This window comes from Corallococcus sp. AS-1-12 (genome assembly GCF_020036995.1).
GTDB lineage: Bacteria > Myxococcota > Myxococcia > Myxococcales > Myxococcaceae > Corallococcus.
Window position 1 is genome coordinate 56256 of sequence record NZ_JAIQDD010000031.1, and the last position, 44114, is coordinate 100369.

At 69.9% G+C, this 44114-nt stretch carries 40 protein-coding genes and 2 tRNA genes (1 of these 42 only partly in view); 17 read left to right on the forward strand and 25 right to left on the reverse strand.

What is annotated here, in order from left to right; genetic code table 11:
* The 4 genes from gltX to K8556_RS33000 form a co-directional block, all read left to right on the forward strand.
* A protein-coding gene (gene gltX, locus K8556_RS32985; protein ID WP_223744082.1) for a glutamate--tRNA ligase crosses the window boundary here: on the forward strand, positions 1-1374 show its 3' portion. The gene continues 78 nt to the left of window position 1, outside the view; 1374 of the gene's 1452 nt are visible here — the last part of the coding sequence; the start codon falls outside the window, past its left edge; the stop codon is at positions 1372-1374.
* Between the two features lie 46 nt (positions 1375-1420).
* Complete coding sequence (locus K8556_RS32990; RefSeq protein ID WP_223744083.1) at positions 1421-1831, forward strand: hypothetical protein; 411 nt, start codon at positions 1421-1423, stop codon at positions 1829-1831.
* 61 nt (positions 1832-1892) lie between these two features.
* Positions 1893-1963, forward strand: a tRNA-Gln gene (locus K8556_RS32995).
* Between the two features lie 81 nt (positions 1964-2044).
* Positions 2045-2116: transfer RNA gene (locus tag K8556_RS33000), tRNA-Glu, on the forward strand.
* 134 nt (positions 2117-2250) lie between these two features.
* Here the strand turns inward: K8556_RS33000 and K8556_RS33005 are convergent.
* Positions 2251-3219, reverse strand: coding sequence for a response regulator (locus K8556_RS33005; protein WP_223744084.1), 969 nt, complete (start codon positions 3217-3219; stop codon positions 2251-2253).
* Between the two features lie 72 nt (positions 3220-3291).
* Between K8556_RS33005 and K8556_RS33010 the strand changes: the two genes are divergently transcribed.
* Positions 3292-3864 carry a hypothetical protein gene (locus K8556_RS33010; protein ID WP_223744085.1) on the forward strand — a complete coding sequence of 191 codons (573 nt, stop codon included), beginning with the start codon at positions 3292-3294 and terminating at the stop codon, positions 3862-3864.
* Here the strand turns inward: K8556_RS33010 and K8556_RS33015 are convergent.
* Entirely contained in the window at positions 3842-4999 is a 1158-nt protein-coding gene (locus tag K8556_RS33015; RefSeq protein ID WP_223744086.1) for a sensor histidine kinase, read from the reverse strand. The two genes, K8556_RS33010 and K8556_RS33015, sit on opposite strands and share 23 nt — an antisense overlap.
* Before the next feature lie 135 nt (positions 5000-5134).
* Positions 5135-5395, reverse strand: coding sequence for a DUF2795 domain-containing protein (locus K8556_RS33020; protein WP_223744087.1), 261 nt, complete (start codon positions 5393-5395; stop codon positions 5135-5137).
* A 195-nt stretch (positions 5396-5590) separates the two neighbouring features.
* Between K8556_RS33020 and K8556_RS33025 the strand changes: the two genes are divergently transcribed.
* A complete protein-coding gene (locus tag K8556_RS33025; RefSeq protein ID WP_223744088.1) occupies positions 5591-5797 on the forward strand; it encodes a hypothetical protein in 207 nt (68 codons plus the stop codon).
* Between the two features lie 65 nt (positions 5798-5862).
* On the opposite strand, the gene K8556_RS33030 is transcribed toward K8556_RS33025, so the two are convergent.
* From K8556_RS33030 to K8556_RS33060, 7 genes are all read right to left on the reverse strand, one after another.
* Complete coding sequence (locus K8556_RS33030; protein ID WP_223744089.1) at positions 5863-7512, reverse strand: pyruvate dehydrogenase complex dihydrolipoamide acetyltransferase; 1650 nt, start codon at positions 7510-7512, stop codon at positions 5863-5865.
* Between the two features lie 6 nt (positions 7513-7518).
* Positions 7519-8505: a pyruvate dehydrogenase complex E1 component subunit beta gene (locus K8556_RS33035; RefSeq protein ID WP_223744090.1), complete on the reverse strand. Its 987-nt coding sequence runs from the start codon at positions 8503-8505 to the stop codon at positions 7519-7521.
* 55 nt (positions 8506-8560) lie between these two features.
* The gene (gene pdhA, locus K8556_RS33040) at positions 8561-9688 is read right to left on the reverse strand and encodes a pyruvate dehydrogenase (acetyl-transferring) E1 component subunit alpha (protein ID WP_223744091.1); all 1128 of its coding nucleotides are present in this window, start codon (positions 9686-9688) and stop codon (positions 8561-8563) included.
* Positions 9689-9819: 131 nt separating this feature from the next.
* Positions 9820-10587, reverse strand: a complete 768-nt coding sequence (locus K8556_RS33045; RefSeq protein ID WP_223744092.1) for a hypothetical protein — start codon at positions 10585-10587, stop codon at positions 9820-9822.
* Between the two features lie 45 nt (positions 10588-10632).
* Positions 10633-12216 (reverse strand): hypothetical protein, encoded by a 1584-nt coding sequence (locus tag K8556_RS33050; RefSeq protein WP_223744093.1) that lies wholly within the window; start codon positions 12214-12216, stop codon positions 10633-10635.
* Between the two features lie 101 nt (positions 12217-12317).
* Positions 12318-13790: an MFS transporter gene (locus K8556_RS33055; protein WP_223744094.1), complete on the reverse strand. Its 1473-nt coding sequence runs from the start codon at positions 13788-13790 to the stop codon at positions 12318-12320.
* An 84-nt stretch (positions 13791-13874) separates the two neighbouring features.
* Positions 13875-14555, reverse strand: coding sequence for an NUDIX hydrolase (locus tag K8556_RS33060; RefSeq protein WP_120617963.1), 681 nt, complete (start codon positions 14553-14555; stop codon positions 13875-13877).
* 130 nt (positions 14556-14685) lie between these two features.
* Between K8556_RS33060 and K8556_RS33065 the strand changes: the two genes are divergently transcribed.
* From K8556_RS33065 to K8556_RS33075, 3 genes are all read left to right on the forward strand, one after another.
* On the forward strand, positions 14686-17082 hold the full coding sequence (locus tag K8556_RS33065; RefSeq protein ID WP_370640005.1) for a bifunctional UDP-sugar hydrolase/5'-nucleotidase: 2397 nt from the start codon (positions 14686-14688) through the stop codon (positions 17080-17082).
* On the forward strand, positions 17082-19064 hold the full coding sequence (locus K8556_RS33070) for a hypothetical protein (RefSeq protein ID WP_223744096.1): 1983 nt from the start codon (positions 17082-17084) through the stop codon (positions 19062-19064). Before K8556_RS33065 ends, K8556_RS33070 begins: the two co-directional genes overlap by 1 nt.
* 96 nt (positions 19065-19160) lie before the next feature.
* The gene (locus tag K8556_RS33075) at positions 19161-20693 is read left to right on the forward strand and encodes a hypothetical protein (RefSeq protein WP_223744097.1); all 1533 of its coding nucleotides are present in this window, start codon (positions 19161-19163) and stop codon (positions 20691-20693) included.
* A gap of 68 nt (positions 20694-20761) precedes the next feature.
* On the opposite strand, the gene K8556_RS33080 is transcribed toward K8556_RS33075, so the two are convergent.
* From K8556_RS33080 to K8556_RS33110, 7 genes are all read right to left on the reverse strand, one after another.
* Positions 20762-22600, reverse strand: coding sequence for a GspE/PulE family protein (locus K8556_RS33080; RefSeq protein ID WP_223744098.1), 1839 nt, complete (start codon positions 22598-22600; stop codon positions 20762-20764).
* Positions 22597-24357: an MYXO-CTERM sorting domain-containing protein gene (locus tag K8556_RS33085; protein WP_223744099.1), complete on the reverse strand. Its 1761-nt coding sequence runs from the start codon at positions 24355-24357 to the stop codon at positions 22597-22599. The genes K8556_RS33080 and K8556_RS33085 overlap by 4 nt, the downstream gene beginning before the upstream one ends.
* A 73-nt stretch (positions 24358-24430) precedes the next feature.
* Positions 24431-25192 (reverse strand): uroporphyrinogen-III synthase, encoded by a 762-nt coding sequence (locus tag K8556_RS33090; protein ID WP_223744100.1) that lies wholly within the window; start codon positions 25190-25192, stop codon positions 24431-24433.
* A gap of 11 nt (positions 25193-25203) precedes the next feature.
* On the reverse strand, positions 25204-26145 hold the full coding sequence (gene hemC / locus K8556_RS33095) for a hydroxymethylbilane synthase (RefSeq protein WP_223744101.1): 942 nt from the start codon (positions 26143-26145) through the stop codon (positions 25204-25206).
* A complete protein-coding gene (hemA, locus tag K8556_RS33100) occupies positions 26142-27482 on the reverse strand; it encodes a glutamyl-tRNA reductase (protein ID WP_223744102.1) in 1341 nt (446 codons plus the stop codon). The genes hemC and hemA overlap by 4 nt, the downstream gene beginning before the upstream one ends.
* Before the next feature lie 2 nt (positions 27483-27484).
* Positions 27485-28297, reverse strand: coding sequence for an inner membrane protein YpjD (locus K8556_RS33105; RefSeq protein ID WP_223744103.1), 813 nt, complete (start codon positions 28295-28297; stop codon positions 27485-27487).
* 55 nt (positions 28298-28352) lie between these two features.
* Positions 28353-28715 (reverse strand): hypothetical protein, encoded by a 363-nt coding sequence (locus K8556_RS33110; protein ID WP_223744104.1) that lies wholly within the window; start codon positions 28713-28715, stop codon positions 28353-28355.
* A gap of 174 nt (positions 28716-28889) precedes the next feature.
* On the opposite strand from K8556_RS33110, the gene trxA reads away from it, so the two are divergent.
* A complete protein-coding gene (trxA, locus tag K8556_RS33115; RefSeq protein ID WP_223744105.1) occupies positions 28890-29216 on the forward strand; it encodes a thioredoxin in 327 nt (108 codons plus the stop codon).
* A gap of 437 nt (positions 29217-29653) precedes the next feature.
* On the forward strand, positions 29654-29995 hold the full coding sequence (locus tag K8556_RS33120) for a hypothetical protein (RefSeq protein WP_120566465.1): 342 nt from the start codon (positions 29654-29656) through the stop codon (positions 29993-29995).
* A gap of 18 nt (positions 29996-30013) precedes the next feature.
* Here K8556_RS33120 and K8556_RS33125 read toward each other — a convergent pair whose 3' ends face one another.
* The 5 genes from K8556_RS33125 to mreC are packed head-to-tail and all read right to left on the reverse strand — an operon-like array spanning position 30014 to position 35235.
* A complete protein-coding gene (locus tag K8556_RS33125) occupies positions 30014-30655 on the reverse strand; it encodes a PilZ domain-containing protein (protein ID WP_370640006.1) in 642 nt (213 codons plus the stop codon).
* Positions 30656-30679: 24 nt separating this feature from the next.
* The gene (gene rodA, locus K8556_RS33130) at positions 30680-31807 is read right to left on the reverse strand and encodes a rod shape-determining protein RodA (protein WP_223744122.1); all 1128 of its coding nucleotides are present in this window, start codon (positions 31805-31807) and stop codon (positions 30680-30682) included.
* 7 nt (positions 31808-31814) lie between these two features.
* On the reverse strand, positions 31815-33875 hold the full coding sequence (mrdA, locus tag K8556_RS33135; protein ID WP_223744107.1) for a penicillin-binding protein 2: 2061 nt from the start codon (positions 33873-33875) through the stop codon (positions 31815-31817).
* Positions 33872-34372, reverse strand: coding sequence for a hypothetical protein (locus K8556_RS33140; protein WP_223744108.1), 501 nt, complete (start codon positions 34370-34372; stop codon positions 33872-33874). Before K8556_RS33140 ends, mrdA begins: the two co-directional genes overlap by 4 nt.
* On the reverse strand, positions 34369-35235 hold the full coding sequence (gene mreC / locus K8556_RS33145; protein WP_223744109.1) for a rod shape-determining protein MreC: 867 nt from the start codon (positions 35233-35235) through the stop codon (positions 34369-34371). The genes K8556_RS33140 and mreC overlap by 4 nt, the downstream gene beginning before the upstream one ends.
* A gap of 230 nt (positions 35236-35465) precedes the next feature.
* On the opposite strand from mreC, the gene K8556_RS33150 reads away from it, so the two are divergent.
* Positions 35466-37043: a SurA N-terminal domain-containing protein gene (locus K8556_RS33150; RefSeq protein ID WP_223744110.1), complete on the forward strand. Its 1578-nt coding sequence runs from the start codon at positions 35466-35468 to the stop codon at positions 37041-37043.
* Here the strand turns inward: K8556_RS33150 and K8556_RS33155 are convergent, their stop codons facing one another.
* Positions 37044-38144 (reverse strand): sensor domain-containing diguanylate cyclase, encoded by a 1101-nt coding sequence (locus K8556_RS33155; protein ID WP_223744111.1) that lies wholly within the window; start codon positions 38142-38144, stop codon positions 37044-37046.
* A gap of 64 nt (positions 38145-38208) precedes the next feature.
* On the opposite strand from K8556_RS33155, the gene K8556_RS33160 reads away from it, so the two are divergent.
* Complete coding sequence (locus K8556_RS33160; RefSeq protein WP_223744112.1) at positions 38209-38802, forward strand: nucleoside triphosphate pyrophosphatase; 594 nt, start codon at positions 38209-38211, stop codon at positions 38800-38802.
* On the forward strand, positions 38799-39467 hold the full coding sequence (locus K8556_RS33165; protein WP_223744113.1) for a YggS family pyridoxal phosphate-dependent enzyme: 669 nt from the start codon (positions 38799-38801) through the stop codon (positions 39465-39467). Before K8556_RS33160 ends, K8556_RS33165 begins: the two co-directional genes overlap by 4 nt.
* A 7-nt stretch (positions 39468-39474) precedes the next feature.
* On the opposite strand, the gene K8556_RS33170 is transcribed toward K8556_RS33165, so the two are convergent.
* Entirely contained in the window at positions 39475-39696 is a 222-nt protein-coding gene (locus K8556_RS33170; RefSeq protein WP_223744114.1) for a hypothetical protein, read from the reverse strand.
* 293 nt (positions 39697-39989) lie between these two features.
* Here K8556_RS33170 and K8556_RS33175 point away from each other — a divergent pair, with 293 nt between their 5' ends.
* The 3 genes from K8556_RS33175 to K8556_RS33185 are packed head-to-tail and all read left to right on the forward strand — an operon-like array spanning position 39990 to position 43523.
* Positions 39990-40796 carry a DUF3108 domain-containing protein gene (locus tag K8556_RS33175; protein ID WP_223744115.1) on the forward strand — a complete coding sequence of 269 codons (807 nt, stop codon included), beginning with the start codon at positions 39990-39992 and terminating at the stop codon, positions 40794-40796.
* Between the two features lie 35 nt (positions 40797-40831).
* Positions 40832-42517: a DUF4091 domain-containing protein gene (locus K8556_RS33180; RefSeq protein ID WP_223744116.1), complete on the forward strand. Its 1686-nt coding sequence runs from the start codon at positions 40832-40834 to the stop codon at positions 42515-42517.
* 25 nt (positions 42518-42542) lie between these two features.
* On the forward strand, positions 42543-43523 hold the full coding sequence (locus K8556_RS33185) for a DUF3108 domain-containing protein (protein ID WP_223744117.1): 981 nt from the start codon (positions 42543-42545) through the stop codon (positions 43521-43523).
* 70 nt (positions 43524-43593) lie between these two features.
* On the opposite strand, the gene K8556_RS33190 is transcribed toward K8556_RS33185, so the two are convergent.
* On the reverse strand, positions 43594-43944 hold the full coding sequence (locus K8556_RS33190) for a hypothetical protein (protein ID WP_223744118.1): 351 nt from the start codon (positions 43942-43944) through the stop codon (positions 43594-43596).
* Between the last annotated feature and the right edge of the window lie 170 nt (positions 43945-44114).

Below are 44114 nucleotides of genomic sequence, written 5' to 3' on the forward strand. Positions count from 1 at the left end.
CTCTTCAACTACCTCTACGCGAAGCGCTACGGCGGGACCTTCATCCTGCGCATGGAAGATACGGACCAGGAGCGCTCCACGCCCGAGTCCGTCCAGGCCATCCTGGACGGCCTCGACTGGCTGGGCCTGGACTGGGATGAGGGCCCCGGCAAGGAGGACCCGAAGTACGGTCCCTACTTCCAGACCCAGCGGTTGGACACGTACCGGCGGCACGCCGAGCTGCTCATCTCCCAGGGCAAGGCGTTCCGGTGCTACTGCACCCGCGAGGAGATTACCCAGCGCCGCGAGGCCGTGGAGAAGGCGAAGGGCCCGGGGTCGTACAAGTACGAGGGCACCTGCCACGACCTGAAGGCCCCGCCCCCCGGCAAGAAGCTGGAGGACGCCGTCATCCGCTTCCGCATGCCCTCCGGCGAGGGCACCGTGTCGTTCAACGACAAGGTGCTGGGCACCATCACCAAGCCGTACTCGGACCTGGATGACTGGGTGATGATGCGGGCGGACGGCATCCCGCTCTACAACTACGGCTGCGTCATCGACGACCACCTGATGGACATCACCCTGGTGTCGCGCGGCCAGGAGCACATCAACTCCACCTTCCCGCAGTTGATGCTCTACCAGGCGCTGGGGTGGACGCCGCCGGACTTCGCGCACCTGCCGCTCATCCTGGGGCCGGACCGGGAGAAGCTCTCCAAGCGCAAGCACCCGGAAGCGGACGTGATGCTGCACAAGCGCACGGGCATCATGCCGGAGGCCCTGCTCAACTTCGTCATCCGCCTGGGCTGGAGCCACGGCAACGACGAGGTCATCAGCCGCGAGCAGATGGTGGAGTGGTTCGACTTCGACGGCGTGGGCAGCACCTCCGGCGTGTGGAACCCGGAGAAGCTCCAGTGGCTCAACCAGCAGTGGTTCAAGCTCCTGCCCCCGGCCGTGGTCGCGGAGCGGCTCGTCCCCTTCCTGGAGGCCCGCGGCTTCCAGGCGAAGGGCGACGCGCGCCTGGAGCCGCTGGTGCTCGCGCTGCGCGAGCGCTCGCGCACCCTGGAGGAGATGGCGAACACCGCGTCCATCTACTTCAAGAGCGGCGTCACCCTGGATGAGAAGGCCGCCGCCAAGCACCTGGGCGGGGACTCGCTCAACCTCCTGCGCCAGGCCCGGGAGAAGCTGGCCGCCCTGCCCGCCTGGACGGTGGAGCCGCTGGACGGCGTGGTGAAGACGGTGAGCGAGGCCGCCCAGGTGGGCATGGGCAAGGTGGCCCAGCCCATCCGCGTGGCCATCACCGGCAACACCACCAGCCCCGGCATCGGGGAGACGCTGCTGCTCGTGGGGCGCGAGGAAGCCCTCAAGCGCATCGACGCGGCGCTCGCTCGCGGGACGTGAGATTGCCGGTGGACGCGGGCATCGCCGGGCCCTATCTTGGCCGGCGATGACGCGACCGCTTGACAGCCTGAGACCGCATTTCTATAAGGCGCGCCCGCTCGGGGCGGTGCTGCTGGCCCTCTGGGCAACGGCTTCCGGCGCCGAGCTGGTGAACGGCGCGCAGATTCCGGATGGTGCCCAGAAGGTGGGCGAGAACAGGTACAGGGCTTCGCGAGACTTCGACGCGACGCTCGACTACTACAAGAACGTCTACCCGACCTCGAGCTACCCGAGGCGGTCGATCGTCAACCAGCCGGGCGTCAAGGCCGTGCACATCTCCAACCCCTCCGGGAAGAACTTCGAGGGGCTGAATATTTACGAAGCGAACGAAGAGGTTCGCATCTACGTCGTCCCGCTGCAGGGGGCGGCGAAGCCGGCGAAGAAGAACGAAGGCAAGCCGGTCAGGAAAACGAAGTAGTTGAAGTCAGCAGCAGAAGTCGGTAGTAGAAGCGCCCGCAACAACGCAGCACGCAGCGCCTTGGGGAATCGTCTAACGGCAGGACAGCAGACTCTGACTCTGCTTATCTAGGTTCGAATCCTAGTTCCCCAGCTGAAAATCTCCGGTTGACGAAGCAAAACGGAGAATGTAGGAAGCAGCAGCAGAAACGAAGCGGTTGTAGGGAAGCAAGCCGGCCCTGTCGTCTAGTGGTTAGGACGGAGCCCTCTCACGGCTCAAACTCGGGTTCGAATCCCGGCAGGGTCACAAATGAGACGCCCACCTTCGGAAACGAAGGTGGGCGTTTCGCTTTGCGGGCCATGGGCCATGTTGCCCTGCCCTCGCGTCCAGGTGGCTGGACGCGGGCCGCGGCGGCCCGGTGGCCCGGGCGCTCCTCCGCTTCAGTTCGGGGCCGCGATGCTCTGACGGAAGGCGTCCAGCGCGGCGGTGAGCCGCTGCTGGGCGCGCTGGATGCCCCGGCGCATCAGCAGCATCCGCACCTTCTCCGGCAGGACGCGCGCGGCGTTGGACTGGCCGTAGCCCACCAGGTCCATGCGCAGGGTGATGGCATCCAGGAGGTCGCTCAGGTCGGCGTCCGCGCTGGCCAGGAGCACCACGTCCGGGGAGCGGCCCTGGAGGCGCTCCGCCAGCGTGTGCCACTGGGGGTCGCCGGTCTCCACCACCACCACGTCCGCGCTCTCCAACTGGGGCGAGTACGGCGGCAGCTCCACCACTTCAAAGGACGCGTCCCGCAGCACCTTCACGGCCTCGGCGCTGCCCACCACCGCGACGTTGCCGCCGTGGCCCAGGCGCACCGCCTGCTCGTAGTTGCGCAGCTCCGTCTCCAGCGCCTCGTGCGCGGGCTCCGGCGCGTCCCGGCCCGCGTCCAGCAACGCCGCCGCCTGCCGGGCCATCTCCCGGGCGCCGTCCCGCGTGCGCACGCGCTCCGAGCGGCGCTCCAGCGCGGCGCGCACCTTGGCCCGCAGCACGCGCAGGTCATCGAAGGGCTTCACGATGTAGTCGCTGGCCCCGGCGGCGAACGCGGCGATGACGGACTCGGAGCTGGCGTAGGCGGTGATCATCACCGCCTCCAGCGCGGGCTGCATCCGCCGCGCCTCGGCGATGAGCTCCACCCCGCCCATGCCGGGCAGGTTCTTGTCCGTCACCAGCACGTCGAAGCGCTGGTCCTTCAAGAGGACGAGCGCCTCCTCCGCGCTGCCCACGGGGGAGACGATGAGGTCCGCTTCGCGCGCCAACAGGCGCACGCAGATGTCGAGCACCACCGGCTCGTCATCCACCAGCAGCACCTTCGAGGCGAGCGTCCCCCGCCCTTCCCCTTCACCTTCACCGGTCTCGAACGGGAGATCCATGAATTGGGAGGATCGCACAGCTCTCGTCCAACTTCGAGGGTGGGAAACAGGCGCGCCCACTATGCTCTCCCGGTGAGCTTCGAAGACGCGCTGCGGGAGAACCGGGTGCCCCCGCGGCTGGGCGACGTGCGGCTTTTCTACGACGGGGGGCGGCTGGTGGGGGAGTCCCTGCCGCCGCCCTGGACGCTGCGGCTGTTGCCCACGCTCCTCGTGGCCGGGGCCGCCGTGTGCACGGGGGTGGGGCTGCTGCTGCTCGTGCTGGACACCGCCCGGACGCCGGGCCCCGCGACGCTGCTGCTCCTGCTGGCGGGGGGACTGGTGGGCGGCGCGCTGGTGACGGAGGCGCGGCTGCGGCGGCGGCGCTTCGTGCTGCACTTCAAGACGGAGTCGCTGCGGCTGGAGACGCTCGCGTGGGCGCCGGGCGCGGCCCGCACGGAGGTCTTCCCCTTCGACGATGTGCGCGCGGTGCACATCGTCCAGCCTCCGAAGGGCGGATACGCACTCGTGGTGGAGTACGGCCCGGAGACCGCGCCCCGGCGCGCACTCCTGGTGCGGGACGTGCGGGCCCAGGAGAGCGACACCCTCTACCGGGTGTGGCGGCTGCTGCACAACGCCTTCGGGCTCAAGGGAGCGGGGCTCGCTTGAAGGTGAGCTCGATTTCGGTGCCCTCGCCCGGCGTGGACGCCAGGCGGAGCTGACCGCCGAACTGCGTCACCAGCTCCCGGCAGATGGACAGGCCCAGCCCCGTGCCGATGCCCACGGGCTTCGTGGTGAACAGCGGCTGGAACACCTTCTCCTGGAGCGCCATGGGGATGCCGCAGCCGTTGTCCGACACGGTCAGCACCACGTCCTCTTCCCGCGCCGCCCACCGCACGTCGATGCGGCCCGGACGGTCCGTGCCCTCCATGGCCTGCGCCGCGTTGACGATGAGGTTGAGCAGCACCTGGCACAGCTTCACCGGCCCGAAGACGATGCGGATGGGCTCGCCGTTGCTGGTGAGCCGCGCCCGGTCGCGCACCTCCGCTCGCGCCAGCTTCACCGCGAAGGAGACGACCTCCGCCACCTCCGCGGTGGCCTCCATGTCCTCGCCACGTGCCTGCGCGCGCAGGCCCAGCGCCACGCCGCGCAGGTGGGTGGCGCCCTCGGACAGGTCCTTGATGAGGGACGGCAGGTCCTCGATGGTGGAGGACACCTCCGCGTCCGGATCCGTGGCCAGGTGCTTCGACACGTACTGCACCACCCGCTCCATGTCCCGCTGGAGCGAGGACACGTTCTGCGTGAGGTAGCCCACCGGGCCCATCAGCTCGTGCGCGATGCCCGCCGTCACCTGCCCCAGCGTGGCCAGACGCTCGGACTTCATCATCCGGCCTTCCACCTCACGGATGCGCAGCTCCAGCCGGGCAATCTTGAGCGAGTCCTCCAGCGCCGCGAGCAGCTCCGCGCGGTCCCACGGCTTGACGAAGTAGCGCGTCACCTGTCCGCGGTTCACCGCGTCGATGACGGCCTGCATGTCCGCGTACGCCGTCACCAGCATGCGCTTGGCGTCCGGCGCGATGGTGCGGGCCCGCTCCAGCAGCTCCACGCCCGTCATCCCCGGCATGCGCTGGTCGGACAGCACCACGCCAATCTCCGAGCGCCGCTGCTCCAGGAGCGCCAGGGCCTCGTTGGGGGACGAGCACCGGAAGATGCGAAACCGCTGCCCGAAGTTGGCGTCGAACACCCTCAGGTTGAGGGCGTCGTCGTCCACGTACAGCACGGCGGGCAGGTCCGAGGCGTTCATGGAGCTCCTCCAGACCGTGGCTTCCTCATCCGGAAGACAGGCTGGTCGCGCCGAGGATAACGCGCACGTCCGGCCGCGCGCCTGGGGGTACCTTGTACCCAGGCCGAAAGCGAACGTCGCGCACAGCACTCCGCCTCAGACGGAGGCGTTCCCGAGCGCGAGGGCCACGGTGTCCACCGACGGGAAACGGCCCCGCGGCAGCGTGCCCAGGAGCGACACCACGTGGGAGGGCGCTTCGTTCTCGCGCGCCACCCAGATCAACTGCTCCGCGGTCAGCGGATACACCGCGCCGCGCAGCGCCTGCTGCAGCGAGTGCGCCAGGGACACCACCGGGGTCAGCGGGGCCCCTGAAGGCTCCACCTCCCGCAGTCCAAGTCCCAGGCGCTCACGAGTCATGTCGTCGTTCATTGAGTGAGAAGTTAAGCAGCGAACCCCGCCGCCTGCCGACCTTTTTTCGCCGTCCGAAGGGAGTCAGGCAGGCAGGCGCTCTGCCCCTCCATCCCACCGGGTGGCCACACCAGCGCGGGCATCCCACCGTACCGCCACGGAAGTCCTACCCACACCCCCGACTCCGGGGAGGAGTAACGCACCATGGCGAACACGAAGAACGAGGACGTGAAGCCGGTGAAGCACGTGGAGGCCACGCGCCCGGAGCCGTGGCCCGGCATCCAGGGCCGCAGCCAGGAGCACGAGGAGGAGCTGGAGACGGGCACGCGCCGCGCGGAACAGGCGGACGTCACCGAGGCCCAGCGCAAGCTGGAGAAGGACGTCGAGAAGGACGAGCCGACGCGGGAGTAGCCCCATGCCAGGCCCCGCCCCCGTGCGTGTCACACGGGGGCGGAAGCCGGCGGACCGCTCGACCGCTAGAACAGCAGCCGCGAGGGGTGCTCCAACAGCCCCTTCAGCTCGCGGAGGTACTCCGCGCCGGTGGCCCCGTCGATGACGCGGTGGTCACCCGACAGCGTCACCGTCATCATCTTGCGCACCGCCAGTTGGCCGTCACGCACCACGGCCTTCTCCGCCACGGCGCCCACCGCGATGATGGCGGACTGGGGCGGGTTGATGACGGCGATGAACTGGTCGATGCCGTACATGCCCAGGTTGCTCACCGTGAGCGAGCCGCCGTTGTACTCGGCCGGCTTCAGGGCGCGCTTGCGGGCGCGCTCCGCCATGTCGCGGGACTCGGCGGAGATGGCCTGCAGGCCCTTGAGGTCCGCGTCGCGGATGATGGGGGTGATGAGCCCATCCTCGATGGCGACCGCGATGCCCACGTCCACGGTGCCGTAGTGCAGCACCTGGTCGCCCTGGAGCGACACGTTCATCTTCGGTGAACGGCGCAGCGCGATGGCCGCCGCCTTCACGATGATGTCGTTGACGGACACCTTGAGGTCCAGCGCCTTGGCCTCCTCGCGGATCTTCACCGCGGCGTCCATCTCCACCTCCACCGTCAGGTAGAAGTGCGGCACGCCGGGCTTCACCTCCGACATGCGCTGGCCAATGACCTTGCGCATGGAGGACATGGGCACCGCCTGCGGCTCCGGACGCGTGCCGAAGGCGCGAACCTCCGGCTGCGCGGCCTTCTTCGCCGCCGGCGCCTGCGCGGGAGCCTTCGCCAGGCCCTGGCCCAGCGCCTGCTCCACGTCGCGCTTCACCACGCGGCCCAGCGGGCCGGTGCCGCGCACCTGGCTGATGTCCAGCCCGCGCTCCTGGGCCATGCGCTTCGCCAGGGGGCTTGCGCGCAGCCGGCCGCCAGCGCCGGAGGCCGGAGCCTGGGGCTCGCGGCGCAGCGGGACGACCTGTCCCCCGGCGGGCGCGGACGGAGCCGCGGCGGCGGGAGCGGAAGCCTTCGGGGCGGCCGGAGCCTGGGGCGCGGCCGCCGGAGCGGAGGCCCCGGCCCTGGCACCCTTGGGCGCGAGGAACGCGATGGGCGCGCCGACCTTGGCCATGTCACCCGCCTGCACCGTGATGCGCGCGAGCGTGCCGTCGTCGTACGCCTCCACCTCGAGGTTGGACTTGTCCGTCTCCACCTCGGCGATGGCGTCCCCGGAGGAGACCTTGTCCCCTTCCTTCTTCAGCCACTTGACGATCTTCCCCTCCGTCATCGTCGGGGAGAGGCTGGGCATCAGGATGGCAATCCCCTCGCCCGCGCCGCTGGCGGCGGGAGCCGGGGCCTGCTCGGGAGGCTTCGGGGCGGCGGCGGGAGCCGCGGCCTTGGGGGCCTCCGCCTTCTGGGGCGCGGGGGCCGAAGGCGCACCACCACCGGTGGCCTTCTCACCCTTGGCACCGAGGAAGCCGATGGGCGAACCCACCGTGGCGACCTCGCCCTCGGGCACGGCGATTTCAATGAGGTAGCCGTCGTCGAAGGCCTCCACCTCAAGGTTGGACTTGTCCGTCTCAACCTCGGCGATGGCGTCTCCGGAGGAGATCTTGTCTCCCACCTTCTTCAGCCATTTGACGATCTTCCCCTCCTTCATCGTCGGGGAGAGGCTGGGCATCTGGATGGGCGTCGCCATACGCGTTCAGGCTCCCTCGCGGTACAGGACCTTCTTGATGGCGGCGATGATCTTGGGCGCGTCCGGCTGGGTCGCGTTCTCCAGGTTCGCCGCATAGGACATGTTCACATCCAACCCGGTGACGCGCACGACCGGCGCGTCCAGGTCGTCGAACGCCTGGGACTGGATGAGGTCCACCACGGACGCGCCCACACCGGCCAGCGCCCAGCCCTCTTCACAGATGACCGCGCGGTTCGTCTTGCGCACGCTCGCGAGGATGGCCTCCTCGTCCAGGGGGCGCAGGGTGCGCAGGTCCAGCACCTCCACGCTGATGCCTTCCTTCGCCAGGGCCTCCGCGGCCTCCATGCAGAAGTAGTACATCCGGCTCCAGGTGATCAGCGTGACGTCCGTGCCCTCACGCTTCACGTCCGCCTTGCCCAGCGGGACGATGTGCTCGCCTTCCGGCACCTCGCCCTTGATGGCGTAGAGGCGCTCGCCCTCGAACATGACCACCGGGTTCTCGTCCCGGATGGCGCTCTTGAGCATGCCCTTGGCGTCCGCCGGGGTCGCCGGGGCAATCACCTTCAGGCCGGGGAAGTGCGCGTAGTTGGCCTCCAGCGCCTGGCTGTGCTGGCTGGAGAGCCGGCCGCCCGCGCCGCCCGGGCCGCGGAACACGATGGGGCAGCGCAACTGGCCGCCGCTCATGTGACGCAGCTTGGCCGCGTTGTTGACGATCTGGTCCATCGCCAGGATGGCGAAGTTCCAGGTCATCATCTCCACCACCGGACGCAGGCCCACCGCCGCCGCGCCCACGGAGAGGCCCGTGAAGCCCAGCTCGCTGATGGGCGCGTCGATGATGCGCGCGCTGCCAAACCTGTCCAGCAGGCCCTGGGACACCTTGAACGCGCCGTTGTAGCGGCCCACTTCCTCGCCAATGAGGAACACATTGGCGTCGCGCTCCATCTCCTCGGCGAGCGCCTGGTTCAACGCTTCGCGATACATCAACTCGGGCATCGTCGGCTCCGAACTCGAATCTCGAAAGGGTAGTGGCTTGGAGGGAACGTGAGCGCTAGCGGCTCAGGCCCGCCTTCTTGTCCGCCTGCTCGGCCTCGGCGCGGGGCTCCAGGTCCCAGGTCACCTTCAGCTCCTGGCCCGACGGGTACTTCGGCCAGTTGGTGACCTTCACGCCCAGCACGCGCTCGCGCGGGCGCACGTCCTCCTCGCCCGGCTCCACGATGGTGTCGCGCCACAGCTCGTCCACGCTGGGCTCGGGCGACTCGTCGGCGAACTTCACCGCCGCGTCCACCGCGCGCTTCTCCTCTTCTTCAATGGCCTCGAAGTCCGCCTCGGACAGGCCAAGGCCCTGCTTCATCGCGAACTCGCGCAGCTTCGGGATGGGGTCGTTCTTGCGCTCGTCCTCCACCTCCTGCTTGGTGCGGTAGTTCGCGGGGTCCGCCATGGAGTGGCCGCGGAAGCGGTAGGTGTTCGCCTCCATCAGCACGGGGCCCTTGCCCGCGCGGCAGTACTCGGCGGCGTCCTTCACGGCCTCGTACATCTTGAGGACGTCCATGCCGTCCACGGCCTCACCGCGCATGCCGTACGCGGAGGCGCGCTTGTGGATCTCCGGCACCGCGGACGTGCGCGCGATGGCCGTGCCCATGCCGTAGCGGTTGTTCTCGCAGATGTAGATGACCGGCAGCTTCCACTTCTGCGCCATGTTGAAGGTCTCGTGGAACGAGCCCTGGTTGGCGGCCGCGTCGCCGAAGAAGCACACCGTGACGCGGTCTTCGTTGCGGTAGCGGCTGGCGAAGGCCATGCCCGCCGCGAGCGGAATCTGCCCGCCGACGATGCCGTAGCCGCCGTAGAAGTGGTGCTCGATGTCGAAGATGTGCATCGAGCCGCCCTTGCCCTTGCTGTAGCCGGAGCCCCGGCCGAACAGCTCCGCCATGATCATCCCGGCGTCGCTGCCACGGGCCAGCGGCTGGCCGTGGTCGCGGTAGGCGGACAGCATGTAGTCATCCGGGCGGATGGCCTCGTTGCAGCCCACCGCCACGGCCTCCTGGCCAATGTAGAGGTGGCAGAAGCCGGCGATCTTCCCCAGCGTGTACTGCTGGCCGGCCCGCTCCTCGAAGCGGCGCAGGAGGTACATCTTCCGGTACATCGTCAACAACAGGTCCTTCGAGTACGCGCTGGCCACCGCGGCATGCCTCCGTCTGGGCCGCCCCTGAAGACCCGAGGGGGAAGGGCGGCGAACGCCGTGCGCCTCTTAGCGCGCGGCCATGGGACTTCCAAAGCCTTTCAGAAACCGTCGTCCATCACGCCTTTCTTTCAGGCGCGCTGCGTCACGTCCTCCATGGAGAAATGGGGCACCGACACGATGCCATCCATCAATTCCACGGCCCGTCCCGAGTGGTCCGTGGCCAGGTGGATGACCGTCGCCTCCGGGAAGCGGTGGCGGTAGTCATTGGCGTGTGTGGGTTCATTGTCGAACGCCGCCACGACGGTGCCCATGCGGCCCAGGCGCGCGTGCGCGTCGCGCTTGAAGGCGTCGTCGTTCTCCGCGAGCGTGGGCTTCATGATGAGGTGCACGCGCCCGTCCGCGCCGGGGGGCGTCACCATCCCGCAGCGCGCGAGGCAGGCCACGGTGCCCTCGCGCATCGCCTCGTGGCGGCCCGTCAGGTAGACGACCTGCGCGCCCGTGGCGGCCACCGCCTGGGTGAAGTCCGCCGCGCCATCAATGGCCTCGTCGGAGACGCAGTAGGCGCTGGTGAAGAAGCGCTCCTGCCAGAAGGCGCGCGCGTCCGCGTAGCGCTGCTCCACCTCCGCGTCCTCCAGGCCGCACGCGCGCATGGCGGCGCGCATGTCCCAGCCGGTGTCCCAGTGGCGCGGCTCGCACACGGAGAGCAGGTGCAGGGACCGCGCGTCGCCGTACTCGCGCAGGATGCGCGCCTGGCGGGGGCGGTTGTCGAAGAGGGTGGAGTCCAGGTCGAACGCCAGGACCGCCTGGGGGCCGAGCGAGCGGGCCTTGTCCAGGATGTTCCGGAGGGCCTCGCGCCAGTCCGGCTTCACGCGCTGCTTGAGATCTTCAAAAGCCATGGACGCCGGAAGATACATGCCCCCGGCGCGGGGCGGCCCATCAAATCACGCGCCCTGGCGCCACGCGGCCGGTTGGATGGGCACCGACCCCGCGGGCTCCGTGCCCTCCGCCAGGACTCCGGGGGCGCGGGCGAAGTTCTGCATGCGCTGGATGCCGTTGCGGTCCAACACCAGGCGGACCAGTTGCGCGGATTCATGACGCACGCCGTCTTCCATCACCGTGAAGCGGAAGACCAGGTCCACCGGGTAGCGCTTCGCGCCGCGGATGTGGCCCACGGAGAAGTCCCCCAGGTCCACGTACTCCAGCGCGAACTCCGGCTCGTCCATGTCGCGCAGGAAGCGCCCCACGTTCAGCCGGAGGATGTCCGTGACGCCCGTGAGGCCGCGCTCGGAGCGGGGCAGCAGGCGCGCGTCCAGCACGATGCGCTTCTGGTAGCGGATGACGGCCTCGGACAGCTCGCCCTGGGACACGGTGAGGAAGTCGTCCTGCAGCCGCAGCGACGACACCGCCTGCGGCACCTTCACCGCCGCGCCGTAGTCCACGCGCTCCTCGCACGTGCCGATGGCGCGCGCCGTGACGGGGTCCACCAGGTCCGTGGTGCGGTCGTAGAGGTGCGTGGCGGCCACGCGGCTGAACATGCGCCGCAGCCCTTCCTTGATGCGGTCCTTCATCATGTAGCCGACCACGGCCACCAGGAAGAAGTTGAGGCTCACCTGCGTGAAGCGCACCTGCGCCCAGAGCGCCACCGACGTGGCGAAGGCCATGGCCACGCCCGCCGCGATGGCGAACAGCACCTCCTCCCAGCCCTGCCGCCGCTGGCGCCTGCGCGAGGACAGGAAGAGCACGTTCATGCAGAACTTCTTCAGGAAGCCCAGCCGCTGCATGTACTCCTCGTTGTCCCCGGTGGGGCTCAACACGGAGCGCAGCCGGTGCTCCTTGCGGTAGGACTCCTCGCGCAGCACCGCCTCCATCAGCCCCTTGCGCAGGGGCAGCCACGGCCCCGTGCGCGGCAGCGCGTCCATGTCCGCCACCGCGCGGCGGAAGAACTGCTCCACCAGCAGGCTGACGTACTCGTCCACCAGCCGCAGCGACGCGCGCGTCTTCTCCTGGAGCTTCGCCTCGCCGGTGGCGCGCAGCCACGCCCGGAAGCGCTCCAGCACCACGGGCACGGAGTCCCCCGCCTGCCGCACCACCGCCTCCAGGTCCACCCTCCCCGCCTCGCCGACCTTCGCGTCACAGCGCGTCTCCACCGTGGTGGCGAACCGGCGCAGCGCGCCCCGCAGCACGCACGAGAAGAGCTTCGCCTGGTAGACGACGTCCGCCTCCGGCGCCACGCCCGTGCGCTGCCACGCCTCCAGCTTCACCAGCGGCGAGCCCTCCGACGACAGGAGCTCTCCCAGCCCCATCACCGGCGTCTTGAAGCGCACGTAGTTGTGGATGTCCGCGTAGAAGTCCGCGCGCGGGTACGTCTCCGCGTCGATGTTCAGGCTCGACGGCAGGAAGAGGTAGGCCTCCACCAGGTAGCGCGTCTCGTCCGCGCCCGTGGGCTGGTACTCGAGCTTGATCTCGAACTGCTTGCGGTCGTGGACGTCGAACCGGCTGTGGAGTGCTTCAGGGGCCTGGGACACGGACGCCAGTCTATGTCACAGGCCTGTCACACGGGAGCCACCCTCACCGAAGGATGGGCAAGCGTCCGGGGCGACACACCCGGACGCGCTCCCGTGGAGCTTCAACCGTTGGTGCCCGTACGGGAAGAGGACGCGCCCGGCAGGGCGCCCGGGACGACGTCGCCCACCGGCAGGGGCGCCGCCCTGGGCTGGGGCTTCGCGTTCCACACGCGCGACGCCAGCACCAGGCCCACCACGGCCAGCGGCAGCATGGCCAGGGGCCACGGCTTCCAGTTGGCGGGGTCCTTCATGGCGTCGCCGGTGGGGAGGATCCGCCCGTACACGAGCGCGTGGATGGCCGTGCCCGCGTACACCGCGCCGTCGATGATGCCCACCACGATGCCCGCGTTCTTCTTGCCGCCGAAGTCCATGGTGGCCGTGCCGGACAGCATGCCGTGCACGCCGATGACGCACAGGGACATGAACACCACGGACCAGCCGGCGCCCACCGTGCCCAGCAGGAACACCGCGCCGACCGCGCCCAGCAGCAGGCCCGCGTAGAGCACCGCGGACACGGGGCCCCGGCGCGAGTCGAAGAGGCGGTCGCTGATGACGCCCGCGAACATGCCGCCCAGGATGCCGGCGACGCACGACAGCATGCCCCAGTTGGAGGCCACGAAGCCGCCGGACTCCCCCACCGCCTTGGCGTACTTGGGGAACCACTGCATCACCGCGTTGCGCAGGAAGCCGCTGCAGAACTCCACGCCCAGGATGATGAGGATGACGCGGTTGCTCAGGAGCTTGCCGAACAACTGCGGCACGCTGAGCGCGGGGCCCGTCTCACCGCTGGACGCGTCCGCCGTGTCGAAGTCCGGGTGGCCCGTCTGGGACGGCGTGTCGCGGATGACGAAGAAGTCCAGCACCAGGAAGGCCAGGAGCAGCGCCGCGGGCACGAAGAACACCCACCACACCGGCGCCGCGTCCGCGATGAAGCGGCACCAGTCGAACGCGAAGTACAGGCCCAGCGAGATGAGGATGCCGAACACGCCGCCCAACTGGCCGCGCTCGCGCACGTGGAACCACGACGCGTTCACCTTGACGATGGAGACCGCGCCGAAGCTCTGGAAGTACATGTTCACGCTGTAGAGGAACGCGAGCCACGCGACCACGCCGCCCGGCGGGGCCCAGCCGTTCTTCAGCACCGCGTACACCAGGCCGCCCATGGCGATGTTCGCCGCCGCGCTGCCGCCCGCGGACAGGAGGATGGTGAAGCGGCCGCCCAGCTTGTCCGTCAGCGGGCCGTTGAGCAGGAAGGCCACGCCGTACGTCAGCGTCCCCCAGAAGAAGATGGTGGCGAAGTCCGCGTTGGACGTCTGCGCGCCCATGGCGCTGGTCGCCACGTTGACGTTGTAGCGCCCCATGTAGAGGAACGCGTACGTCAGGCCCAGCGGGAACCAGTTGAAGAAGCGGCGGCGGCGGAACGCATCGGTGTGCCCCAGCTCCACCTTCGGCAGCCGGGAGAGCACCAGGCCAATGGCCCCGAGCAGGATGACGATGGGGAGGAGCTGGGCCAGCCACGGGGGCAGCGACGACATGCGACGAACCTCGCCTGCTAAAGGAAGCGGAACGGGGCGGCACCCTACCCCGTCCGTCCTCGGCCCGGAAACAGCAAGCGGCTTTCAGGAAAGCCGGGCGAGCAGCCGCGTGAGGGAGACCTCCGTCTTCGCGTCCGCGATGTCACCCCGGCGGCACGCGTCCAGCACCGCCAGGAGCGGCCGCCACTGCAGGTGGATGCCCTCCTCCAGGGGAGAGCCGTCTCCCTCCACCTCGCCCTGCGCCACGCCGGTGACGTCCACCGCGGCCGGGAAGACCTTCTCCGACAGGATGCCCGGCGCGAGGAAGAACGCGCCGCCCAGGAGCTGGATGTCCTCCGGCCGCACCGTGTAGCCCGCCTCCTCCTTCACCTCCTCCGCCGCGCGGCGGCGAAGCCCCTCCTCGCCCTTGTCCGCGGGCTCCAGCAGGCCCGCGACGATCTCCTCCACGCGCAGATGGCTCACCGTGTCAGGCACGGTCATGGACGCGGTCTGCTCGCGGCGGAAGTAGGCCGCGGGCCGCAAATTCATGCGCGTCAGGACTTCCACGTTTCCATCCGGGGCGCGGCGGTAGATGAGCACCGACACCGCGTCCAACCGGGGCCGGTCCACCACGTCCACCCGGTACACCGGAGACGACGAGCCATCCGCGCGCCGGTTGCGGCAGCGCAGCCGGCGCACCCGGAGGAAACCTTCGTCACAACGCGCCGTGGCGGAGAAATCCTCGATGATCTCGATGTCAGTCACATTGGAACTGCTGGGACGCATGTCTGCCTGCTCTCCTGGTGTCCTGGTAGGTGGAGGTGCCACGGTGGCGTTGCTTGCCCGTGCACCCTTGATCCCGTAGGTTGCGCCGTCCTCAAGTCGTCACTCCCTACGAATCACGGATCCGCCACGAATGTGTCGCGCACTGCTCGGCCTCTTCTGCGCCTGCGCCCTGGCCCTCGCCTCGTGCATGCCTGTGCTGGAAGGCCAGGATTACCACCTTGAAGGTCAGGAGGTGCGGCTTACCCTCCTCCATACCTCTGACATCCACTCGCGGCTCGTCCCGTACGACTTCACGCCGCTGAAGACAGACCAGGACCTGGAACTCATCCCGGAGGCCGGTCCGTTCGGCGGTGCCACGCGCATCGCGTCCATCCTCAAGCGCGAGCGCGCCAAGGGCGACCGCGTCCTGCACCTGGACTCCGGTGACTGCTTCCAGGGCGCGCCCATCTTCAACGTGAACACGGGCGAGGCGGAGTTCCGCTTCCTCTCCGAGTCCCGTCTGGACGCCGCGGTGGTGGGCAACCACGAGTTCGACGCGGGCGCGCTCAACTTCGTCCAGAAGGCGCGCAACTTCGCCAACTTCCCGCTGCTGGCCGCCAACTACTACTGGGACGACCCGAAGACGACCGGCACCAACGGCGCCTCCATGGTGACCAACCCCTACACCATCCGGACGGTGAAGGGCCTGCGGGTGGGCATCATCGGCATGGCGAACATCTCGTCGCTCAACTCCATCGTGGAGGGCGGCAACAGCCTGCAGGTGACGCCGCTGGAGCAGAACGAGGCCGCGCGCTCCTACGTGGAGCTGCTGCGTCCGGTGACGGACCTGATTGTCATCGTCAGCCACCTGGGCCTCACCGAGGACCAGGATCTCATCCAGGGCTACGAGGCCTACTATGAGTACGGCCGCGCCAAGCCCTTCATCAACCGCGCGCACGACGCGTGGAAGGTGCTGGAGTGGTTCGGGCCGGAAGGCAACGACAAGTCGGTGGTGCGCGTGCACATCGCGGGCGTCAGCGGCATGGACGTGGTCCTGGGCGGCCACCTGCACGTGGTGCTCAACCCGCCGCAGTTGGTGACGGACCCCGCCGGCCGCAAGGTCGTGCTGTCGCACTCGGGCGCGTTCGCCAAGTACGTGGGCCGCCTGGAGCTGGTCGTGAAGATGCCGAACCAGCGGGGCGAGGAGAACGGCGCCGAGGTCGTCAGCCAGGACTACCACGCGTTCCCGGTGGACGGCCTCTGGTGCAACGAGGCGATGCGCAAGTACCGCTTCGACGACAACATCTTCTGGGACCCGGGCGAGTTCATCAACGCGCCGGGCGTGCGCGAGGCCATGGTGGAGTGCGGCAAGCAGGAGGACGCGCAGACGACGGACCTGCTCATCCCGTACCTGCTGGGCATGGACGTGAAGCTGCAGCTCACCTCCATCTTCTCCTACGCGCCGCTGGACGTGCAGCGCCGCAACAACTCCAACGGCGGTGACAGCCCGCTGGGCAACATCGCCGCGGACTCCATGCGCAAGCGCAACCGCGTGGAGGCGGAGATGGCGCTCACCAACTCCCTGGGCATCCGCGACAACCTCTACGCGGGCGTGGTGACGCAGGAGGCGATGTTCAACGTGTTCCCCTTCGAGAACACCATCAACATCATGTACCTGTCCGGCGTGGAGATGCAGGAGATGTTCGACTTCGTCACCGAGCGCTCCGCGGAGCGCGGGTGCGTGAGCCAGGCGCAGATCTCCGGCGCCCGCTTCACCATGGACTGCGCCCAGGTGCAGCTCAACGACCTGCGCATCGCGTGCACGCCGGCCACGGTGGCCACGGACTGCCCCCAGGAGAACCGCGAGGGCCACGCGCCCTGGACCTGCCTGGAGGACACCGCCGGTTCGCGCTGCTGGGCGCACACGGGCATCGACATCGAGATCAACGGCAAGCCGCTGGACACCAACGGCACCTACAAGGTCGCGGTGAACGACTACATCGCCAAGGGCGGCTCCGGCTTCACGGTGCTCAAGCGCAACACCACGCGCATCGAGACGGGCATCAGCCTGCGCGACTCGCTCATCGGCTACATGCAGGGCTTCTGCAACTGCGACGACCTGCTCAACGGCCGCGAGACGTCCAGCAACGGCACGCGCTGCGGGTCGCTGGTCGGCGGCAAGTGGACGGTGGACGAGAAGACGCTGAACTCCTGCAAGGTGTCCAAGGACTTCGAGCAGGGGCTCGACAGGACCGTGGGCAGTTGCTCGTGCCGGGACCTGCTCAAGGTGACGGACGACCCGAAGGAGCAGCCGGCGGCCATGGCCCGCTGCGGCCTGCCGGACATGACGAAGCAGGCCGCCGTGGAGCAGTGCGCGCTGCCCCAGGGCCCCTACACCGGCCGCTGCACCTGCCGGGACCTGCTGGTGGGCGGCAACCCCACCTGCGGCAACGTGACCAGCCAACTGCGTTCGTTCTGTGAGAAGCCCACAGCCATGCCCATCGCGAGCGCCATCGAGGATGGCCGCATCGGGCGGAGGGTGAAGTGATGAAGCGGCTCTTCCTGCTGTCCACGCTGGCCCTGGCGGCCGGCTGCTACACGAAGGAGTCCGAGGCGCCCACCGGGCTCACCTCCTTCCGCGTGGAGGTGACCAGCATCACCACCGCGGGCTCGCCCGGGACGCTGCTGCCGGTGGTGAACGCCTGCGCGGCGAAGTACGGCAACGACCAGGCGGCGGTGCCGCCGGAGATGCGCGGCACGGCGGACTGCCCCTACACCCTGCCCCGCGGGGACGTGGACATCGGCCTGTCCATCACCGCGCTGGACGGCCTGGGCGGGGAGATGACGTCCTTCAACGGGCCGGTGTCCTTCCGGATCATCCCGGGCGACCTGACCGGTGAGTACCGCCACCGCTGGGCGCAGCTCACCAACGGCAAGGGCACCGGCAGCGTGCGCGTGGCCCACCTGTACGGCGAGACGCACGTCTGGGTGCAGGACCAGGACCTGGAGCTGCTCTACGCGGACGGCGGCGTCGTGGGCGACCTGTCCCAACTGCCCCAGGAGCCGGCCACGCGCACCCTCGCGACCGGCCTGTCCCCGGGCATCCGCTTCGAGGAGCCGTCGCTCGCCACCATCAACCTGCCGGAGGGCGGCTCGGAGACGAGCGTCTTCACCAAGCAGTTCATGCGCGTGGGCCGCAACCCGGAGTCCGGCGAGCCGCTGACGCAGAACTGCGACCCGTCCGACCCGAACAACGGCAAGCAGATGATGCTGCTGGTGACGGGCACGGACTCCAGCGGCTTCTACGTCACGGACATGACGGCCTGCCGCGTGCTGGAGAAGAGCGTCGCGGGCGCCAACGTCCAGACGGCGGAGCCGGACGGCTACAACCCCGGCCGCTTCAACAGCATCTACATCTACAACTACTCCTTCCCGGAGGGGCTGGACTCCGGCGACCTGCTCTGGACGCTGTCCGGCACGGTGGCGGAGTTCACCAACACCACGCAGATGAGCTTCCCCGCGTGGACGCTGCGGGAGAACGTGCGCCTCCTGCCGCAGGACCAGTGGAACAAGTACCTGGACCAGGTGCCGCCCGTGGAGGTCAACGGCCGGCTGTGCGGCTACAGCAACTCGCCGTACCTGGACGACATCCTGTGCGGCTACAGCTACAAGAACTACAAGATGGAGAGCCTGGAGTCCTCCCTGGTGAAGCTGCGCCGGGTGAAGTTCCCCAAGGTCTTCCGCAACTGCGACGCCAACGGCAACAACGACATGCCCATGTTCTGCCCGGTGGGCAGCAGCGCGTCGCGCACCTGGCAGAACTGCTTCGAGGAGCCGCCGGATGATCCGGACCTGCCGGAGCGCAAGTGCGTCATCGACTGCACGCTGGGCATTGGCGAGTACGCCGGCACCATCTGCGCGGAGAAGACGACGTACACGAACTTCGGTCAGTTCGTGGTGGAGATGAACGCCACCGGCCCGGCGTCCCTGGGCATGGACGAGTCCGTCCCCGGCCGCATCATGAACGTCAACGTGGGCACCACGTCCGTGCGGCCGGACAAGGCGCTGCCCGCGGGCTACCGGATGAACATCATCTGCACCCAGCCGGTGCGCGCGCGCTTCGGCGCGGTGAACGTGACGGCGGACCAGACGGACACGCTCATCCCGGCGGACACCCGCTACGAGTACACCCTGAAGGGCTCCGAGGTGACGGTCGCGCTGGTGCGCGACGCCGCCGCCACGGCCAACGCCGCCTGCAAGGTCGCGCCGGACACGCGCTCGCGCATCAGCCTGCAGATCAAGGACGCGGTGCCGGACCTGAACCCGGACTGCAACGAGAACGACGCCGACGCGGCGAAGGCGCTCCAGTGCAAGCAACTGCGGGCGGCCACCTTCGACGTCGTGGGTCACCTGAAGCACGTGGGTCCGGCGCGTCCGCGCTGGAACGTCCTGCCGAGAGACCAGGACGACCTGTGCTGCTACCCCGGGCCCGGGATGGAGTGCCCGAAGCCCATCAAGCCGTGCCCGTAGTCGCCATTCACCTTTGACGAGTCGCATTGCGCGCCCCGGCCGAAAGCCGGGGCGCAGGGAGGAGCGGTCTCCCCCGGACCGCTTCCTGGAGGGACATTGAAAACGTTGCAGACGCTGGCCCTGGCGGGCCTGACAACCCTTTCCGCGCCCGCTTGGGCCGGGGACTTCGTGGACACCCGTTTGTCGTTCGTCTTCGCGGACGACAACGTGCTGGCGGGCGCGGGAGAGACGACTCCCAACAGCCCCAACGCGCGCTTTGGCGCGGGCAACCAGAACACGCAGTTCTACGACAACTTCAACACCCGGTTCTCCGGCTTCGAGTCGCTGTCGAACGTCGTGCTCTACAAGCGCATGCCGGCGTTCTTCGAGGGCCTCACCACGGAGGCGGCCCTCACGCTGCTGGTGCTGGAGCGCCCGTCCGGCGGTGTCGACATCTTCGACAACTCCAGCTACGTGCGCCTGAACTACCAGCCGCCGGGCTGGGGTGAGAAGGAAGGCCTGTCGCTCACCGGCTTCCCGGTGTCCGCGGACCGCTTCCGTCTGGGCTATGCGTACCGCATCTCCTGGGGCGGCAGTTCCATCTTCACCAACCGCGCCACCGCGTCGGGTGTGCCGGGCGCCAAGTTCCAGGTGACGCGCGACCGCTGGTACGCGTACGTGGGCGGCAAGACGGCGCTGGTGCTCAACGACCTCATCCTGGAGCAGGAGACGCTCTACGGCGTGATGGCGGGCGCGGGCTGGGACATCCTGGAAACGCTGCGCGTGGAGGCCGGCGGCGGCTACTTCCAGAAGGGCATCGTCCCGGGCCTGGCGAACCAGTCCATCGAGGCGGGCGTCAACTCGGCCGGCGTGTCCGCGCAGGTCGTCTACCACGTGGGCGTGCCGGTGGGCACGAGCGTGGACTTCCGGCTCTACAAGAACGACCCGGAAATCTACCAGCGCTTCTTCGCGCCGGAGACGTACCCGGGCGGCCTGTCCTACTCCCTGTCGCTGGAGGGCAGCTACCTCACGCAGACGCTGCAGGACCCGGACAAGTTCGGCGCCACCAAGCCCCAGGGCGCCGTGGCGCTCGCCTTCCAGGGCCGCGCGAAGCTGAACCGCTTCCGCTTCAACGCGCTGGCGCTGGTGCGCAGCCTGTCCTTCATCCAGTTCGACGTGCCGGGCTTCCCCCCGTTCCAGGACTTCCCCACGGGCACGGTGCTGAAGCCCGAGGTCTTCGGCGCGGTGGGCGTGGACTACAACATCGCGGACCTGCACCTGACGCCGGGCTTCATCATCGGCGCGCAGCAGCCGGCGTCCTTCCGCAGCCCGGTTCCGCTCGTGGGCGGCAGCAACCCGCCCCCCGCCCTCACGGGCACGCGCACGGTGGTGGTGCGTGACGCCAACCAGTTGAGCATCCTGCCCAGCACCTGCGGCGGCACCAGCGCCTGCGAGGCGGAGCTCATCTGGTCCGCCAAGGCCACCTTCCGGTGGGACCTGTCGGAGACGGTCGCGGCCGTGGGTGAGGTCTACTACACGTACGACACCAACCGGACCACGTTCGAGGACGACGTGACGGGCATCGCGCAGCCGAACTTCGAGAAGCCGCACGCGCTGGGCTTCAACACGCTGCTGCAGGCGCGCTTCTAGAAGCCGCCCTGCCCGCTCCGGGCAGCTTCGCGGGGCCCGCCGTGCATCACGGCGGGCCCTTCGTGTTTCTAGAAGGCGGACGTCATCCGCACCACCTCGTCGAAGGCGGTGAGGCCCTGCGCCAGCTTGCGCACGGCGGCCTCGCGCAGCGTGCGCATGCCCCCGCGCCGCGCCGCCTGCACCAGGTGCTCGTGGGGCGCCTCGCGGGCGATGAGTTCGCGCACCTCGCGGTTGGTGGAGACGATTTCGAAGACGCCGGTGCGGCCGGAGAAGCCGGTGCCCCGGCAGCGCACGCACCCCGCCCCCCTGGACAGCTTCACGCCGCCGGGCAGGAGCGGCAGGGGCACCTCCAGGGCGAGCAGCTCGTCCGGCGTGAGCACCGCCTCCTCCGCGCAGTGCACGCAGACGCGACGCAGGAGGCGCTGGGCCATGACGCCCAGCAGGCTCTGCGCCAGGAGGAAGGCCGGCACGCCCAGGTCCTTCATGCGCGCCACCGCGCCCAGCGCGTCGTTGGTGTGCAGCGTGGAGAGCACCAGGTGGCCGGTGAGCGCGGCCTGGATGGCGTTCTCCGCCGTCTCCGCGTCGCGAATCTCTCCCACCATGATGACGTCCGGGTCCTGGCGCAGGATGTGGCGCAGCGCCCCCGCGAAGTCCAGGCCCACCTTGGGCTGCACCTGCACCTGGTTGAAGGTGTCCCACACCATCTCGATGGGGTCTTCAATCGTGGTGACGTTGACGTCCGGCCCCGCCACCGCCTTGAGCGCGGAGTAGAGCGTCGTCGTCTTGCCGCTGCCCGTGGGGCCCGTCACCAGGATGAGGCCGTGGGGCTGGTCAATCCACGACTCGAAGTGGCCCTTCTCGTCCGGGTCGAAGCCCAACTGGGCGATGTCCTGCACCAGCGTCTCCGGGTCGAAGATGCGGATGACCACCTTCTCACCGAAGGCGGTGGGCAGCGTGGAGACGCGCAGCTCCACCTCGCGGCCGTCGCGCTCCGTCTTGATGCGGCCGTCCTGGGGGCGGCGCTTCTCCGAGATGTCGATGCGCGAGAGCATCTTCACGCGCGACACGATGGGCGGGTGCACCTGCGCGGGCAGCGTGTAGACGGGGTGCAGCACGCCGTCGATGCGCAGGCGCACCACGGCGGTGGCCCGCTTGGGCTCGATGTGGATGTCCGACGCGCGATTGTCGAAGGCGTAGCGCAGGAGGTAGTCCACCGCCTGCACCACGGGCCGGTCGGACGCCTCCAGCTCCTGCGTGCCGCTGAGCGACACCAGTTGCTCGAAGTTGGCGATCTGCGCGTTCGCGCCGCCGAAGTCGTCCGCGGCCTTGGCCAGCGTGTTCTTGAAGCCGTAGATGTCCGCGATGGAGCGCAGGATGTCCGTCTTCGCGGACAGCACGGGCTCCACCGGCTCGCCGGTGAGCCGGTGGAAGGACTCGAAGAGCTCGCGGTCGAAGGGGTTGGCCACCGCCACGCGCAGCCGCCCCTGCTCGGTGCGCTCCAGGGGCAGCAGCACGTGCTTCTGCGCGTAGGGCCGGGACACCGTGCGGGTGGCCAGCGCCATGTCCATCTTCAGCGGATCCAGCTTCCGGTAGGCCAGCCCCGCGGCGCGCGCGGCGGCCTCCGTGACGCGGTCCTCGTCCAGCACGCCCCGCCCCCCCGGCGCCGGAATCTGGAAGGCCGCGACCACCTCCACGGGCGACACGTCATAGCGGGCCGAGTCCTTGCCCGTCCCCCCCTGGGCCTTGAGGACGCGGGCGCGCGCGGCGGGCTCCCGCGCCTGCACCTCCTGCGCCTGCTGCGGGGTCAGCAGGCGCTGGGCGACCAGGGCCTCCAGGAGGAAGCCCAGGGTGAAGTCCGTGGCCGCGCGCGAGGGGCCGCTGCTTCCGGGGGGAGCCGCCTGGGTCACACCTTCCTCCTTCTGCGGGTGGCCAGGAACAACACCCCGAGCCCCACGAGGAATGCCGCGGAGGAGGGCGCGCTCTGGCAGCCGCAGCCGCCGGGGTCGCTGGTCGTGTCATCCGTGCCGCCGTCCACCGGCGGGGGCGGCGGCGTGCCACCGTCACTGCACAGGGTGCAGGTGCCGCCGTCCGTCTGCGCGTACGGGTCGTAGCACTGGCCGCCGTTGCCGCAGTACAGGCCGTTGGGGCAGTCCTGGTTGCTGCGGCAGGGGGCGATGCAGGCGGTCCCCTCCTGGAACGGCACGCACTGGAGCGGCGAGGAGCAGGTGCCCGCGCCGCAGTCGCGGAAGCAGAAGCGGTCCTCGCCGGTGCCCGCCGGGCGGCAGGTGTTGCCGGGGCTGCACGTGCAGGTGGCCACCGAGCACGGCTCCGCGCACACGCCCTGCGGGTTGCCGTTGAGCTTCAGGCACTGCTGGTTGAAGCCGCACTCCGAATCCTGGAGGCACGGGTCGCCGACGCTGCGCGTGCCCGTGAGCTGCTGCACGCAGGCGTGGTCGCAGGAGCGGCAGGCGTAGTTGGAGCCGCAGTCGCTGTTGGTGGCGCAGTCGGCGACGCACACGTCGCCGCCGTTGTCGGGCAGGGTGTTGCAGGTATAGCCCTCGCGGCAGTCACCCTTGCCCGGGCGGCAGTTCTTCAGACAGCGCTTGCCCACGGAGCCCACGGACGTGCAGGTGGAGCCGGTGGGGCAGTCCGCGTTGGCCACGCAGGACTCCGTGCAGTAGCCGTCCGTCCACGCCGGGAAGGCCGTGGTCTTGTCCGCGGCCGTGAGGCAGCGCGACTCCGGCGCGCCGCACGTGGAGGCGCTGGCGCAGGGGTTGCCCACCTTGGTGCCCGTGCCAATCGCCTCCGGCAGACAGGCGTACTGCGAGCCGGCGATGAGGGTGGACGCGCGGCACTGGTAGGGGTCCGGGCAGGCCCCGGGCGAACCGGACGGGCACGCCTTGGAGCAGATCTTCATCGAGTTGCCGCTGGTGGTGGACTGGGTGGTGACGCAGGTGAGGCCCGCGGAGCACGCGGTGGTGTCACACGGCGAGCCCACCGCGCCCGTCTGGGGGTAGCGCTGGCAGAACGCGCCGCGGTCGTAGGACGACAGGGTGCGCCGCTGCGTGCCCGCGTTCAGCGAGAAGTACATCACCGCGTCCGGGTACTCGTACGTGCTGCCCAGGCCCAGGCAGTGGCCCACCTCGCGCATCACCGCCGTCTGGATGTCCACGTAGCCGGCGGGCGTGGGGGAGAACGTGGTGAAGCGGTGGCTCACGCCGTCCAGGAAGATGTCGCACTGGTAGACGTTGCCGCCGTGGCTCAGCGGCACCGCGGCGGCCACGTTGGCGCCGGCGTTGAGCACGTCCTTGTATTCGGTGCTGTTCGGGTCGGTGACCCAGATGGCGGCGACGCTGAAGCCGTCCAGCCGGTCGTTCACGTCCGGGATGGGGACGATGGTGGAGCGGCCCTTGTAGGTGAAGGCGGGCCACGCGCAGTCCACGTCCTGCCAGGCCTGGAAGGCCTTCTTCACCGCGTCTTCCACCAGCGAGATGTCATTGCCCGCGGGCTGGTTGGTGCGCGCGTCCACGTAGTACGGGAACGGGTCCTGGCTGTTGTTGAGCACCCAGTGTTCCAGGAACTGGTAGCCCCCCTGGGCGTGGGCCGTCGTGGCCAGCGCCAGCAGCCCAAGGAGGAAGACACTCCGCTGCGTCCCACGCATCATCACCCGCACCTCGTCACGTCACGTCCGCACGGGGCGCTCCGCCTGGGCGCCCGGACGTCACCGGGCGGACACTCTACCCGTGAACGGCGCGAACGGTGGCATCCACCAGCGCTTCGGGCGTGGGGCGCTCCGCGACGGCGGCCACGGGGATGCCCAACTGCGTCAGCGCGGTCGCCGTGGTGGGGCCAATGGCCACCACCTTCGCCTGGGCCAGCGGCTCGCGGCCCACCCCCTCCACGAAGGCCTCCGCGGTGCGCGGCGAGGCGAAGAGCACCACCTGGGGCGGGGCCGCGGCCAACTGGGCCAGCGCCTCCGGTTCGACGACGGCCGGAGCGCTGCGGTAGGCCGTCACGCGGGTGACGCGCACGCCCAGGTCGCGCAGGCCGTCCTCCAGCTCCCGCCGCCCCTCCTCCGCCGCGGGCAGGAGCACGTCGTCCTCCGGCCCCAGCACGTCGCGCAGGGCGGTGAAGAGCGCCGCGCCGGTGCCCTCGTTGGGTTCGGCCTCCACCTTCAGGCCGTAGCCCTCCACGGCCCTCGCGGTGCGCGGCCCCACGGCGGCCAGCTTCACGCGGGACAGCCGGTCCAGCGTCCCCGCGAGCCGCAGGGCCTCCAGGAAGGCCTCCACGGCGGAGGGGCTGGCGAACACCACCCAGTGGTAGCGCTGCACGTGCTCCGCGGCGGACGCGAGCGGGCGCGGGTCCTCCGGCGGATGCAGCTCCAGCAGCGGGAGGCTGAGGACGTCCGCGCCCTCGTCCTCCAGGAGGAAGCACAGCTCCTCGGCCCGCTCACGGGGGCGCGTCACCAAGATTCGGATGCCATCCAGTCGCCGGTCCACGGGCCGGCACTCTAGGCGCGGGGCGCGCCTTCGCGGCGGCCGAAATCGCGCAGGATGTCTCCCGCCCCGCGCGACAGCAGCTCGTCCGCGAGCGCCTCGCCCAGCCGCTCCGCTTCCGGTACGGGGCCCTTCACCTCGCCCCGCACCACCAGCGAACCGTCCGGCCGGCCCACCAGGCCGCGCAGGTACACCTGGCCGTCCTCCACCGTGGCGTGGCCGGCCAGCGGCACGGTGCAGCCGCCCTCCAGCTTCGCCAGGAAGGCGCGCTCGGCCCGCACGGCGTTGCGCGTGGGGATGTCCTCCAGGGGAGAAAGCAGCGCGCGCACGTCCGCGTCCGCCTCGCGGCACTGGATGGCCAGCACGCCCTGCCCCACCGCCGGCAGGCTCTCCGCCACCGGCACCACCTGCGTGATGTGGTGGTCCAGGCCCAGGCGCTTGAGCCCCGCCGCGGCGAGCATGGCGCCCGAGAGCTCCAGGTCGCGCGTCTTCTGCAGGCGCGTCTGCACGTTGCCGCGCAGGGAGACGATCTCCAGGTCCGGCCGGCGCGCGCGCAGGATGCAGCTTCGCCTGAGCGACGACGTGCCCACCCTCGCGCCCGCGGGCAGCATCGCCAGCGTGTGCCCACCCGGGCTGCAGAACGCGTCGCGCGGGTCCTCGCGCACCGGCACCGCCGCCAGGATGAGCCCGTCCGGGAACACCGACGTCATGTCCTTGAGGCTGTGCACCGCCACGTCCGCGCGGCCATCCAGCAGGGCCTGCTCTATCTCCTTCACGAACAGGCCCTTGCCGCCCACCTGGGACAGCGGCGCGGACAGGAAGCGGTCCCCCTCCGTGGTCATCTTCACCAGGGTGACCTCCAAACCGGGGTGGTGCCGGGTGAGGAGCGAGGCCACGTGGTTCGCCTGCCACAGCGCCAGCGGGCTCTCCCGCGTCGCGATGCGCACCGTCTTCATCGCCGGCTCCCGTTGGCCACCACGGTGTTGCGCGCCTCCTGCGGGGGCGCGGCGGGGTCCTCCGGAGTGATGGCGGCGGCCTCCGCCTCCGTGAGGCCGAACAGCTCCGCGGCGGCGCCGGCCAGCCGGTTGCCCTCGCCCTGGGGACCCACGGCGCGCAGGCGCGCGGTGGGCTCATGCAACAGTTTGTTCACGATGGCTCGCCCCATGGCTTCAATGCTCTTCTTCTGCTTGTCGGTGAGCCCGTCGCCCAGGCCCAGCAGCGTGCGCTCCACCTCCGCGCGGGCGATGGCCTCCGCGCGCTGACGCAGGCGCGCCAGCACGGGCATGCCGTCGCGCAGCGCGCGCTCCCGGGCGAAGCGCGCCACCTCCTGCGCCACCAGCCCGCCCGCCTTGTGCGCCTCCTCCGCGCGCGCGGCGGTGTTGTCCGCGACGAACTTCTGGATGTCATCCACGTCGTACGCGTGCACCCAGTCCAGCGTCCCCACCGCCGGGTCGATGTCTCGCGGCACCGCCAGGTCCACCATGAACAGCGGCCGTCCCTTGCGCGCCTTGCCCAGCGCCCCCACGTTGTCGCGCGTGAAGAGGGGCACCGGCGACGCGGTGCTCGTCACCACCACGTCCGCGCCAGCGAGCAGCGTGAAGAGCTCCTCGAAGGGCTTCGCCACGCCGCCCACCTCCGCCACCAGGGCCTCCGCGCGGGCGAGCGTGCGGTTGGTCACGAGGAGCTTCCCGGCGCCCGCGTTCTTCAGGTGCCGCGCCGCCAATTCCCCCATCTCTCCCGCGCCGACCACCAGGACGGTCTTGTCCTTGAGCCCGTCGAACACCTTGCTCGCGAGCTGCACGGCCGCGGACGCCATGGACGTCGCCGCGCGCCCCACCGCCGTCTCCGTGCGCACGCGCTTGGCGCAGCCGAACGCCGCCGCGCACGCGCGCGTCAGTTCCCCGCGCACCGCGCCCGCGCCCTGGCCGCGCTCGAAGGCGTCCTTCACCTGCCCCAAGATCTGCGCCTCGCCCAGCACCATGGAGTCCAGGCTGGACGCCACGCGGAACAGGTGCACGAGCGCCGCCTCGCCCTGGTGCTCGTACAGGTGCTCCAGCGCCTCCGCGCCGCCCAGCGAGTGCAGCGCCTCCCGCGCGCGCTCCCGCGCCAGGTCCGCGCTGGGGGCCGCCAGGTACACCTCCACGCGGTTGCACGTGGACACCCAGAGCGCCTCCACGGGCGCCTGCGCCAGCCGCTGCAACACTTCCGTCTGCCGGGCTTCCGGCAATGCCAGCCGCTCCCGGACCCCCAGGGGCGCGGTGCGGTGTGACACGCCAATACAGATGAATTCCATGGCTACGGCATCCCCGGGCCAGCGGCGGACAGGTCGTAGGACGACAGGAAGGAGACCAGCACCAGGCAGAAGCCGGCCATGGTGAGCAGCGCCACCCGCCGGCCGCGCCAGCCGGCGAAGATGCGCGCGTTGACGAGCGCGGCGAAGACGCCCCAGGCGACGAACGTCGCCACGTGCTTGGCTTCCAGCGCCCAGGTGAGCCCCCGCAGGGTGGTGGTGAACAGGGCGCCGGTCGCCAGCGTGAGCGACAGCGCGATGAAGCCCCACACCACGAGCCGCCGGTTGAGCGTGTCCAGGAACTCCAGGGACGGCAGCCGGGAGAAGAGCAGCCCGAAGTGCTTGGCCTTCACCTCCCGCTCCATCAGCAGGTACATCACCCCCACCCCCGCCGCGACGCCGAAGGCCGTCAGGCCGAGCAGCGCGATGGTGACGTGCACCGGCAACAGCGGCTGGCGCACCGCCTCCGGCAGCGGCGTGGACCCGCCGTGCAGCAGCATGCCGATGAGCAGCACCGCCACCGCCAGCGGCGTGAGGAACGCGCCGATGACGGGCTTGCGGTAGCGCACGTCCAGCGCCAGGAACAGCGCCAGCAGCAGGAAGGCGAAGGTGGACATGCCCTGCGCGGGGCCCACCAGCCGGCCCCCCTGCGCGCCCAGCATCTGCATGAGCGCAACGCAATGCATCAGCAGCCCGGCCCCCACCAGCACCCGGCCGGTGACGGCGAGCACCTGGGACTGGCGGACCAGGAAGGCGAGGTAGACGAGCGCGGCCAGGCCGTAGGCGTGGCAGGCGAGCGAGACGAGCGTATGGCTCATGGCGGCAGGCTCATAACCCCGGCCGAGGAGGCATTCACTCCTGCCCCGGCCCTTTTTACATCTTGTTGAGAATGAAGGCCGCCAGCAGGTCGGTCTCCGAATTGGGCTTGCGCTCGGGGGCGGGTGCCCCCACCTCCGCGACATAACCCGGAACCACCTCGTAGGCGGAGTCCCCGACCAGGATGGAGTCGGCCATCTGTTCAGCCCCCAGGCGGCCGAGCTGCTCCTCGGTCTTCACCCGGGATACCAGTTGGTGCGTGTCCTCCCCGGACACCAACTGCACCACGTGGACGGCGGGTGTGAGCGGCCAGGCGCTCCCACCCTCGGCGGCGACCACCAGGCGGCCTTCGCGCAGGTCTGCTTTGTCCGCCAGTGCCCACTCCTCGAGCTGGGCCTGGGACAGGAAGAGCTTCGTCACGCCAGGCAGCCTACACCACCCTCATCCCCGGCGGGCCCGGAAATGGGGTGCAACCCCCGGGCAGATGCGGCATCCGTTCCACCAGAGCGGCCCGGCATTCCCGCCCCCTTAGGCGCCCGCCGGGCGCGAAGCTCAGGACGTACCCCATTCAAGCAGCAGACACGAGGTGACGACATGGCTGGCGACGTGATCAACATCGGTGATTCGGACTTCCAGAAGCAGGTCCTGGATTCGCAACAACCCGTGCTCGTGGACTTCTGGGCCACCTGGTGCGCCCCCTGCCGCGCGATCGCGCCCTCCGTCGAGGCGCTGTCCGCCCAGTACAAGGGCCAGGTGACGTTCGCGAAGATGGACATCGACGCGAACCAGGACACGCCCCAGAAGTATGGCATCCGCTCCATCCCCACCCTGTTGCTCTTCAAGGGCGGCAAGGTCGTGGACCAGATTGTCGGCGCGGTGCCCAAGTCGCGCATCGAGGAAGTGGTCCGGAAGAATCTCTGAGCCCGTGTGTTCCCGGGGACGGGCCCGCTTCACCCACCGTCCCCACCGTCCCCTCCCACCCGTGGCGCCCCTGGCCTTCACCGCCAGGACTGGCGCCCGGTGAGAGGGGACGCCGTGGCCGCGCTCCCAACCAGACACCCGGGCGTGACACGGCCAACGGTTCGATATGTCTGTAGAAAGACAACTCACCGCAACGGTAAGGGCTTTCACGTACCGGGGGACGGACGCGCCCTGACGCAGACGTTTCTCTGCCCTTGAGACAAACGCCCTCCTGGGACAGCCGGACGATCCTCCCGTCGTGTTTTGTTCAACAGACATTGAAATTGCATTACGAGTCAAACACGACCCCAACATGTCTTGTTGACAGAGTTCGCCACAACAGACACAAGTCGCGAGTACACGCCTGTCTTGATTGGCGAGTTTCTACAGGAGTTTTCATGGCACGCCTTCGCAAAGAATTGACCTCGCAAGCACCGTTGACCCCTGCCCTGACGTCATGGGCGGAGGCCCTGGGTGATGCCATCGGCCGCGGCATGCTGCGCGCGCTGAACACGGGAATGCCGGGCATGGGCGCCGTCGCGGCGTCGCCGGGCAATGGCGCGGTGATGGCGGGTCGCCGCCGCGGCCGTCCCCCCAAGACGGTGGCGGGCGGGCCGGTGCCCATGGACCGCCGCTGCACGGTGAGCGGTTGCACGCGCGAGCAGCGCTCCAAGGGTCTGTGTTCCGCGCACTACCAGGCCGAGCGCCGCAGGCAGATCGCCACCGGCAAGCCGGCCTGAGCTTCACACGCCGGGGCCCTACTCGCCGCGCCAGGGGTCTCCGGGCGTGGTGGCCTTGAGCAGCTCCCAGGCCGCCATCACGTCGATGACCCGCTCCAGCTCATTGGGCAGGGAGCGGGCGCGCTGGGACTTGAGGTAGTCCTCCGTGAAGGCTCTCAGGCGCATGCCCAGGAAGAGCCGGGCGAGCGCCACCTCCGTCTGACCGGAGAAGTCCAGGAAGCGCAGGGCGAACCCGCTGCGGCCCTGGTCCTCCGGGCCCCGCTCCTCCCGCACGATTTCCGCGCGAGCCTCCACGGGGGAGGCGCCCTCCTCCAGCGCGAAGCGCGTGCGCACCACCGTGCCCATGGGCAGGAAGAAGGTGCTCGCGAGGAAGGCCCCGCTGACGCTCACGTTCACGGACGTGAGCCCGGCGGAGAAGCGCCGGCCGCCCGCGCCGTCCTCCACCCAGAGGTCGAAGTGCGTGGCCAACTGCGCGCGCGGGAAGTGCCGGTGCTCCGGCTCCCCCTGGTTCATTTCAATGCGGGGCGCGGCACCGGGCGCGGGGACGGGCACGCCGCGCGAAGCGCCCACCGGCGGAACGAACGGCCGGGGTGCCTGCGTGTCCTCCGGCCCGCGGACCGCCGTGCCGGCCTTCCCCGTCGTCACACCCTTCCTCTGCACCACCATCGGAAGCCTCCGCGGCCGTCAGAACATGTGACGGCGCATGCTGATGTTCACCAGCAGCCCGATGCACAACATCACCGACAGCATCGAGGAGCCGCCGTAGCTCATGAGGGGCAGCGTGATGCCCGTCACCGGCAACAGGCCAATGACCATGCCGATGTTTTCGAACACCTGCCAGAAAAGTGTGGCCACCACCCCTACGGCAACGAACGCTCCAAAACGGTCTCGTGCGTTGAATCCCACGCCCAACCCGAGAATGAAGATGCCGCCGTAGAGCACGAGCAACAGGAGACAGGAGAAGAAGCCGTGCTCCTCGGCCCACACGGAGAAGATGAAATCCGTGTGCTGTTCCGGCAGGAAACGCAGGCCTGTCTGGGTTCCCTCACGCCAGCCCTTGCCGGTGAGGCCCCCGGAGCCCACGGCGATCTTGGATTGGGCGGCGTGATAGCCGCTGCCGCGCAGGTCCGCTTCCGGGTCCAACCACCCGGAGATGCGCTGGCTCTGGTGTTTCTTCAGGTAGTGGCGCACGACGGTGGTGCGCGGCTCGGGCATCTCCCGGACGTAGTCGTTCCAGATGATGAGGCCGCCCACCAGCACGCCCGCCACGATGGTGGCGGCCAGGTACCAGCGCACCTTGCCGAAGAGGATGACGGTGCCGGAGGACAGGAAGATCATCAGCGCGGTGCCCAGGTCCGGCTGCACCAGCACCAGCGTGAAGGGCACCATCACCACCAGCACCGGCTTCCACAACCGGACGAGCCCGTAGGACGGCTGATTGGGCTGGAAGTCGTCGTGGTAGACCTTGGCCAGCATCAGCACCACGCCAATCTTCATGAACTCCGCGGGCTGCAGGCGGAACGGGCCAATGACGAACCAGCTCTCCGCGCCCTTCGCCGTGTGCCCCACCAGCCTCAGCGCCAGGAGCGCCAGGATGTTGAGCACGTAGATGGGGAAGGCCATCCGCTGAATCCAGCGGTAGTCCACCAGGCACACCATCAGGACGGCGCCCAGGCCCACGCCCAGGTAGAGCGCCTGGCTGGTCCACACCGGCGCCATGGGGGGGCGGGACGCGGACGCCAGGTTCCAGATGCCCAGCGCGCACACGCCCAGCACGCACACGATGAGCCCCCACGGCACGTGGGGCATCATCCGGCGCTCAATCCGCAGTTGCACTGTCGTCTCCGGTTTCCGAGGGCGGCTGGATGGGCTCTCCCGGCAGGTTCACGCGCGGCGGGGGCACCACGGCGCGGGTGAGCGCCGCTTCATCCAGGCTGGGCGCCGGCGGCAGGGAAGGCGTGTAGGGCTGGTTGGCGCGGGGCGGCGGTGACGTGGCGTCCTGCGCCTTCAACTCGAAGTACTTCTTCATCACGGCCAGCGCCGTGGGCGCCGCGTCCACGCCGCCGTGGCCGCCGTGCTCGTTGAGCACCACCACGGCCAGCTCCGGCTTGTCCGCGGGCGCGAAGCCGGCGAACCACGCGTGGTCGCGCTCGAAGTAGCTCATCTGGTGCGTCTTCAGGCGCACGGTGCCGATGCGCGCCACCTGCGCGGTGCCCGTCTTGGCCGCCACCAGGAAGTCCGAGGGCAGGCCCGACTTGAGCTTCGCGCGGTACGCCGTGCCGCCGGGCTCCTGCGCCACCGCCTCCAGGCCCTCCACGATGGCCTTCAGGTGCGCGGGGTTGATGTCCACCTTGGACACCACCTCCGGCTTGAACTCCTCCATCACCTGCCCGTCCAGGTTCTCCAGCCGCTGCACCATCTGCGGCTTGTAGAGCTTCCCGCCGTTGGCCACGGCTGCGTACACCAGCGCCAGTTGCAGGGGCGTCACGTTGTCGTCGCCCTGCCCGATGGCGCTGTTGAGCGCCATGCCCTTGGTGTAGCCGCCCGGCGAGGCTTTGTCGTGGTACGCGCTGGACGGCATGATACCCGGCACCTCCGCCACCACGCCGATGCCGGTGGGGCGGCCCAGGCCCAGCGACTTGCCCATCTCCGCGATGGGGTCCAGGCCGATGGTGTCCGCCACCTTGTAGAACCACGCGTCGCACGACGCCTTCATGGCGCCCCGGCCGTCCAGCGGCCCGTGGCCGCTGTCCTTGTGGCAGCGCCACACGCGCGCGCCCAGCCGGTAGCCGCCGGAGCAGTGCACCACCGTCTCCGGCCGGAACGCGCCGGACTTGAACGCCGCCAACTGCGTCACGACCTTGAACGTGGAGCCCGGGCTGTAGTGCTCGGCGGCCACGCGGTTGATCATCGGGTGAAGCGGATCTCTTGCCAGCGTGGCCATCTGCGACGGCGTCACGCGGCCCGTGAGGAGGTTGGGGTCGAAGCCGGGGCGGGACACCAGCGCCTTGATGAAGCCGGTGTTCACGTCGATGGCCACCACCGCGCCCGTCACGCCCGGGAACGCGCGCTCCGCCTCCTCCTGCAGGCGCATGTCGATGGAGAGCACCACGTTGCTGCCGGCCGTGGGAGGGATGACGGCGTTCTCCCCCAGCTTGTCGTTGAGCTCCTCAATCGTCTGGCCGCGCGCGTTCACCACTTCCTTGCGCACGCCGTCCTGCCCGCGCAGCTTGGACTCGAAGTAGCGCTCCAGGCCGCGCCGGCCGATGTAATCCCCCAGCGCGTACTTCGCGCCGTCCCCGTTGAGGCGCTCCAGCTCCTCCTGGGTGATTTCGTTCATGTAGCCCAGCACGTGCGACAGCACCGTGTCCGCGCGGTAGTTGCGGTGCGGCACGGGCACCACCTCCACTCCGTCCAGGATGTCGCGCCGGGCGTTGAGCCGGTCGTACTCGTCGCGCGTCAGGTCCACGCGCACCGGCACCGGCTGGAAGGGCGCGTTGCGGCGGCTGGCGCGCACCAGGTCTTCAATCTTCTTGCGCTGCTCGGGGTCCCACTGGAGCAGCTCGCCCAGGCGCGGAATCACCTGCTCGAAGCAGTCCGTGCAGAAGGCGGGCGTGACGAAGGCGTCGAAAGACGGGCGGCTGTCCACCAGGATGGTGCCGCGCGCGTCCTTGATGACGCCGCGGTCGGCGCGCAGGCGCACCTCCTTGACGAAGTTCGCCACGCTCTTGGCGGCGTACTCCTCATGGCGGATGAGCTGGAGCCGGTAGAGCTGGATGGCCAGCGCCACCAGGCCCAGCGACATGGCCAGGCCCAGCCACAGGAAGCGGCGCTTCAGGTCCCGGCCCGGGGTGGTGTTGCCAATGGTCGGAGGCGTCAACGGAGCAACCCCGCCGGGCGCTCCTGCGCCACTTCAAACCGCTTGAACACCGGGAAGAGCAGCAGCGCCGCCACGCCCGTGAGCGCCAACTGCACCGGCATGCCGGAGAGCAGCGGCGCCGTGGAGCCGTCCTTCACCGTGAGCCAGGTGAAGAACGTGGACAGGAGGCCGTGCCCCAGGTCCGCGCCCATGGCGAACAGCGCGAAGGCCACGGGCCCCCGCACGTCCACGAACGACGCCACCAGCCGGCCCACCAGGAAGGTGAACACCGCCAGGAAGGTGAAGAGGCCCGTGGGCTGGCCGCTCATCAGGTCCAGGAGGTAGCCCACCGCGAAGGCGGAGCACGCCCCTTCCGTGAGGCTCGCGCGCAGCGCCAGGAAGGCCACCAGCACCACCGTGACGTCCACGCGGCCCAGCACCAGCCCCGCCTGCTGGACGAAGACGGACTCCAGCGTGAGCAGCACCAACGCCAGGATGACGGTCACCAGGAACTTCATTTCTGCGCGCCCTCCGCGGAGGCCCCGCCGGTGGCGGTCATCTCACTGTATGGACTGCCCACCACCAGGACCTCCTCCAGCCGGCTGGTGTCCACCGCGGGCGTGATGTCCGCGCCCTGGAACATGCCGTGCTCCTTCTTCTCCAACTGCGTCACCCGCCCCACCACCAGGCCCGGCGGATAGATGCCGTCCGTGCCGGAGGTGATGATGAGGTCGCCGTCCTCCACGTCCTCCGTGCGCAGCATGTTCTCCAGCGTCAGGGGGCCGTTGCCCGCGCCCGCCGCCGTGCCGCGCGCCCGCGAGCGCTGCACCCGCACCGCCACCCGGCTCTGCGGATCCGTCACCAGCGCCACGTCCGCGTAGCCGCCCGTGGACCGGATGACCTGCCCGACGATGCCGTCCGGCGTCACCACCGACATGCCCCGGAACACGCCGTCCTTCTCCCCGCTGCTGATCCGCACCGACAGGAGCTTCGCCACCGGGTTGACGCCCACCACCCGCGCCGGAATCTCCGGCCCGGGCACGGCCTCCGCGTACGCCAGCAGCTTGCGCAGCCGCCCGTTCTCCGAGCGCGCCTCGCCCAGGGCCTGCACCGTCGCCCGGAGCTGCAGGTTCTCCAGCCGCAACGCGTCATTGTCCTGACGGACGCCGCGCAGATCCAGGTAGTTGCGCACCGCGGCCACGGCGCCGTCGATGCCAGCGGTGAGCCCCTGCTGCACGGGGGCCGTGAGCGCGATGACGCCCCGGTCGACGAAGTTCGGGTCGCGGCCGCGCCGCCCGCCCAGCAGGAAGGCGCCGAGCGGGTACAAGAGGAGGGCGGCCACGAGGAGGAAGCGGCGGTACCGCTTGAGAAGAGACAGCACGGACGGGGGCTTTCCCGGGGTGGGCGAAGGACGCGGGTGGAAGGGGGAGAGGGGCGGGCTAAGCTGGCTGAATCGCTTGCATTTTCCGGTCTGTTGTCCTAGGCAGTCAAGGCCCGGATGAGGGGGTGTTGACACTCATGCATCCCCACCGGCCGGGCTACCAACAACACGGCGCCGCGAGACCTTCCGCAAGGTGATTCGCGGGCGCTTCCGACCGTGAAGTGACGACAATGGACGGTTTGAATCCCCGGAAGGTCTTCTCCCTCCTGTTCATCATCGGCATCGCCGTGGTGTTCACGCTCCAGTTCGGCCCTGGCAGCAACGGGTTCGCGGACACGGGCAGCCAGGCGCCCACCGCCGGCGCGGTCGCCACGGTGAACGGCAAGGAGATCCCTGTTCGCGACTTCAGCATGGCCTGGTCGCGGCAGATGAACTTCCTGCGCTCGCAGGGCAACCCCATTCCGGAGTCGGTGGCCCGCCAGTTCGGCCTGGACAAGCAGGTGCTCGACCGGCTGGTGAACGCGGAGCTGCTCGCCCAGTCGGCGGAGCGCCACGGCATCACCCCCTCGGACGAGGAGCTGCGAAAGGTCATCCACGAGAACACCGACTTCCACACCAAGGAGGGCGCGTTCGACTTCGCCCGCTACCAGCAGGTGCTGCGCGACTTCTACCGCCGCACGCCGCAGGAGTACGAGCAGGAGCTGCGCCGCCAGATGGCCGCCCAGAAGATGCTGGACGTGGTGCGCACGGGCGCCGTGGTGTCGGACGACGAGGTCCGCGCCCGCTACGAGAAGGAAGGCAACCAGGCGAAGCTGGTGTTCGCCCGCTTCCTGCCCACGATGTACGCGGACAAGGTCCCCGCGCCCACGCCCGCGAAGCTCGCGGAGTTCCAGAAGACGCACGAGAAGCAGATCGCCGACTATTACGCGGCGAACAGCTTCGTCTACAACGTGCCGGAGCGGATCCGCGCCCGTCAGATCCTGGTGAAGGTGGCCCCGGACGCCACGCCCGAGCAGAAGGCCCAGGCGAAGGCGAAGGCGGAGGGCCTGCGCAAGGAGCTGGAGGGCGGCAAGGACTTCGCCACGCTGGCCCGCGCGAGCAGCGACGACGACGCCACCAAGGCCAAGGGCGGCGAGCTGGGCTGGGTGGAGCGCACCACGTGGGACCCGGCGCTGGCCGACGCGGCGTTCGCGCTCAAGGCCGGGGAAGTGACGCAGCCGGTGGAGTCCGCGCTGGGCGTGCACCTGGTGAAGGTGGAGGAGAAGAAGGAGGCCCAGGCCAAGAAGCTGGAGGACGTGAAGGGCGAGATCGCCACCACCCTCTTCAAGCAGGAAGAGGCCAAGGGGCTGGCGAAGGCGGAGGCCGAGAAGGCGCTGGCGGCGGCGAAGGCCGGCAAGTCCCTGAAGGAGCAGTTCCCGGTGCCCGCCGGCCAGCAGCCCGCGCTGCTGCGCTTCGAGGCGGAGACGAAGCCGGAGGCCGTGGAGACGGACAGCTTCACCGCGCAGGGTGACTCCGTGCCGCACCTGGGTCCGGCGCCGGGCCTGGTGAAGGCCACCTTCGAGGCCAACGGCCCGGTGGTGCTGGGCGAGGTCTTCACCGTGGGCGAGGCGAACATCGTCGCGCAGGTGGTGGAGCGCGAGAAGCCGGACACCGCGGGCTTCGACAAGCGCAAGGACGAGCTGCGCACCCAGGCCCGTCAGGCCAAGCAGATTGAGTTGACGGAGTCCTTCCTCAAGTCGCTCAAGAAGAGCGGCAACGTCGTCACCAACACCGAGGCCATCGACTCGGTGCTGGGCTCCGCGGGGTAGTCACCCGCCGGAGCGGGCGTAGGGGACCTCTTGCGGGGTCCCCTCCGTCGACGGGGCCTCGGCGACCGCGATGCGGTCCCGGCCCCGGCCCTTGGCCGCGTACATGGCGAAGTCCGCCGCGCGGATGAGGTCGGTGGCGGTGGTGGCGTGCCTTGGGAAGGAGGCCACCCCGACGCTCGCGGTGAGCGCCACGTCCAGCCCCTGCTCGCGCAGGAAGCGCTGGGCGCGGAACGCCTCGCAGATGCGCTGGGCGATGACCTGGGCCCCTTCCGTGTCCGTCTCAATCAACATCAGCGCGAACTCGTCGCCGCCGTAGCGGAAGACGGCGTCCAGGTTGTGGCGGCCCAGGCTGATGAGCAGGTCCCCCACCTCCTTGAGCGTGGCGCTGCCCACCAGGTGCCCGTGCCGGTCGTTGATGGACTTGAAGTGGTCCAGGTCCAGGAACACGAGCGACAGCGGGTGGCGGAAGCGCGCCGAGCGCTTCACCTCCTGCTCCAACTGCGCGCGCAGGTGCCGCGCGTTGAAGCAGCCGGTGTGCTCGTCCGTGATGGTGAGCTCCTGGACGCGGCGGAAGTTGCGCGCGTTCTCGATGGCGATGGCCGCGTAGTCCGCGATGGCGGACAGGGCGGTGAGGTCGTCATGCGTGAAGCCGGGCTCCGCGGGCCCGTTGACCAGCTCAATCACGCCCAGCACGCGCTCGCGCGCCACCAGGGGCACGGCGAGCAGCGAGCGGGTGTGGAAGGCGGAGGCCTCGTCGAAGCGGGGCGCGAAGCTGGAGTCGCCGGCCACGTCGTGGACGAGCCGCGCGACGCCGGAGGAGAACACCGCCCCGGCGATGCCCTCGCCCGGGTTGAGCTGGAGGGCCTTGAGCGCCTCCGCGCCCTCGCCCACGGCGATTTCGAAGTAGAGCTTTCCGCTGCGCTCGTCCTGGAGGATGAGCGACCAGTTGCGCGGCTTGAGCAGCGCGCTGACCTTCTGCATCACCAGCGCGAGCACTTCGCGCAGCTCCAGCGTGGAGGTCAGCGCCTTGGCCATCTCGTTGTAGGCGGCCAGTTGCTCCACTGTCCGCTTCATGGCCGACAGGAGGTCCGCGGGGTTCATCGAGGTGCCCTCTGGAGCGCAAGTCTGCTAAGGCCCGCGAGCGCGAAACCTTCCGCACCCGCCCATGGATCCAACCGCTCGCTTCGTTCTCGCCTCCGCATCGCCCCGGCGCAAGGATTTATTGGCCCAGTTGGGCCTTCGCTTCACCGTGGCGGCGGCGGATATCGATGAAACGCCGATGGCCGGAGAAATTGCGCCGGACTACGTGCTCCGGCTGGCCGTGGAGAAGGCCCGCACGGTCGCCACCCGACACCCGGACGCGTGGGTGCTGGCCGCGGACACCACCGTGGCCCTGGGGTCGGAGCTGCTCGGCAAGCCCCGGGACGCGGAGGAGGCGCGGCGGATGATCGCCCGGCTGTCCGGCCGGGTCCACGAGGTCTTCACCGGCATCGCGGTGGCGGGCCGCGCCCGGGAGGCCCAGGTGGTGCGCACGCGGGTGACCTTCCGCGCGCTCTCCCCGGAGGAGATCGCCTGGTACGCGGACACCGGCGAGCCCCTGGACAAGGCGGGCGCGTACGCCATCCAGGGCAAGGGCGGCTTCCTGGTGCAGGGCATCGAGGGCAGCCACTCCAACGTCGTGGGCCTGCCCCTGGGAGAGACGCTGGCGCTGCTGGGGCGCGTGGGCATGCCGCTGCCCTGGACGGAGGCTCGGCCATGAGCAGCGTGGCGGACAACCTGGCGCGGGTGCGCGAGCGCGTGGCGAAGGCCTGCGCGAGCGCGGGGCGGCCGGAGTCGTCGGTGACGCTGGTGGCGGTGTCCAAGCTCAAGCCCGCGGCGCTCATCCGTGAGGCGTACGCCGCGGGGCAGCGCGACTTCGGGGAGAACTACGCCCAGGAGCTGCGGGACAAGGCCGAGGAGCTCAAGGACCTGGACGGCCTGCGCTGGCACGCCATCGGGTCGCTGCAGACGAACAAGGTGAAGTACGTGGCCCGCGTCGCGCACGCCTTCCACGCGCTGGAGCGGCTGGACGTCGCCACGGAGCTGTCCAAGCGCAGGGCGGGCACCCCTGCCCTGCCCTGCTACGTGGAGCTCAACCTGGGCGGCGAGGACACCAAGCACGGCCTCGCCCCGGACGCGCTGGGCGGCTTCCTGTCCCAGGTGCGCGAGCTGCCGAACCTCCAGGTGGTGGGGCTGATGGCGCTGCCGCCGCCCACGGACGACGTGGCGCGGATGCGCGAGGGCTTCGCCCGGCTGCGAGAGCTGGCGCGGGCCCATGCGCTGACGGCCCTGTCCATGGGCACCACGCACGACTTCGAGCAGGCCATCCTGGAAGGCGCCACCGTCGTGCGCGTGGGCACCGCCATCTTCGGCGAGCGCGCCTGAAGCCCGCTCACAGCTCGCGGAACCGCAGCCGCCCCTCCTGGTTGACGAGCGCCTTGAACTCGCAGCCACAGTAGTTGCAGCGCACCTCGTCCCCGTCGGTGAACGTGTCGTCCACGGGGTTGTTGGCGTTGCAGCCGGGGCAGTCGAACTCCTTGAAGATACGGCTGCCGGCGCCGGCGCCCGATTCCTTGGCGAAGTCGTCGTCGTCGAAATGGAAGTCGTTGGCCATGGCCCTGGACGCTAGCACCGGGCATGGCGTCCGGGGGTGCCCTGCCGGGCATCCAGGCAGGCGCGCCGGACTGTCCGCCATTTGTCAGCGGCCCTTACGGGCGTGTACCCCTGCGGACCGCCATTTCCGTCACCTGTCAGTCTTTCCCTGGCGCGTCTGGAGGGCGGCCGGGCGGCTTTGAATGCTGTCCCACGGCCGTCCGTCCTGGAAATGTCCGGTGGCGGGGGCGGTTGCGCAGCACGGCTGGCCAGGGCGGGCCGGCCACCTAACTTGCAAGCAAGGGAGCACACCCGATGCGCGGTCTGTCCAGGTGGGGGTTCACGGCGGCGGTGGTGGGACTCATGGGGTCCACGCTGGCGCATGCCCAGGAGCCCACCGGCGCGGCGTTCGGCCCGGGTGAGCAGGCCCAGTACCGGGTGCGCTACCTGGGGCTGACGGCCGGCACGGCGACGGTGACGGTGGGCGCGCCCATGACGCAGTGGGGCCAGAGCGTGTGGCCCATCGTGTCCACGGCGAAGTCGGACGACCTGGTGGGCGTCTATCCCATCAAGAGCCGCTTCGTGACGTACTGGGACGCGGGCGCCCGGCGGGTGACGGGCAGCGACCTGCACTCGGAGGAGAACCGCAAGCGCCGCCGCCAGCGCATCCAGTTGTCGGCGGACGGGGCGGGCGCGAAGGTCATCAAGCAGAAGGAGAGCGACCCGCCGCGCGAGTCCGAGCACACGCTGCCCGAGGGCACCCTGGACGTGGCGGGCGCGACGTTCGCGCTGCGCGGCCAGGAGCTGGTGGTGGGCCGCTCCTATGCGTACCCGGTGTTCACCGGCAGCAAGCAGTTCACCATGAGCGCCACGGTGGAGGGCCGCGAGACGGTGACGACGCCCGCGGGGGCGCGGGACGCCTGGCGCGTGCGCGTGCACACCGACTTCGGCGGCAAGCTGGAATCCAAGCGCGACATGGTGGCGTACCTCAGCGCGGATGCGCATCAGGTGCCGGTGCGAATCGAAGCGGACTTCGCGCTGGGCACCGTCGTGGCGGAGCTGACGGACTACAAGCCGGGCCGCGTGGTGGCGGTGGCCCGGGCGGACAACTCGGGCGACTGAGCAGGTCGTCCGCCAACCAGGGGAAGGCAGGGGGCATGGGCGTGGGTTGGGCATGGGCAGTGGCGGCGGCGCTTTCCGCCGCGCCGGGCGGCGTGCAGGTCGTGTCGCCGCTGGTGAAGGTGCGGCCGGACGCGACGCCGAAGGGCGCGAAGGAGGCCCGCCTCAGCGCGGCCCGGGGTGAATGCGAGGGCACGCAGTTGGTGCTCCCCCAGGGCGTGACGCGCGTGACGATGAAGCCCCTGGCCCTCAAAGGGCCGGGCGCGCCGCTCACCGCGGACGCATGGCGCGAGGCCTACCTGGACGTGAAGACGCCCTCCAACGGCGAGGGCAGGCCGGGCCTGTGGCCCGACGCGCTGGTGCCCCTGTCGGCGCCCGCCAATCCCAGACATCCGACGGTCGTCTACGTGGAGGTCTGCGTCCCGGCGAAGCAGGCCCCGGGCACCTATACGGGGGTCCTGAGCGCGGCGGTGGACGGGAAGGAGCTGCCGGCCGTTCCCTTCAGCGTGGAGGTGCAGCCCTTCGGCATCCCCGCGACGTCGTCCCTGCCCAACAGCTTCGGCATCTCGCTGTACAGCATCGCGAAGGGGCACGGCCTCCCGGCGGAGTCGCCGGAGGCGAAGGCGCTCCTGCGCGAGTACGGCAAGGCGCTGCTGGAGCACCGCGTGAGCGCGCACGGCATGGGCATGGACCCGCCGCCGGTGAAGTTCCAGGACGGCCGCGCGGTGCTGGACTGGACCGCGTACGACGCGGAGATGGCGCCCTTCCTGGACGGGAGCGTGCTGCCCTCCGGCGCGCGCTTCACCACGGCGGACGTGCGTGACAACCGCAAGGCCTCCACGGACGCGGAGAAGTCCGCGTACTACCGCGCCTTCCAGAAGCACTTCGCGGACAAGGGCTGGAAGGCGCAGCTCTTCTTCTACGCCAAGGACGAACCGAAGCCCGCGGACTTCCCGCTGGTGAAGGCGCAGTCCCAGCGCGTGCGCGACGCGGGGGCGGACATCCCGGTGCTCGTCACCACGGCGTTGAACCCGGCGCTGCTGGGCTCCGTGGACATCCTCACGCCCATCATCAACTGCTTCTACCCGCGCGAGGGGCCCCAGACGTGCCACAACGTGGCCAACGCCGCGACCGCGCGCGCGCGGCTGACGTCGCGCGCGAAGGTGTGGTGGTACCAGAGCTGTATGTCCCATGGCTGCACGGGCGGCCCGCCCGGGGACAAGGCGCTGGACAAGGCGTACAGCGACTGGGCCTCGTACATGGTGGACCACCCCGCCCCGCTCAACCGCGCCATGGGCCCGCTGGCCTTCGAGAGCGGCGTGGACGGCGAGCTCTATTTCGACACCGTGTTCGCCTACAACACGAAGAAGGATGTCTGGGCGGACCTCTTCGAGTTCGGCGGCAACGGCGACGGCACCCTCTTCTACCCGGGCACGCCCGCGAAGCTGGGCGGCACGGAGCACCAACCCGTGGTGTCCCTGCGGCTGAAACACATCCGTGACGGCCTGGAGGACTACGAATACCTGCGCCTGCTCACGTCGCTGGGCGACGGCGCCTTCGCGAAGACGGCGGCGAAGCGGCTGGCGAAGTCCGGGTACGAAATCTCCCGGGACCCGGCGGAGTGGGAAGCGGTGCGCAAGGAAATGACCGAGCGCATCGTGAAGCGGCAATCGGCTGAACAAGCGAAGCGCTCCGGACGTCGGACTTCCGGGGGAACCCCGTAGTCACTCCCCCCTGGGAGGAAGCAGAATGAAACCCATGCGCACCCTCGTCGCGGCCTGCCTCGCCTTCAGCGCCCTTGGCGCCATCCCGGGTCAGGCCCAGGAGGCCCAGCCCCGCCCATTCAACCTCCTGAGCCCCGCCAGGCTCCCGGCGCCGGCGGACCCCGCCGACCCGGCGAAGCCCGCGGCGACTCCCGAGAACACCGGCGACGCGTCCTCCACCCCGGCCCCCGACGAGCCCGTCGTCGCGGTGAAGCCGTGCGAGCAGGGCCTGCCGGTGCTGCGCACGCCGCTGGCCTTCAAGCCGGGGGAGCTGCTCGAGTTCGACATGGACGCCATGGGCGCGAAGGCGGGCAAGCTCACCATGCGCGTGCAGCGCCCCGCCAACGGCTCGCTGCCGGTGGTGGTGGAGGCGCAGACGAACACGCTCTTCTCCAAGGTGCGCCGGGTGCGCGGCAGCGCGACCAGCTACCTGAACCCCAAGACGCTGCGCCCCTCGCGCTACAGCGAGGAGGCCGTGGAGAACGAGCAGCGCCGCAAGGTGAACGTGGACTTCGGCGCGCAGGACAAGAGCGTCAAGGTGGACTACCAGATTGGAGACCGCCCCAAGGGCCACTTCGACTACGCCTACGACAAGGACGGCCTGGACGTCGCGGGCGCCATCTACCTCATCCGCCAGTTGCCCCTGAAGAAGGACCTGCCGGTGTGCTTCGACGTGTACGGCATCCGCCGCATGTGGCGCATGACGGCCACCGTGGTGGAGCGCGAGCACGTGTCGCTGCCCCTGGGCGAGTTCGACGCCTGGCACCTGGCCGGCACCGCTGTGCGCCTGGACCGGCCGTCGCAGACGCGCGACGTGCACGTGTGGATCACCGACGACGACCGCCGCCTCCCGCTGGCCGCCGTGGGCGCCATCGACCTGGGCGCGGTGCGGCTGACGCTGTCCGGCGTGAAGCGCCCCGGTGAGAAGCCCCTGGAGGCGCAGGGCAAGGAAGACCTCAAGTGGTGATGCGCGGTTGAGACTCCGCGCCGGGAGGCGCGCTCGGTGCGCGTCCTCCCGCGCGAGGGAGCGCCCGGCCTCAGCCGTGGCGGATCATCCCGGCGGCCTGCGACAGGCGGCGGCGCAGTTGCGTCACCACCTCGTTCAGGTCCTCCAGGCGCTGGAGCACGTGCAGGTTCTCGCCCGCGTTCATCAGGGCGACCGGCGTCAGCGTCTCGCGGTGGAGGGCCAGGAGCAGGTCGTAGAAGTGCGCCTGCACGTCGCCCAGGGCATCCAGGCCTTCGCGGAGGTCGTCCTCTACGAAGTCCAGGAGGACGGTGGCGTCCTCACGCGCAGGCAGCGTCCGGGCCAGACGCTCCACCGCCCCGCGGACGGGGTCGGTACGGCGCAACATCGCGGGGGTGGCGAGGGCTGCGACGGGAGGAGCCATGCCCAGGACGCTACAGGCCCGTAGCGTCCGGTCAATTTTCCCAACCCCCGCCCGCCGGTGCGAAGGGCCGCCCCGCCAGAGGCGCAGGTCGCGAACCTGTCCGACTGGAGGTCTGCGCGGAATAAGCAGTCCTACGAGCCGCATAGAGGTGGGGTGACATCGCAAGAAGA

Bases quoted from the DNA above. Each gene is read 5' to 3' on its own strand.
- K8556_RS33190 (WP_223744118.1), bottom strand. From the start codon at position 43,944: ATGGCTCCTCCCGTCGCAGCCCTCGCCACCCCCGCGATGTTGCGCCGT.
- K8556_RS33105 (WP_223744103.1), bottom strand. From the start codon at position 28,297: ATGAGCCATACGCTCGTCTCGCTCGCCTGCCACGCCTACGGCCTGGCC.
- K8556_RS33150 (WP_223744110.1), top strand. From the start codon at position 35,466: ATGGACGGTTTGAATCCCCGGAAGGTCTTCTCCCTCCTGTTCATCATC.
- hemA (WP_223744102.1), bottom strand. From the start codon at position 27,482: ATGGAATTCATCTGTATTGGCGTGTCACACCGCACCGCGCCCCTGGGG.
- K8556_RS33015 (WP_223744086.1), bottom strand. From the start codon at position 4,999: ATGAACGCCTCGGACCTGCCCGCCGTGCTGTACGTGGACGACGACGCC.
- K8556_RS32990 (WP_223744083.1), top strand. From the start codon at position 1,421: ATGACGCGACCGCTTGACAGCCTGAGACCGCATTTCTATAAGGCGCGC.
- K8556_RS33020 (WP_223744087.1), bottom strand. From the start codon at position 5,395: ATGACTCGTGAGCGCCTGGGACTTGGACTGCGGGAGGTGGAGCCTTCA.
- K8556_RS33155 (WP_223744111.1), bottom strand. From the start codon at position 38,144: ATGAACCCCGCGGACCTCCTGTCGGCCATGAAGCGGACAGTGGAGCAA.
- K8556_RS33185 (WP_223744117.1), top strand. From the start codon at position 42,543: ATGAAACCCATGCGCACCCTCGTCGCGGCCTGCCTCGCCTTCAGCGCC.
- K8556_RS33160 (WP_223744112.1), top strand. From the start codon at position 38,209: ATGGATCCAACCGCTCGCTTCGTTCTCGCCTCCGCATCGCCCCGGCGC.
- K8556_RS33180 (WP_223744116.1), top strand. From the start codon at position 40,832: ATGGGCGTGGGTTGGGCATGGGCAGTGGCGGCGGCGCTTTCCGCCGCG.
- K8556_RS33085 (WP_223744099.1), bottom strand. From the start codon at position 24,357: ATGATGCGTGGGACGCAGCGGAGTGTCTTCCTCCTTGGGCTGCTGGCG.
- K8556_RS33070 (WP_223744096.1), top strand. From the start codon at position 17,082: ATGAAGCGGCTCTTCCTGCTGTCCACGCTGGCCCTGGCGGCCGGCTGC.
- K8556_RS33035 (WP_223744090.1), bottom strand. From the start codon at position 8,505: ATGCCCGAGTTGATGTATCGCGAAGCGTTGAACCAGGCGCTCGCCGAG.
- K8556_RS33065 (WP_370640005.1), top strand. From the start codon at position 14,686: ATGTGTCGCGCACTGCTCGGCCTCTTCTGCGCCTGCGCCCTGGCCCTC.
- rodA (WP_223744122.1), bottom strand. From the start codon at position 31,807: ATGATGCCCCACGTGCCGTGGGGGCTCATCGTGTGCGTGCTGGGCGTG.
- K8556_RS33055 (WP_223744094.1), bottom strand. From the start codon at position 13,790: ATGTCGTCGCTGCCCCCGTGGCTGGCCCAGCTCCTCCCCATCGTCATC.
- K8556_RS33030 (WP_223744089.1), bottom strand. From the start codon at position 7,512: ATGGCGACGCCCATCCAGATGCCCAGCCTCTCCCCGACGATGAAGGAG.
- K8556_RS33175 (WP_223744115.1), top strand. From the start codon at position 39,990: ATGCGCGGTCTGTCCAGGTGGGGGTTCACGGCGGCGGTGGTGGGACTC.
- K8556_RS33045 (WP_223744092.1), bottom strand. From the start codon at position 10,587: ATGGCTTTTGAAGATCTCAAGCAGCGCGTGAAGCCGGACTGGCGCGAG.
- K8556_RS33165 (WP_223744113.1), top strand. From the start codon at position 38,799: ATGAGCAGCGTGGCGGACAACCTGGCGCGGGTGCGCGAGCGCGTGGCG.
- K8556_RS33025 (WP_223744088.1), top strand. From the start codon at position 5,591: ATGGCGAACACGAAGAACGAGGACGTGAAGCCGGTGAAGCACGTGGAG.
- hemC (WP_223744101.1), bottom strand. From the start codon at position 26,145: ATGAAGACGGTGCGCATCGCGACGCGGGAGAGCCCGCTGGCGCTGTGG.
- K8556_RS33140 (WP_223744108.1), bottom strand. From the start codon at position 34,372: ATGAAGTTCCTGGTGACCGTCATCCTGGCGTTGGTGCTGCTCACGCTG.
- K8556_RS33120 (WP_120566465.1), top strand. From the start codon at position 29,654: ATGGCACGCCTTCGCAAAGAATTGACCTCGCAAGCACCGTTGACCCCT.
- K8556_RS33170 (WP_223744114.1), bottom strand. From the start codon at position 39,696: ATGGCCAACGACTTCCATTTCGACGACGACGACTTCGCCAAGGAATCG.
- K8556_RS33005 (WP_223744084.1), bottom strand. From the start codon at position 3,219: ATGGATCTCCCGTTCGAGACCGGTGAAGGTGAAGGGGAAGGGCGGGGG.
- K8556_RS33060 (WP_120617963.1), bottom strand. From the start codon at position 14,555: ATGCGTCCCAGCAGTTCCAATGTGACTGACATCGAGATCATCGAGGAT.
- trxA (WP_223744105.1), top strand. From the start codon at position 28,890: ATGGCTGGCGACGTGATCAACATCGGTGATTCGGACTTCCAGAAGCAG.